This window comes from Pedobacter sp. MR2016-19 (genome assembly GCF_014947265.1).
Classification (GTDB): Bacteria; Bacteroidota; Bacteroidia; order Sphingobacteriales; family Sphingobacteriaceae; genus Pedobacter.
In genome coordinates this window covers 173014-230684 of sequence record NZ_JADCNK010000005.1, presented here as the reverse complement: position 1 = coordinate 230684, position 57671 = coordinate 173014, and the positions used below count along the sequence as shown (strand labels likewise).

Sequence of the window (57671 nt, the reverse complement as noted above, 5' to 3'; positions counted from 1 at the left end):
TTAGTCATAAATAAGGAGCAATGTATAGGAATAACCAATTACGCCCAATATAGTTGGAAATATTTATTTTAAAAACTAAAGTAGGTTAAGTTTTAAAAGGTTACAAAAACCAGTTATTAAATGGGGCTCAAAATAAGGTTTAACGGCCAGAAAAAACTGGATCAATATGGTTTTTAACGTTGGATTAAGCCATTTTTAAACCGTTTTTTACGCATTTGATTCAATTAATAACTTTAACATTTTTAGCCTGTGTAGAATTGGCACATTTACTTTAGCATCAGGATTGAGTTTTAACGGCGTAAAATGGCTCTCCAGAAAATGGGCATAATCGGTAATTACGGTAGCCTGATTCAGATAAATTGGAACCTGTTGCTTGCCGGCTTGGGTAAAAAAATCTTCTAGCTGCTGTATTTCTTGAATGGTCATCCTACAAAGTTATCATTCTATTTTAAGCAGATCGAATTAAATTTATTTGATAGTTGGTATCTGCCTAATGCTCAATCATAATGATTTAAATATTATTCTGATTAGCGCTATAGATTATTTTTGTACTAAAAATTTTAGTTTAAATTTGTGCTTCCCTAAGATAATTGTTTTGTAATTGTGTGGCCAGAGAATGGATAATAGTGAAATAAGAAAAGATCTACATCATGTTGAAATCGCTCCGGTTGTTTCTTCATTTAAAAAGGAGCATTACCGAAAAGAAACGGTGTGGCACCGGGATTGGAAGTTGGCTTTTCCACCTTCGTTTAGAGAGGTTGCCTTTTATGATGCTGCAAATTCCGATACTCACCGGGCAGATATTTTTACACCGTCGGGTTATACCATCGAGTTTCAAAACTCTCCCATAACACCTGCCGAGCTCCATAGTAGGGAAGCCTTTTATCCTAACTTGATATGGGTATTGAATGGTAAAAAATTTAAAGGATTCAAAATATTGAAACATCTGCCAGATGTGGATGATGCGAAACTAAAGGATTATGAGTTTTGTCATTCCGATCACCTTTCAATGGTTAGAAAAGCTGAGGTGATGCAGGGAATACCCAATCCAAAAATACTTAATTTTTACCATCAGGAATTACAAGGGGTTAAATTCACCTCAAACCTATATTCTTTTTGCTGGAAACAACCGCATAGTGTATGGTATTTAGCTACCGCTAAAATTATTGTTGACTTAGGCGGACATTTTTTATATGAACTAAAACAGCGTAAACAACTAAACGGAAATTACCCTTACCTGGAAATGTTAAAGAGAAAAACCTTTATCGATTGGCACACCCCGCCAGAAGTTTAAGATAATATAAGTTAAAAACGCATTTGAGATTAGGATATAGATAGATGAAAAGGGAATTTCACTAATAAAAAAAACGTATTAAAACGCTACACATGGCAGGCGTTTTTAATACGTTCAGCAGTCTTATTTCATACTGTCGTTTATTTTATTGATCATGACTAAATGGCTTTGAACAATTGGTGCAGTTTTAGTTGCAAAAGATTTAAGATCTGCGTCTTTTCCATCTCTTGATTCATCTTCCATTAATTTTAAGGTAGATTTATGTCCATCGACCATTGCGCTTACATAAGCTTTATCAAAATCTGCACCTGTTTTTTTGCTTAGGTCTTCCATTTTTTTCTTGTGCTCATCATCTACTGTACTTGGAAGTGTAATGTTTTTTTGTTTTGCTATGGCCATTAATTCAGTATTTGCCATACCATGGTCTTTAACCATCATGGTTGCAAATTCTTTAACCTGAGGATTACTGCTTTTTTCGAGGGCCATTTTTCCCAATTCTACTTCTGCCATACCACCAACAGCTGCCTGAGTAGTGAATTTGGCATCAGCTTCTTCAACTGCAATTCCGCCAGTTGCTGCAACGTTCGAGGTGGTGTCTTTTGTTCTGTTTAAACTATCGGCATTTTCTTTGGCATCTTTATTTCCACCATTACAAGCCTGAAAGGCCAGGGCAGAAATGGCCATTACATACATTAACTTTTTCATATCCATTGTTTTTGTTGTATATGGATAACATGTTTTAGCGCAAAAGGGTTTTAAGCTTTTAAATATTCGTTGATTCATACCAATAGCCAATTGCTCTGAAAACTAAATAAGTTAATCGGGAGAAATTAATATTATGCCAAAAGTTCCTGAAATGAACTGTCATCATTGAGTTCACTTTGCAGTACACTGCGAGGGATAGTCATTACCTCACAATGAAGATTTTTCTTGCGCAATCCATTTACTTAGACCCTTAAATGAATTCAGGGTGACGATCACGTTAAAACGCCCGGTAAGACTAACTATTTCTTCAACAGCGTATCAATCTCCGCATTAAATTCTTTCACAAATTCATCATAAAATTTACCGGTTGCCGGGCCATTAAAACCTGTATGGATCTGGGCTACATTTCCCTGTTTATCGATGATAATGGTTGTTGGGAAAGATAAAAATGAATCAAGCGCGGGTAACGATTCAGATACCACCTGTTTGTCCGCTGTACCTGCCAATACCTGGTCGTATTCGATACCAAAACGTTCTCTGAAACGGGTCATTACTTTCTTTGCATATTCAGGCTCGGTTGAACGCTCATAATGCAAAGCAATAATTTCTACACCGCGGTTTTTGTTCTTTTTGTACCATGGCGCCATAAAAGTAGCTTCGTCAACACAATTAGGGCACCAGCTACCAGTAATGGTTAAAATCACCACTTTGTTTTTATACTTTTCATCTTTTAGCGAAATCTTTTTTCCATTTAGATCAGGAAAGCTAAAATCAAGTGTTTTGTATCCTGATTTAAGATAAGTAAGCTTGTAAGGATCGGGGAGGGCTGCATCTTTATTTTTGGTTCCGGTAAAAGGCTGACTACCCCTTGCTCCTAAAACTTCACCCTTAATAGCACCATCTGCCTGGAAAGTTCCTTTGTAATAAGCAGGAGAGGAGCCGATAAAACTCGAAAGTTGAAATTCATTTCCTTCTACAACACCTTCCAGATAACGAGAATCGCCGGTTACGCGGAGAAAAGTACCCGTAAGTTTGTTCCCTGCTTGCTTAAATAAACCTACTGTTTTTTCTTCTTTACCATTTGGCGATGTAAAAATCACATCGTAACTACCAGAATAGTCTGCTGTAGCAGGTTTATCAGTTTTAAAACGGTAATTTTTGTGCTCGGCAATAATGACTAAAGGTTTACCAGCTTTATCCTGTTTTCTTAACGTACCCGTTAATTGATTGCCAACTATAGCAAATGCAAGCTCGTTATCAAACTGATCCAGTTTGACAAAAAGCGAGTCGGCAGTTTGTTTTACAGGACCACCTTCGAAACGCTCTTCAGCATTGCGGAAATATAATTTTTGCTGACCGTTTTTTTCGCTGATCTCGAAGTTGAAAGGGATTTCTAATCCTTCCTTTACTTTAGCTATTCCACGCCAGTTACCGGGAGCAACAAATGTTTTTTGGTTTTTCTCCTGAAGTTTTGCTGCCTGTTTTTTTACCAGGGCCGTTTGTTCCTGAGCATAGGTGAAGGTTATTGATATTGCCAGTACGGCTGTTAAAAGGGATTTAAGTTTCATTGGGACTGTGTTTGTCGACTAAATTACTAGACAAAGATATGGATGTATTGTCAAAGAAAAAATATTTCGATAAAAAAACTATAAAAACTATAGGATAAATGGAATTAATTATACCTTTGCCCAAGTTATTTTAAAATACTTATCAAGAAAGGCGGAGGGAATGGCCCTGTGAAACCTTAGCAACCATCTAATTTTTAGAAATGGTGCTAATTCCATCCCAGATGAATCTGGGGTAGTTAAGTCAGTTGTTTGCGCTATCCTAATATAAAATATATGGAGCACTTCTGGTTTAAGAGGTGCTTTTTTTTAGCCCTGAATGCCTTCTTGAAATTAAATTATGCATTAAATAAAATCATTCAAATGAGAAAAACAGACAAGCTAAAATCGCCTTATGTAAATCCTTATGTAAATCCTTGTGTAGACTCCCGAATGCGCTAGTCCTGTTAAAATTGCTCCGTTTTAACAGGCACTTTTGATCTAACCATCCCATTTTATTTTTTTATAAAACACGGTTATTAACCGTTAGGGATTCGTTTTGTCCAAAATTTATCTTTTAACCAATTTTTAAAACACACACATGATCAAATTTTTAAAATCAATGGCATTCATCTTACTGCTCTTTATTACGCAGCAGGTATTTGCTCAAAATGTCACCGTTACCGGAACGGTAAAGTCGGCAGATGGCGAGACACTGCCCGGCGTTTCTATATTTATCAAAGAAACCAGGCAAACTACCATTTCTGATGGGAAAGGTGTTTTTTCTATCAGTGCGCCTGATCAAGGTACTTTAGTATTTTCTTATATCGGTTTTAAAACCCAGGAAATACAAATCAATAAAAATGCCGGGCCGATTTCGGTCATTCTTCAATCAAGTGATAATGCGTTGGATGAAGTAGTGGTTACCGCCTTGGGAATTTCGAGGCAGAAAAAATCGCTCGGTTATGCAGTTCAGGAATTAAAAGGACAAGATCTGGCCGAAGCTAAAGAATCTAACCTGGTAAATGCACTGGCTGGAAAAATAGCCGGAGTTAGGGTAACGAACAGTCAGGGGAGCATGGGATCATCACGCGTAGTCATCAGAGGAGAAACATCTATAGCCGGAAATAACCAGCCATTATTTGTGGTTGATGGGATTCCGGTAGATAACTCTCAGTTGAATTCTGCAGGGGCAAGAGATTATGCGAATGCCATTTCAGATATCAATCCAGAGGATATAGAATCAATTAGTGTGCTAAAAGGACCAAATGCAGCGGCATTATATGGCTCCAGGGCTGCCGCAGGGGTGATCCTGATTAAAACCAAAACAGGTAAATCGAAAAAAGGATTGGGCATTGATATTAACTCCAATGCCGTTTTAGAAACATTGCTCACCCTGCCAGTTTATCAAAATGCTTTTGGTCAGGGATCAGAAGGGAAGTTCAGTTATGTGGATGGCGCAGGTAAAGGTATTAATGATGGGGTAGATGAGAGCTGGGGGCCAAAACTGGATGGAAGATTAATTCCGCAGTTTTTTTCAAAAGGAGTTGCGGTTCCATTTATAGCCCATCCGGATAACGTACGCGATTTCTTTCAAACCGGATATTCATTAAATAATGGGGTATCGGTCGCAGATGCAGGCGAAAGGTACGATTACCGCATCTCCTACAATAACCTGAAACAAGTAGGCATTGTGCCGAATTCCGGACAGGGTAAAAACTCATTTGTATTAAATACGTCACTAAAGATAACACCAAAACTAACCTTAACGGCTAATGCGAATTATAGCAAACTTAATTCAGATAATTTGCCTGGCACAGGAGGTTCACGTTCAACAAGTACCATGTTGCAGTTTACGTGGTTTGGCCGTCAGGTTGATATTAACCAGTTAAAAAACTATTTGGATGAAAATGGAAAAACGTTTAACTGGAATAACAGCTATTACAGCAATCCATATTGGATAGCTTACGAAAATACAGTTTCGCAGAACCGCAGTCGCATTATCGGTAGCTTAGCCCTTAATTATAAGATTATTGATGGCCTTGATTTCAATTTCAGATCGGGTACGGATTATTACAACGACAGGCGTAAAGTTAGAATCGCTTATGGTACGAACGGAACACCTTTTGGCTCTTACACAGAGAGTGCCTTTACGGTAAGCGAGAATAATACCGATGCAACCTTAAACTTTAACAAGCAGTTAAATGATGATTTTAGCTTAGAATTATTGGGTGGTGGTAACATCCGCAGGCAATATATTGAGCAGAATGATCAAAGTGCACCTAAACTAGCCATCGCAGGACTTTATACCCTTAAAAACTCTCGTGATCCCCTGATTTCATCTAATAATTTATCGCGTTTAAAATCATATAGTGTTTATGCATCAGGTCAGATCGGTTTCAGAAATTACCTTTTCGCCAACATCACGGCACGTAACGATTGGTCGTCTACCTTACCAGCACAGAACAGGTCTTATTTTTACCCGTCATTTAACGGAAGTTTTGTAGCAACCGAAGCCTTTGATATTAAAAGTGAAGCCCTTAATTATTTGAAAATACGTGGGGGCTGGTCTAAAGTAGGTAAAGATGCAGATCCTTATCGTTTGATCAATACTTATGCGTTTAGTGCGCCTTTTAACGCAAACCCTCAACTTACCACAAGTAATATCGACCTTAATCCTAACCTTAAACCAGAAACTACCACTTCAACAGAACTGGGTGTTGAGGCTGTTTTCTTTAACAAAAGGTTACGTTTAGATTTAAGTGCATACAATACCAATAGTTACAATCAGATTTTGGCAGCCGATGTAAGTCAAAGCACCGGATTTAGCTCAAAACTGCTTAATGCCGGAAAAATAAACAACAAGGGTATAGAAGCACAATTGGGCATCACCCCAATCAAAAAAACTTTTACATGGGATATTGATTTCAATTTTGCAGCAAACAGGAGTAGGGTAATTGAACTCGATGCAGAGAAATTATTAACGAATTACATTGTAGCTACCAACTCAGCGCAGGTGATTGCTACCGTTGGACAACCTTATGGATCACTTTTCGGAACAGCCTTTTTAAGAGATGGCAATGGAAATATTATTGTAAATGCCACAGGTGCACCAGCAACAAACCCAACCAAACAGGTATTGGGAAAATATACACCAGATTGGATTGGCGGGGTATACAATACCTTTACGTATAAAGGTATAAGTTTAGGCGTACTGGTTGATGCGAGTATTGGTGGTTCTATTTACAACGGTACTTATGCAACAGGTACTTATACTGGAGTTTTAGCCTCTACACTGCCAGGAAGAGCAGCTGAATATGGCGGAATCTCCTATTATTATCCTGGTAACGATAAAGCCAACGGAACAGTACGGGTAAATGGAACAGCTCCGACAGGTGTAACGGTTTATGATGACGGAATTGTTTTTGATGGCGTAACTGCCGATGGTAAACGCAATGAAAAAGTGTTACCTGCCCAACAATATTATAAATCGTTCAGGAATATCGATGAAGCAAATATATTCGATGCCTCTTACGTTAAGCTTCGTGAAGTTAAGCTTAGCTACAATTTGCCGGCCAAATGGCTCCGTCCGTTAAGTTTGCAAGGCGTTTCAGTATCACTTGTTGGCCGTAACCTTTGGATTATTCACCGCAATACCGTAGATATTGATCCGGAAGTAGCCTTTAATACTGGCAACGGACAGGGGTTGGAAAGTTTATCTAATCCAAGCACACGCAGCTATGGTATCAACCTGTATGTTAAATTTTAAATATTCCCATCATGAAAAATAAAAAACTATATATACTAGCCATTCTGGCAATTGCATTTTCATCTTGTAATAAAGAGCTCGATGATGTGAATATTAATCCGAATGCTCCAGAAATTCCACAACCCGATTATTTACTTACTGGCACTACTAAAACTACAGCCGATACGTACTGGGGGGTAACCAATAATATGAACTCGAGCTTGCTTTTTGTACAACATTGGGCTAAGGTTCAGTATACCGAAGAAGATCGTTTTATCTTTTCGAACAGTAGCTTTACCTCTTTATGGTCTACTGGATACGCACAAAGTATTGCTGGCTTTAATAAAATTATCGAATTGGGCGATGCACAAGGCAATCCAAACTATAAAGGAGTTGCACTTGTATTAAGGTCGTGGGTATTTTTATTACTTACCGACGCTTACGGGGATATACCATATTCACAAGCTGGAAAAATTAAACAGTTTGTTACGCCAGTTTACGATAAACAAAAGGATGTTTATTATGGTATTCTTAACGATTTAAAGACTGCTCAGGCAGCTTTGGATCCAGCTTCAGGAAAAGTTATAAGCGGAGATGTGATTTATAGCGGCAATATTGCTTTATGGAAAAAGTTTGCCAATTCTTTACGTCTTCGCATCGCTTTACGCATTGCGGATAAAGAGCCAGCTAAATCTAAGCAGGTAATTGATGAAATACTTGCAGAAGGTGGCACTTATATTAATAGCAAATCGGAGAATGCACAACTTTTCTACAGTGATTCGCCACAGCAAAATCCGTTAGCAGCATCATTCGAAACCAGGAATGATTACCGGATCAGTAAAACCATCGTAGATAAACTTTTTGCGCTAAATGATCCAAGACTACCAGTTTATGCAAGCAAAACTGATAATGCAACACCTCAAACGTACGTAGGTATTCCGAACGGCTCAACAAATTCAGAAGCCAGTGCAATAGGTTTGGCAAATTCCTCAAGACCAGGAACTTATTTTTTAGCACCAAAAGCACCTGCTGTGATTTTTAGCTATGCCGAATTGCTTTTTGATAGGGCTGAAGCTGCTGCGAGAGGCTTTACTACCGAAAATGCAGCTGATCTGTATAAACAGGCCATCAGGGCATCATTTGATCAATACAGTATAGGTGGAAGTGCTGTTGATGATTATATTAATCAGGCTTCAGTACAATATGATGCTGGTAATTATAAAAAATCAATTGGTGAGCAAAAATGGATTGCTTTGTTTGGTCAAGGATTGGAAGCCTGGGCCGAGCAGAGAAGATTAGATTATCCGCAATTAACTGCATCTGTTAATACCGTTTTGAGTGGTAAAATTCCGGTGCGTTTTATCTATCCTGGTACAGAACAATCTTTAAACGGACAGAATTATAAAAATGCGGTAAGCAGTCAGGGTGCTGATTTATTAACCACCAAACTTTGGTTTGATGCTTTTTAATGCCGTGATACAATGTTATTAAGTTAAGAATTTTTAACCACAGATGCGCACAGATAAACACGGATTATATCTGTGTGCATCCTTTTTATCTGTGGTTAAATTATAACTATAAACAAAAAACGTCCCGGTTTTAAATCGGAACGTTTTTTTATCAGAGAAATAGATATTTAGCCTCTTCAGGCTCTTTATTTCTACAAGCTATTCATCTGGATAAATCTTCTGCGGCATTACTTACCCTTGTTTTCAGGTCTTCCGTATAACCTTTTGCTTTATCTGCCCATTGTGGTGCACGATCCAATAATTCGTCAACGATAGATTGTCCGGTAATTGGATCTTTCTTCGTGATATATTTTACGCCTGCATATACTGCAGCGCCAATAATTGCTGTTTTTAAAATTCCCATGTTCTTTTCTTTTTTAGTTAAACATTTTGAGTTCGTTAAAAGTTTTAGACGATTCTAAATAACTGTTGTTACAAATCGGCTTAATTGACGATGCAGTAAACGTGTTATTTTTTAACAAAAGCACGTAAACAACAGAGAATTGCGATCATATTAATCTGTGTCTCCTGGTAAATTATGCATCAGCGTGGTTGATTAAAAACCAACTGATAAACATAAATCAATCTTGATAGCGGCCATAAACTTGGGTAACAGAGGTGAACCGATCAGATCAGGATCAAACATGTAAGCCGAATCCGCCAAAAGAACACCCGAAGTTAGTGAAGATGATGGGCCAGGTTGGTAGATTAATTATAAACCGTTATTTTAGGCAAGGTTACAGAATGGGAACCGGGTATTTAAACCTCAAACCATAAATTAATCAACTCTATACCGATAAACATTATTGAAGACACAAATGAACGGATCACATCAAACTAAAGTATACTTCAGGCTGGGCGCATTGGCAATGGCCATTTCTCTTTTTTCCATGGCTAATAGCAAAGCGCAGACCATGATACCTATCGAAACGGCCCATAATGCACTGGTTTTACAGGCCGATGCAAAAAAAGATGTGAATACCATTTTTTTTGGAAAAAAACTTAGCAATAAACAGGAATATGCCCAGGTTAATGATCAGTATAAGCAAACAGAAGATTATACCGGACAGTTAAATTCGGCTTATACACCATCTGGAACTAGAAATCTGGTAGAGCCTGCCATTAGTGTTACCCATGCCGATGGCAATAATTCGCTCGATCTGAAGTATGTAGATCATACCGTTACCGCAATTGATGATAATGTAAGTTTATTAAAGATCAGGTTAAAAGATCCGGTGTACAATTTCGAAGTAACACTGTTTTATAAATCTTTTTACAAGCAGGATGTAATAGAGCAATGGACAGAAATTAAACACAGCGAGAAAGGTAATGTGGTATTGCATAAATATGCTTCGGCCAACCTGCATTTAAAATCGCCGCATTTTTGGCTGAACCAGTACCACGGTGATTGGGCAAAGGAAATGCAGCCTGAACAAAGTGAAATAACCCATGGAATTAAAACCCTGGACAGCAAACTGGGTACAAGGGCAAATCTTTTTCAGCCCTCGGTTTTCATGATTTCGATGGATAAACCTGCAGAAGAGAACGCAGGCAATGTTTTATACGGCGCTTTGGAGTGGAGCGGTAATTTTAAGATTGATCTGGAAGTCGATTATCAGAATAACCTGCGCATTATTGCAGGGATGAATAATTATGCTTCTCCGTACAGCTTAAAACAGGGCGAAATTTTTGCAACCCCGGCGTTTTTGTATACTTTTTCTGATCAGGGGAAAGGCGATGCAAGCAGAAAATTGCAGAATTGGGCACGCAACTATAAGATATTAGATGGTAAAGGCAGCCGCTTAACACTTTTGAACAATTGGGAGGCCACTTATTTCGATTTTAACGAACAGAAACTGGCCGAGTTGTTAAAAGATACCAAAAAACTGGGCGTCGATTTCTTTTTGCTTGATGATGGCTGGTTCGGAAATAAATATCCACGTAATGATGACCATGCGGCTTTGGGCGATTGGCAAGAGAATAAAAAGAAACTGCCAAACGGTATCGCCTCATTGGTAAAAGAAGCCGATAATGTTGGAACACGATTCGGGATCTGGATTGAACCTGAAATGGTGAGTCCTAAAAGTGAACTGTACGAAAAACATCCGGATTGGGTGGTGAAACAACCAAACAGACCTGAATACTATTTCAGAAACCAATTAGAACTAGATCTGAGTAATCCGAAAGTACAGGACTTTGTTTTCGGTGTGGTGGATGATCTGTTTACTAAAAATCCGAAACTGGCCTATATTAAATGGGATTGTAATGCTGTAATTTACAATGCATACTCTGCACACCTAAAAAATCAATCTCATTTTTACATTAATTACGTAAAGGGATTGTATAGTGTACTGCAAAGAATCCGCGCAAAGTATCCAACTGTACCGATGATGTTATGCTCTGGTGGAGGTGGGAGGGTGGACTATGCTGCCTTACAATATTTTACAGAGTTTTGGCCAAGTGATAATACCGATCCGTTAGAACGCATATTTATGCAATGGGAATACTCTTATTTTTACCCTGCGATCAGCAGCTCCAACCATGTAACCGATTGGGGAAAACAGCCAATAAAGTTCCGTACCGATGTTGCCATGATGGGTAAATTGGGTTTTGATATTGTGGTAAGTAAACTGCCTGAAAAGGAACTTCAGTTTTGTCAGGAAGCCATTAAAAACTATAATGATGTGAAAGGCATTATCTGGCAGGGTGAACAATATCGTTTGGCCGATCCGCGCGGCGGCAGTATAGCTTCGATGTTGTATGTAAACGATCAGAAAACGGAAGGTGTAATTTTTAATTACCTGGTTAATTACCGTTATGGCGAAGGCAGTAAATATCCGGTTAAATTGAATGGGTTGGATGCAGCAAAGAAATACCAGATCAAGGAGATTAACTTGTTTCCTGGTACAAAATCGCCTATTGATGGCAACAAAACCTATACAGGAGATTTTTTAATGACGGTGGGTTTCAACCCGGTTTTAAATACCAATAGAACAAGTGTAGTGCTGAAGTTTGAGGAGGTTAAATAAATTAACTTATTTCTTTAAGTCGGTTACATTTAATATGGAATTAAAACTACACTGTAACTTTAACAATTTCATAATACTGGCTAATCATCTTACTAATAACAACGGTTCATATTTGTTTAACAAGGCGAACCAAATAATAAGAAGATTTAAGCACAATGATATGAGACTGATTTCTTGCGTAGCGCTATTAATGGTTATTCCGGCAATTGGGCTTTTAACCAAAGCGAATAAATTTACTGACAAAAAAAAATCCTGATGTGCCAGTACAAGAACAGGTTGTAAATGACTCAGCTTCATTTACATTGTTAAATCGTGATGGTGCGCCTTCTAACTTTGATCATAACCCTACTGTATATTCAACTGATTACCGATTGAGCTTTCATAGCTCAACTAAGGGCGGTTATTTACAATTAGTAAAATAAAGTAGCTCGGTTGCTTTAAGAGAATAAATAGAAGATGGTTCATGAAAGTGTTTTTGTTCACTAATAATCAGTTCACATGTTCGCTGGTCAGCTATCTTGCTTTGGGGAGATTGTATTTTAATGGCGATTTTACTTTAGACGCTGTCATTTTGAACTTGTTTAAACACCTCAGGGTATTTAGCAGGTCTTTCTACTACCTCCATTTATACATAATAGAAAGGCTGGTCAAGACGATACCCCGAGGCTACTTCAAACTCCCAATTACTTCCCTTCCCACCAGGTTAATGGAAACTTTATTTCATCAACAGAGCTTGCAATCATATCTGGTTTAAAAGCATAATGTCCTAAAGTATCCTTACTTGATATGCCCGAGAGTACTAAAATGGTTTTATAACCCATCTGTACACCTCCCTGTATATCAGTTTCCATAGTATCGCCAATAACGGTAGTATCACTGGTTTCTAATCCCAGGAATTTACGTGCCGAACGCATCATCACCGGACTTGGTTTTCCTGTAACAAATGCTTTTCTGCCCGTTGCTTCTTCAATCATGGCTGTAGTTGCAGCGATTCCCAAATTATTCCATCCTGGTTTTTTGGGTGATGGATCTCTGTTCGTGGTGATAAATTTAGCCCCCGCTAGAATCATATCAACTGCGCGTTGAACCATTTCCAGCGTGAAGTTTCTGCCTTCTCCCAATACCACAAACTCCGGATCGGTATTGACCAAAGTAATGCCATGATCGTGCAAACTGCTTAATAAACCACCTTCTCCCAATACATAAGCGGTACCGTTCGGACTTTGATCTGAAAGGAATTTTCCAGTAGCCATCGCACTGGTATACACATGGCTTTCTTCTACTTTAATACCAAGTCCTTTTAGTTTTCGAACTACCTCTAAAGCAGTTCGTTGGCTGTTGTTGGTCATAAATGCGAAAGGAATATCTTCATCAATTAAGTTTTTAATGAATTTATCAGCGCCAAATATTAATTCTTCCCCGCTATAAATCACCCCATCCATATCTATTAATAATCCTTGTTTCATATGTTTTGTAGATTTAATCTGTTTATGTGCAAACTTAATATTTTCTTGTTCAACCAATGTTAAAATAAAGTCTTTTGAATAGTCAGTTTTTTGGCCAAAATTATCAGGTGTATTTAAATCGTATTCTTTCTTGTGCATTTTATTTAATAAAAAATAATTCCCGGGCTGTAGCGTATCCTCAATTTGTACCGTATTCATGAAAAATCAAATTATGAGGAACGCCTTTAAAGTAACTTTCACCTTTTTAATTGCATTAAGCACTTTGAGCGCTTGCAAAAAGAAAAACGATAATCCAATGGATTTTACCATAGATGCACAAAATTTAACCTCTTGCACCGAAGGAAACTGTTTGTTTGAGTATGTTAATTATGCAGCAATGGCGGATCAGCAGACGGCACTTACAACTGGGCAATACCGGATTTTTCTGGCTACGAAGAGTAATAACTTCAGCACCACGAGGGTATATATTCAAGCACCTATGCAGGATGATAAATTTTTATTAACTGATGCTGATATCCTGGCCGGAAAAGTAAAACATCTGTTTTCTTGTGCTTCATGTGATTATATTAACTTAACTCCAATTGCAGGTACTGTTAAAGGAATTAAAGTAGCTAACATTAATACATCAGCAGAAAAATGGCTGTTGGATGCTCATATTGTTCTTGCTGCCGAAAAATCTAAAAAACCTGTAGATACCATCCACATTAAACAATATTTTAATTTAGCAGTGAAATAGATGCGGCGCTTATGTAATGTGATAATTTAAATGTACATAGGCGCCATTTTTCGCCAATAGTGGGGTCGGTGTGCATTACTCTCCCAGGTATGAAATTGGTTGGGTACACCTTTTTCCCACAACAAACTGCTAAGATGCTGGTTTCCGCTTAAAAAAGGATCAGTTTCACCTACCGCTAGAATTATTTCCATCTCTCTAACTGCAGATAGTAATTTATCATCGTTAAGGTTAGCGATATACTGCGCTGGCATATTAAAATAAACCTTATCGTTGTGAAACCCGTTCAGCAGGTCTCTGAAATCGCCGATATTGTCTGTAAGGTCATATCTTCCACTTATACCGACTGCTTTTTTAAATAACCAGGGGTATTTCATAGCCAGGTTTATAGCATGGTAAGCGCCCATGCTACAGCCAGCAGTTGCTACGTAATTGCCATTATTTTTCTGATAGATAAGCGGTAATACTTCTTCGAGAATATATTTTTCATATTGTAAATGCCTGTCTATCCGTACCGATGGAAATACTTCATCGTTATAAAAGCTTTCTCCATCTATACTGTCCACACAGAAAATCTGAAGTTCACCATTTTCTATCTGCGTATTTAAAGAAGCTATAATTCCCCAGTTTTCGTAATCGTAAAACCTGGCCATACGGGTGGGGAAAAAGATAACTGCCCTGCCGGCATGACCGAAAACAAGGAGCTCCATGTTCCGTTTAAGATTCTGGCTGAACCATTTATGATATTCCCTGTTCATCGCGTTAATTCTTTATAGGAAAATTAAGGCATCAATGTTATCAGAATATTAATTAAACGTAATGATTAACCTAATTTTTCTTTAACAGTATCGGCCCATAAACGATAACCTTCTTCACTAAGGTGCAGTCCGTCATGATCGTAAAGTACAGGGTTTGGCAGGCCATCTTTGTTGAGCATTTTCTTAAAAACATCAATAAATTTCCAATGGCTATTAAGTTTAATAATTTCGCTTTCGATGAGGTTATTGGTGTATCTAAACTGATCGGCCATTTGCCAACGGGTAAGGCTGGGTTTTAAGGAAATAAAATAACAGGGCAATATGCCAAACCGCTGGTTCACTTTAACCATTAACTGCTGGAAAAAGATAAATATCTCCTCAGGGTTTCTCCCATCACCAAGGTCATTATCGCCTGCATATACCACAAGTGCCTTCGGCCTGTAGTCTATCATAATCCGCTCAAAAAACCATACACATGCTGCTAATGTAGAGCCGCCAAAGCCTAAATTAGTTACTTTCATATAATCAAAATCATCTTCGAGGCTGTTCCATAACCGAATAGATGAGCTGCCATAAAAAACAACCCCTGGATGCTCCCGATCCAAGCGATGCGCCCTTTCCAATTGTTTAACTTCTTCTTCGTACCAGTACATATCGTTAAAGATAAAAAGATCTGCCTTTTGAAGAATGGATTGAATATTAAGTTTATGTTATCAGCTGTAGGTTCAATAGTTTATTGGTCTTGAATGCATATTACCCAAGGATAAGAACATTAAGTTAGGATGATCTACCTTAATGTCCTAAACTTCTTAATGGTTAGTTGATGTTAAGTATTTTACCATTAAGGGAATAATAACATCAAGTTAGGATGATCTACCTTAATGTCCTAAACTTCTTAATGATTAGTTGATGTTAAGTATTTTACCATTAAGGGAATAAGAACATTAAGTTAGGATGATCTACCTAATGTCCTAAACTTCTTAATGGTTAGTTGATGTAAAGTATTTTACCATTATGGGAATAAGAACATCAAGTTAGGATGATCTACCTTAATGTCCTAAACTTCTTAATGGTTAGTTGATGTTAAGTATTTTACCATTAAGGGAATAAGAAAATGAAGTTTGAATCATTGCTCTTAACTGAATAGTTAAGAAATTAAGAATATAAGCTAAATTGTTTCAGGTCTTCCCATTTTTTTTAAAATACGGTAATGGGAGCGGAGTGCCGAAAGGAAAGTGGTGTTTTCGTGGTAAGGCAATCCAAATTCTAGTGCAGTTTGTTTTACAATTATGGAGATCCGGCCATAGTGTACATGGCATATTTTAGGGAAAAGGTGGTGTTCTATCTGTCGATTCAATCCACCAAGAAAAAATGCTGAGATTGGCGATTGCGTTGCAAAATTGGCTGTAGTACGCATTTGGTGTTCGGCCCATGCCTCTTCCATATTGCCTTCTGCATTGGTTGTTGGAAAAGTTGTTCCTTCCACCACATGAGCCAGTTGAAAAACAAGTCCCATGGTTAATCCTTGTGCCATGTGCAACACGACGAAACCGATTGCAACCTGCCACCATGAGATCGACATCACCAATATCGGCAAACCAATAAAAATAAAATAGTAAAGAAATTTATAGAAAAAGAGGTTAAAGTATTCAATCTTAGGATGTTTGTTCTGGCAGGCACCTACACTTTTCTGGAAAAATTTTTTATAATCTTTACGAAAGACCCAGGAAAGCGAAGCCAGACTATAGAGCGGAAAGGCATACCACTGCTGGAATCGTTGATGGGGTTTTAATTCATCCTCCTCGCAGATCCGTATTAAACCCGGTGCCACTTCAATATCTTCATCATGACCGGGGATATTGGTATAAGTATGGTGCACTACATTGTGCGTAATGTTCCATACATACGGACTAGCCCCAACCATATTAAAAAGAAAGCTAAAAAATGAATTGGTGCGTTTAGCACTCGAAAACGAACCGTGGATGGCATCGTGGCAGATATTAAAACCAATAAATGCACAAGTTGCGCCAAGTAAAATGGTGAGCCCTAAAAGTATAGCGCTATGCAAGTTTAAAAGGAGTATTGAAAAGTAAAGTACCAGAAATATGGTAAGGAAAAGAAAGGCTTTAAACCACATCAATAAATTGGCATTGATGCTTCTGTTGTTTTCTTTAAAGTCGTTGTTTACTCTGCGGCGAACTTCCGAGTAAAATGTATTCCCTGCTAAACATGGGAATTTTGCTTTTGATTTCATGATCTTGTGCGATAATCTACCCCATGTACGAGGTTGATGCTCCAAGTTCATTAAGCTTAATGTATAACCTGGCCAATTAGCCAAGCTTAGTTATAAACGTAAACTATTGTGTTTTAGTTTTTGGCGAAGATAGTAAATTAACGGTGATGCATTCGTTAACTTTTAAATTAAAACATTTCTTGCATCCTGAAAACAAAAGGCATGCAAACTTAGCCTAACAATAGTTGTTTGGAAATTAAAATAAATAGAAACAAAGACTACTCGCTGTAGTTCCTCTTAGTAGCAGCATAAATATGGTACCAGATGTAAAGAATCCATATTAATACCACCGTGCTATAAACCAATTCGGCTTCAAATGAATCCCTGGTAATAAACAACGCAATGGAGGAGATCAGGGCAGTCAGGAAGAAATAATGAATATTTTTCATAACGTACTGATTTGGTGAATACTGTATGTAGTAAATATAATGAAATGCATGCTATAATTCAAGTTTTATTTGAAAATAATTGCCTGAATGTGATGATAGCGATCGTTTTTTACTTTTAAGATACTTTTGCTTGTAATGTTTAATGGTTTTTCACTGAATTATGTCGCAATTGTGGCTGTTTTACCGATATTTATTTGGTAGAATGTTTAATTCGACTTTTTCTGCGACAGTTTGTAGAGATTACGGTGTTGGTTACAAATGAATTAAAACGACACAAAATTGTGGCAATAAGGAATTTATATTTTTTGTAAGTTTACCTCACACAAACTAACCAGGAACAATAATACACCAATGATTAAATTTTCTTTAAGCTTAATTTCTTTTACGCTAGTTTTTTTTGGATTAAAAAACTTTTTTAGTGAATCAGAGATACAACGCGTATCGCCACCCGAACTAACAATCACCAATTTTGCCGGACCCGATGTTACACCTAGCCCAGCCTGTTTAGCTGTAGCACCAACCGGAGAAATATATGTTGGTGTTGATATGATCGGCTCTTTAGGTAAAGATCCTGGTAAAGGGCATATCCTTAAATTGATAGATAAGGATAACGATGGTAAAATGGATGAACATGTAGATTTTGCCGAAGTGGATAATCCCCGGGGTATTATTGTTCAAGGTAGCCAGGTTTATGTATTGCATACCACTTTTTCGAAAGAAACAAAACAGGCTACAGGCATGAATTTAGTTGTTTTTGAAGATAAAGATGGTGATGGAAAGGCCGATGGACCTGAAAAACCACTTATTGAGCATATCAGTAATGCCAAATATATTCGCGAACGTGGTACCGATCATGCAACAAATGGCATAAGAATGGGGATTGATGGATGGATTTATATTTCTGTAGGAGATTTTGGATTCCACGACGCGATAGACCGTTCAGGTAAAAAACTAACCATGTTAGGTGGCGGAATTATGCGTGTTCGTCCTGATGGAACTGAAATGGAAGTCTATACACACGGCACACGTAATGTTTATGATGTTGCGATTGATCCTTACATGAACGTTTTTACCAGGGAAAATACCAATGATGGTGGCGGATGGAATGTTCGTTTCTCGCACCACATACAATCTGGTGAATACGGTTACCCGGTTTTATTTCAGAATTTTACCGACGAAATTATACCTGCACTGGCTGATTTGGGTGGAGGATCGGGTACCGGAGCATTGTTTATGGATGAACCGAACTGGCCTGAACAATATAACCATGTGCCAATGATGGCCGATTGGGGCAGAAGCATGCTTTATATTCACAGAGTAACTGCTGATGGACCAACCTTTACACAGAAAGACGAAGAGTTTATAAAGCTACCTCAAATTACCGACCTTGATGTAGACGGTTCAGGAAGACTATATTTATCAGCCTGGGATGGTGCAGGTTATTCTGGTAGTCCGAATAAAGGCTACGTTGTTAGGGCAGTACCCAATAACTGGACATACAAAGCTTTTCCGGATGTTAAGAAACTTTCCATTAAAAAATTAACAGAATTATTAAAATCTAACAGTGCGGTAGCCCGTTTAACTGCTTCACAGGAATTGGTTTTGCGGAACAATAAACAAACTATTACAACTGCTCTAAAAGTTGCTTCCGATCAAAGTTTAGCGCTTGACGTGCGTATAGCCGGTATGTATACCTATGCACAGCTCACCAAAGAAAGTGGTATCGCAACTTTAGTTGAATTTACCAAAGATAACGCCTTAAAGGAGTTTGCCATAAAAGCACTTGCCGATCGTAAAACCTACATTGGCAAAGTGCCTGTTGAACCATTTTTAGAAGGATTAAAGGATGCTTCACCGCGTGTTCAGGCGGCTTCGATTATTGGTTTAAACCGTTTGGGCAGGGCAGAGGTTGCCAATGTACTTTTACAAACCAAGGTTCCTGCTTCATTTACAGCACCAGCAAAAGGTACTGAAGGTCCGCATGCTACGCCAAATGCAGCCATTATATTGCCACACCTTGCGGTACGTGCTTTGGTTGAGCTCAATGCCGTTGATGCGCTGCTCGCTGCGGTTAAAACGGAAAACTCAACACTTGCACTTTGGGCATTACGCTACATGCATACCGAAAAAGTGGTTAACGGACTAATTGAAAACTACAAACAATCGACAGATGAAAAATTAAAACAGCAGATTCTGGTTACCTTAGGTCGTTTGTATAAAAAAGAAATTGCCTATGATGCTTCCTGGTGGTGGGGTACACGTCCGGATTCACATGGGCCATACTTTAAAGCCGTTTCGTGGGAAGGTTCTCCAATTATCGAGAAATTCTTGAAAGAAGAGGCTACAAAAGCAGGAGCACAGGGAAAACAATTTTACGTTGATTTAAATGCCCGCCAAAGGATGGATATCCCTGAATTTGCCGAAGAAGAAAAAGTAGCTGCGGCAGAAGAACCAAAAATTGATTTGGATAAAATTAAAAACAAAAAAGGTCAGGTAGGTAAATCATCTATAGAAGATGTATTATTAGCTATCAATAAATTACAGGGCGACCCTTTAAAAGGAAAAAATATTTTCAACAGTCAAGGCTGTATTGCCTGCCATAGCTTGAGCAAAAGCGAGAAAATGAAAGGTCCTTTTATGGGACAGATCGGCTCGATCATGAACCGTGAGCAGATTGCAGAATCGATATTAAAACCTAATGCTTCAATTTCTCAGGGATTTGCTTCGGTAATGATTACCGCCAAAGGCGACCGTACGTATATGGGGTTTATTACTGAAGAAACCGCTGCTAAAGTGGTGCTTCGTAACATTGCAGGGGAAGTTTTCACCATTAAAGCAGGCGATATCCTGTCGAGAAAAGAAATGGAAACTTCGATGATGCCGGAAGGTTTGGCTAATTCATTATCATATGAAGAACTGGCTTCTTTAGTTACCTTTTTATCAGAACAGAAAAAATAATAAGTAATAGCATTTCCGGTAGTATATCGATCGGAAATGCTATTTTAATTTCAGGTTGCTGCTAATAACAATTCCTGCGGATAATAATAATTTCCCCATGAACCAACTGAAAGATATAACTGGAAATACTCACCGACTTAAAAATCGCAATGCGGTATACCAGGCCAGACTTTTTATCAAAAGTGATCTCCTCACCGATATAAATCTTATCTAATTCTTTTACAGTCGTTTCTACAGTTATCAACATGTATTGGTAACATTGCCAAATCGGTCTGGTTTTGAGAAACTGGTTTATTCTTATTCCTTAAAGGAGTATTTTTAACTCACTGGTCATTGGTTCAATGGTTCATTGTAGAAGGGTAGTCATCTTGATCCGATAGCTATTGGATATAGCGCAGCAGAATGGAAAGATCTATTCAGACAGATTTTGCTTCGCAGAATCTTCCGTTGTACCCCGCTCGAAATGAAGATAACTCTAGTGATTTTTAATCATAAATTAATTGCTGTCACTCATGTTTATCGTTCAAATAGATTAATTTATTCCAAATTATCTACTAACCCTTCTACTCCGCTCAGGGTGACAAACCGAAGAAGGTTCAATCTTCTTTCAACTCCAGGCTAATCGACTTCCGACTATGGACTTTTTTTGTTATTTCCCGGCAATTTTTATAATAAAACTCGACGAGTTGTTTTGGTTTAAAAAAACAAAACCTACATTAGCGATTAAATCTATGTATCTAGTCGATGAGCAGATCGGCCAGGTTTGACCACCAGCTATGGATAACCATTTTTTTGAACAAATATTTAAAAACCCACTTGAGCAGCACAATATACCACCGAATGAAGTAATATCGAAATGGGCCGAAAAACTGATCCAGGTACTTTTTCCAGAAAATGCGGCTAAAGCCTTTTCAACGGTTGAGGAAGTTAAAGAGCAGGTTTCTGCTTTAGAACTCGAACTTTATGATATTATTTCGGCAAGTTGTAAATTAAGGAACAGCGAGTGTAAAAATGCAGCGGGTCAGTTTTTTGCAGAACTGTCATCGCTTTACCGTGTATTGAATACCGATATCCTGGCCATTTATGAAGGCGATCCGGCGGCTCAGAGCAGGTTCGAAGTCATCAGGACTTATCCCGGTTTTTATGCCATATGTTTCTACAGAATTGCCCACATGCTTTATAATTTCGGCATACCACTTGTTCCGAGGATACTGACCGAATACGCCCATTCTAAAACAGGCATTGATATCCATCCGGCGGCCAGCATTGGCGAATACTTTCATATTGACCATGGAACGGGAATTGTTATCGGAGAAACCAGTACAATAGGCCGTTATGTCAAGCTTTATCAAGGGGTAACACTTGGTGCTTTGAGTGTTAAAAAAACATTGGCGGGCAGCAAACGCCATCCTACGGTAGAAGATAGGGTAGTTATCTATTCAGGTGCGACCATACTGGGCGGAGAAACCGTCATTGGGCATGATAGTATCATCGGGGGGAACGTATGGCTTACCGAAAGTATCCCTGCTTTTTCTACCGCTTATCATTCGCCAATAATTACCATTAGAAACCATAAAGAAACCAATTAATATATTAAAATATGCCAGGAATAATCGATCTGATCGGAAATACGCCAATGGCCGAACTTCAAAAGCTGAATATTAACCCGGCTGTACGGGTATTTGCCAAATTAGAAGGAAATAATCCAGGCGGTAGTGTTAAAGACAGGGCGTCGCTCAATATGATCAGAAGTGCAATAGAACGTGGTGATGTAGCCACCGGAACTAAACTGGTGGAGGCCACAAGTGGTAATACCGGAATTGCATTGGCCATGATTGCAAGTTTATATAATTTAGAAATTGAACTGGTGATGCCGGCAAATTCTACACGAGAACGTAAGGTAACTATGGAAGCCTTTGGTGCAAAAGTGACGTTATTAGAAAGTATAGAAGAATGCAGGGATTATGCGGAAGAAAAAGGCGTTTCAAAAGGGTATTTTTTATTAAATCAATTTGCAAATCCAGATAATTACCTGGCGCATTATAAAACAACCGGACCAGAAATATGGAGAGATACCGAAGGGCAGATCACGCATTTTGTAAGTTCTATGGGAACAACAGGGACCATTATGGGCTGTTCGAGATTTTTTAAGGAAAAAAATAATGATATTCAGATTGTAGGCTGTCAACCTACTGAAGGATCTTCTATTCCAGGGATTAGAAGATGGCCAACAGAATACCTTCCAAAAATATTTGAACCAGAACGTGTTGACCGTGTGATGGACATTGCGCAGGAAGAAGCTACAATGATGTCGAGGAGGATGGCCAAAGAAGAAGGTTTATTTGCCGGCATGAGTTCGGGCGGTGCCTGTGCAGCAGCTTTGAAACTTGCTGGCGAGCTAGATCAGGGAACCATCGTTTTTATTGCCTGCGATCGGGGAGACCGCTACCTGAGCAGCGATCTTTTTGGTTGAGCATAAATCATTAATGTTGCCGGGCTTCTCAAAGGGTTTTTCTATGTAATCTTAATGGTTTGGCATTCGCTTCAAATTTGTATTTTAGATCAAGCTAGAAATTTATGCACCAACTCATTATACAATACGCTTTTTTACTTGCAGTAATTCTTTTTGTGGTGATGCTGGCACAAAAAATCCGCATCGCTTACCCCATTTTATTGGTCATCGCAGGTTTAGCCCTAAGTTTTTTGCCGATCCTTCAAGATATTGAAATAGAACCAGAACTCATTTTTGTAATCTTTTTACCTCCTTTATTGTACGAAGCGGCCTGGAATACCTCATGGAAAGATTTTTGGAAGTGGCGTAGGGTAATCAGCAGTTTTGCTTTTCCCATTGTTATTTTTACCTCAACAGTTGTAGCCTTAATTTCACGTAGTTTAATTCCGGGCTTTACCCTGGCACTAGGCTTTTTGTTAGGTGGGATCATTTCTCCGCCAGATGCGGTATCTGCATCAGCCATACTCAAAAATGTTAAGGTACCTAAGAGGCTCACTACTATTTTGGAGGGCGAAAGTTTATTGAATGATGCATCCAGTTTGGTTGTATTTAGGTTTGCATTGGCTGCGGTAATGACGGGAAGTTTTGTCTTTAGCAAAGCTGCAGGCAGTTTTGTGGTGGTTATTGTAATGGGGATCCTGGTTGGGATTGCGGTAGCCCTGATTTTTTACGCTTTGCACAGATGGTTACCAACTACCACCAATATCGATATTATCCTTACTTTTTTAACGCCTTACGCAATGTACATGACTGCAGAGGAATTTCATTTTTCTGGCGTATTGGCTGTTGTAAGTGGAGGTTTATTTCTTTCAGCCCGTCGGGATCAAATCCTTACCCACCGGAGCCGCTTGCAAAGCATTAACGTTTGGGAAGCCGTAGCTTTTGTATTGAATGGTTTTGTTTTCTTACTCATTGGTTTAGAATTTCCCGTTATTATCAATGGTTTAGGAGAAAACGGCCTTTTGCCTGCTATCCGTTATAGCGCCATTATTTGTTTGGTACTAATTCTGGTGCGATTGGCCAGCACCTATGGCGCCTTGTATTTTACACGTTTCATTAGCCGGTACATTACAACGGCCGATCCTAATCCAAGCTGGAAGGCACCCTTACTTTTTGGTTGGGCAGGTATGCGCGGTGTAGTTTCTCTGGCTGCTGCACTTTCTATCCCTGTTGCCTTGAAATCTGGTGAAGCTTTCCCTCAGCGCAACCTGATTTTGTTCATTACCTTTAGTGTAATATTGGTGACCTTGGTTTTACAGGGTTTAACATTGCCAGCACTCATTAAATGGGTAGATATGCCCGATCCGGATTATACCATCCCTTTTGAACAGCAGAAGCAGATGGTGAGGAAAAAAATATCCATATTATCACTAAAAATTCTTGACGAAAAATACCATGATGCGTTAGAACATAACGATATGATCAGGTCGGTCAAAATCCGTATCGAGGCCGAGATGGAATTATTGAGGGATTGGGAAAAAGAAGAGAACATTTCAAGATCCGAGGACTTTTATCACGACTACCGAATCGCATTGGAAGATATTATGGCTGAACAGCGTATTTTGTTGAAAGGGTTAAATAAAAAAGAGCAGATTAATGATGAGTTGATCAGGGAACAATTAGAACTGCTCGATCTCGAAGAAGAAAAACTTCGCAGGCATTTTAGTCAGCGGGATATATAACCACCAAACTTCTTTTATACTTTAACTGTTTGCTGAAAACATTCAACAATACATCGGCCCCCTCCATCGCTATTTTAAAATCTTTCGATTTCACATTAATATCCTTGAAATAAATTCTTAGATATTATTTTCAAAGGGTTTATCAAACAGGAATAACCGCATGGATAAAGTTCTAATTGCATAATATATACAAGCCGGTTGCTGATTGTATAACAATCATTGCCTTGGTTACACGAAAATTAATCTCTCCCAATTTGGCCAATTGTTCAATAAAAAAACGGAATAACCCTGAGGCATATTCCGTTTTCGGTTTAAAAAGTCTGATAAATGTTTTTCTTCAGACATCCATATTATTTAATCTTCTAATAATTTTGTTGCAGCCGCGTCGGTAAACCAGGTTAACTTCCCATCAATAGGATCGATTAATTGCGAAGGATATAAATCAACATTTTTTTCCGTATCGCCAATAACATGTTTCAGTGCTTCGGCTTTATTCTCTCCAAATACCAGGAAAGCAACATTATCTGCTTTGTTAATTAATGGCGCGGTAAAGCTAATGCGATATGTATCTAGTTTTTCTACATATACAGCTGCTACGTTTACTTCCTCATCTTTAACTAAAGTAGTATGTGGAAAAATTGAAGCGGTGTGTGCATCATCGCCCATGCCTAAAAGGATTAAATCGAAAACAATGTCTTCACCATTAAAATGCTTGTCAATTGCTTTTTTATATTCGATAGCTGCTTTTTCTGGGGCCAAAGTGGTATCCACGTAAAAGATATGATCTTCTTTAATGCCTAGCGGATCTAAAATGGTTTTCTTGGCCATTAATCCGTTGTAGTTATCATCGTTGGCAGGAACATTACGCTCATCGCCAAAAAAGAAGTAAACTTTTTCCCAATCAATTCTGTGTTGCCCTTCAGTAGCAAGAAAATGGTAAAGTGCTTTAGGAGAACTACCGCCCGTAAGCACGAAATTGAAACAATCGTTTTCTTCGATAGACATTTCTGCAATTTTAATTACATAATCTGCCAGATCCTGGTTTAGTTCTTCTAATGTTTTGTATATGAGTAGATTCATTTTAATTTTAAGTAATGTCATGTTGAGCTTGTCGAAACACTCTTCTTTAAGTTCTTCGACAGGCTCAGAATGACAATTTATTTATGGACATGAAACTATTCGGCCATGAACCATCAACTTAATTATTCCTTATTTTTCAATGGTAAATTAAACCAGTGGAAACCATCTCTCGCAATAAGTGCTTCGGCTTCTTCCGGTCCCCAGCTATCGGCAGGGTAGTTAGGAAAGTTGATTGATTTTTTGCTTTCCCATGTATTTAAAATTGGCATCACCAGTTCCCATGCCGCTTCTACCTGATCGCCACGCATAAACAAGGTTTGATCGCCCATCATGGTATCCAATAATAGGGTCTCGTAAGCTTCTGGTGTATCCCCGTCGTAAGTTCCTTTATAATCAAATACCATATCAACCGGGTTTAGTACCATGTCTAATCCAGGTCTTTTGGCCTGTACCTGCATGCGGATACTCATTTCTGGCTGTATGCTAATCACCAACCTGTTTTGTTGCCAGTTTTCGGTTACCGCTGAAGAGAAAATCTGATGTGGCACATCTCTAAACTGAATGGTAATTAATGATGAAGTTTGGTTTAAGCGTTTTCCTGTTCTTAAATAGAAAGGAATACCTTGCCATCTCCAGTTATCAATATGGAATTTAACTGCCGCAAAAGTTTCGGTATTTGAATGCGGATCAACACCTTTTTCCTGGCGGTATCCTGGCACTTCCTTACCTTCAACCCAGCCTTTGCTGTACTGACCACGAACGGTGTGAAAACGGATATCTTCTGCAGAAAAAGGACGCATAGCTCTTAAAACCTCAACCTTACGATTTCTGATTTCATCGGCGTCAAAATTAATAGGCGCTTCCATTCCAACCAAACAAAGCAATTGCAGGAGGTGATTCTGGATCATATCTCTCAAAGCACCTGAGCCCTCATAATAACCTCCACGATCGCCCACGCCTAACTGTTCTGTTACTGAAATCTGAACGTGATCGATATAAGACCTGTTCCACAACGGTTCGAACAATGCATTGGCAAAACGGAATGCCATCATGTTTTGTACGGTTTCTTTACCGAGATAATGATCAATACGGTAGATCTGCTTTTCCGTAAAAATAGTGCTCAATAATGCATTAAGCTCTTTTGCAGATTCTAAATCATGGCCAAAAGGTTTTTCGATAACAATACGGCTATTGTCCTCATCTTGCGTTAGTTTATATTTCTGCAAACATTCAGCAATAATCGGAAAGAAATTAGGCGCAACTGCGAGGTAGAAAATCACCTGTGTACCTGCACCAAATTCTTTTTGATATTTTTCTACAGCTCCTTTTAGGTTTTCGAAAGTTTTTGGCTGGGCAAAATCGGTAGGACAGTAGTTCATCGTCTTTGCGAAATCTTCCCATTTATCTTTTTTTACTTTTCCGCTTCGCGAAAACTCGTTAACAGCCTCTTCTAAAGCAATTTTGTAACTATCATCAGTAAATTCGGTTCTTCCTGTACCAATAATAGCAAACTTATCAGGCATGTAACCCTCTATAAATAAATTATATAGGGCAGGTGCTAATTTTCTTTTATTTAAATCACCTGTTCCACCAAATATTACAAAAATGGTAGGGTTTAATGCGGTTTTGGTTTTCATTGTATGTTCTTGTGTCTAATGAGTTTATGATAATTTATTCCAGTCGGCATGAAAAACACCATCTTTATCAATACGCTCGAAAGTGTGTGCGCCAAAGAAATCTCTTTGTGCCTGGATTAAATTTGAAGGCATGCGGCCTGTAGTAATAGTATCGAAATAGGTTAGGGTAGATGCAAATGCAGGAATACCTAAACCCGAATTGATACATGCACTAATTGTTTTTCGCGTACCTGCTAAAGTGCCTTTAATGATGTTCTGAATACCCGCATCACCGAATAAATGTTCAAGAGAATTGTCTTTATCATAAGCCTGATAAATATCTTCTAAAAATTTAGCCCTGATGATACAGCCTCCGCGCCAGATTTTGGCAATTTCCTGTAACTGTAGGTCGTATTGATATTCTTTTGACGCCTGAACCAGTAAATGCATCCCTTGTGCATAAGCACTGATCATAGAGAAGTAAAATGCATCTTCCAGTTCTTCAACTGTTACCTCAATTTTAGTATCTTTTTTACCAAAAGCTTCTTCTAAAGAAACCCTTAGTTTTTTAAATTTAGATAAATCGCGGTTAGAAACAGCTTCGTTAATGGTAGGGATCGGCAATTGAAGTTCCATTGAAACCTCTGATGTCCATTTTCCAGTACCTTTTGAACGGGCTTCATCTTTAATCTGATCTAAAAGATCATTTTGTGTTTCGGTATCTTTAAATAAGAAAATTTCAGCAGTAATTTCCAATAAAAATGATTGCAACCTGCCTTCGTTCCATTTTTTGAATACTTTATAAATTTCTTCATTTGAGTAACCTAAGCCATTTTTAAGGATGCCATATACCTCGGCAATAAGTTCCATAATGGCATATTCTATACCATTATGTACCATTTTAACAAAGTGGCCAGAAGCACCCGGACCTATGTAGGTTACACAAGGATCGGTACCCACTTTTGCAGCTACCGCATCAAAAACATCTTTTACAACGTTATATGCTTGTTTATCACCACCAGGCATCATACTCGGACCAAACCGCGCACCTTCTTCACCGCCAGAAATACCCATTCCGAAAAAATGTAAGCCATCTTTCTCTAACTCGTCAACACGGCGGTTGGTATCGGTAAAATGTGAGTTTCCACTATCTATGATGATATCACCTTTGCTTAAAAGTGGTTTTAGTTCTGCAATAACGCTATCTACAATTGGTCCGGCTGGTACTAATAAAATTAATGTACGTGGTGTTTGTAAGCTGGAAATAAAGCTTTCAATATCATTAAATCCTTCTAAGTTATGTGCTTTGCCTTCTTCTTCAAGCTTCGAGATCATCTTTTGGTCTTTATCGTAACCTGTTACAGAGAAGCCCTTATCAGCCATGTTTAATAATAAGTTCCGGCCCATAGTACCTAAACCAATCATTCCCAATTTATATTTTTCAGAATCGTTATTTGCCATTTTTTATTTTTTAGAATACACCCAAAATTAGGGTTTACAAATTAATATTGCAGCTATTGTTGTTAAAAGATTGTAATAAAAGATCAATTATTTTTTAGGCTCAACAGTAAAAATATTGTACTTATCGGCCAGTTTCCAAAGCTTTGCCCCGCCTTTAATCCCGTCTCTGTTGGTTACGATTTTAATATTGTCTTCCAGCTTAAAATTGATCTGTTTCGAATTTCCGCCACCTATATATAAGGTATCGTAATTGAAAACTGTTTTATAAATTTCGATTACCTTTTTTAATCTTTTGTTCCAGCGTTCGCTACCGATTTTTTCGAATGCTTTGTTTCCGATATAATCGTCGTAATCTTCCTCTTTATTGATTGGGAAATGCGCCAGTTCCAGGTGAGGAAGCAGTTCCCCATCAAACAATAGCGCTGTTCCGAAGCCCGTACCCACTGTAAAAACAATTTCAAAGCCTTTACCTTCAACCACGCCTAAGCCTTGCTGGTCGGCATCATTAACCAAACGCACAGGCTTACCAAGCTCGTTGGCCACGCGTTGTGCAAGATCTACATCGGCCCATTTATTTTTAGCCAGGTTGGGAGCAGTTTTTACAATCCCATTTTTAACGTAACCCGGAAATCCGATTGATACACGGTTATAACTATCAGGAAAAGGCTTAATTAGTTCTACTATACCTGTTACAATATCTTTTGGCGTAGCTTCTGGCGGGGTTTTGCTTTTTAAATATTCGGTAATCATATTTCCGCTTTCATCTAAAAGGACGGTTTTTATACTGGTACCGCCAATATCAATAGATAATATATTGTTGTTTTCAGCTTTTTTCTCTGTAGCCATAATTATGTATTTATAATTCCGAAGTTCTACAAATAAATTAAAACAACAAACATTAAATGAATATGGAAGTAATTTAGGTGTAATAATATATTCTATAAAATCTATGTATTTAATAGAATATAATTAAGTTTGTTCCGTTAAACTTAAAAAAGATCTAAATCGTTATGACGGTAAACTACCTTGCATTTGCTATTCCGGCATTTTTTATTTTTGTATTTATTGAATTTAAAATCGCCCAGCATCAAAAGAAAGCGAAAATTTTTAAATACGAGAGTACAGTTGCAAATTTTAGTGTAGGTATTGCAGAGCGGTTATTGAATTTATTTATTGCTGCAAGTTTTTATCAGGTTTACGATTGGCTGTATGCCCACTATGCCATTTTCGATATTTCTACGAAGTGGTATGTGTGGATTTTGCTGTTGCTTGCTACTGATTTTGTTTGGTACTGGTACCACAGGCTTGGACATGAGATTAATTTTTTATGGGCAGCACACATTGTGCACCACCAAAGCGAAGAGTTTAATTTATCTGCAGCAGCGCGGATTACCACTATTCAGGCCATTTTTCGTAATGTTTTCTGGTGTGCCTTACCATTGCTAGGTTTTCACCCCAACATGATTATTAGCATTCTTTTGGCCCACGGTGCTTATTCTTTTTTTACGCATACGCAATTGATAGGCAAATTGGGATGGCTCGAAAATATATTGATTACGCCTTCGCTGCATGGAGTTCACCATGCTTCTGACGAAAAATATCTGGATAAAAACTACGGAGATGTTTTTGTTTTCTGGGACAAATTATTCGGCACTTTCCAGGCGGAAGAAGAGACACCTAAATATGGCTTAACACATCCCATTAAAAGTTATAGTTTCCTGTGGCAGCATTTTCATTATTATTTAGAAATAGGAGAGGCCTACAGGCGTGCAAATGGATTCAAGGCTAAATGGGATGCTGTTTTCGGAAGTCCGGCTTTAATGGACCAGAATATCAGGCCGATTTTAGAAGAACGTTATTATCAAAATAAATTACAACATGATTATCAAAATAAATTACAACATGAGGCGAAACCTAAACCCAGGTTTAAAATTTATCTGAATATCCAGCTAATTATGGTGGTAGCGATGCTTACAGGTACAACCATGTTTTATGAATCGTTAACTGTAGTCCATAAAGTTGCCATATTGATTTTTGTCCTCGTTACCCTGATCAATATAGGCGCCCTGTTAGAGCAGCGCAAGTGGATTTATTACCTCGAATGTTTCAGGTTGATACTGGTATTCGGTTATTTCTTCTATAGCTTTAATATCATCGAACTTTTAATATTCCCGGTTGTAGGATTGATTATTCTTGAGCGTAATTTTTCATTGAATAGCTTGTATAAAAAGCATCTTTTTAGCTATAAATCCAACACAATTAATACATAGGTAACTTAAAGGCAAAGTTTCCTTAACATTACCGTAATGTTGCTGAGCTACTTTTGCTGGCAAGATGAAGGATGCATATTTGAGCAAAAGTGATGAAGACTTAATGTCATTATTGGTAAACCAAGACAGCCTTGCACTGGAAACACTTTTTAACAGGTATTACCCTGCTTTATGCAAATTTACCTCTATTTATATTAAAGATTACAACAAAGCAGAAGAGCTTATTGCCGATCTTTTTATGAAGCTTTGGGACAAAAGAAACGAGCTTCAGATCAAATCGATCAAAAAATACCTGTTTACTGCAGCTAAAAATTTAGCCTTTAATGAAATTCAGCGTGTAAAATTCCATATTTTAAGTATCAACGATCGCGAAGATACACTCGATTACCCGGATACTTATTTAAATCCCCACGAACAGCTTACCAGCAGGGAATCCTATTCCGAAATTATAAGTCTTATTAACCTGTTACCCGATCGGCAACGGGAAGTGCTTTTAATGAGCCGCATTGATATGTTAGAGAAAAACATTATTGCCGATTTATTGGGAATTTCTGTAAGAACCGTAGAAACCTTACTCTATCAGGCCGTGAAAAACTTTAGATCGCTCACAACTGACCGATTGGAGATCTAATTCAATTTCCTTCTTTGCCCTGAAAGTATATTTAATTAACTCTCATTTTCCTTGAGAAGATCATTTATCGAAATATTACTTGCATTAGTTTTTGGAAAGGCAGGTTCAGTTTTTCATGGCAGTTTTCAGTCCCGCTTTTGGTACGAGTTCCGATGAAAAATCGGAAGCTCTTCCCGGCAATCGGGTTTATTTAACCCAGGCAGGTGCTCAGAAACCTAAATTCATTTGCACCGGGAAATCAGGATGATTTAATTTTATAACAGGCCATTGTACCTAAACCCGACAGGAGCGGATCCCGATTTTTTCAATCGGGATGGAGCAGATGGCGGGGCTAAAAGGATCTATGAAACACTGATCTTTCATTTCCAAATCAAAAACATCAATATTTTTCCTTGCTGAACAATCCTTCAGCATTATTAGTTTATTTAGGATGCTCTTTGTGCTTAACAATTTGTTAACAATAACTTGATCTTTTTCGCTACGTATCGGCACCCATTAATCTGTCTTACATCCAGAACCGCATGACTAAATGGACGAACGTTACTACAAATTAATAGAAGATTACAGCAAGAAAACCATTGGCAGTGAAGATTTAACTGATTTACTGATTTGGGTTGAAAGCAGCCAGCAGAATCAGCAGATTTTCAGGGAAAGCTTACAGGCCTTTGAAGCAGCAGATTATTCCCTGAAAAAACCTGTTAATCAGCAAAGAAGCTGGTTAGCCATTCAACAACATATTGAAAATAGTGCTGAACAATCGCCAATTATAAAAAGAATCAATTTTAGAAAGTATTTTACAATAGCTGCCGCAATCATGGTGATCGCTTTGTTGCCAGTGCTTTATTTTAATAATTTTCATCCAAAAAAGACCGAAGTTATTGCTTACAACGAAATTTACAATCCGCGTGGACAGAAAAGGCTAGTGACCATGCCCGATGGTTCTAATATCTATTTAAACGGCGATAGTAAAATCCGTTACGCACTCAATTTTAATACCACCAGCAAGCGGATCGTTTATTTAGATGGCGAAGCTTTTTTTGACGTGCAGCACCGCACCAAACAACCTTTTATAGTTCATACCGGGAAAGTAAGTACTACCGTTCTGGGTACTTCATTTAATATTAATGCCTATGCATCTTTAAAAGATATCACCATCACAGTGCAAACGGGTAAAGTTGGCGTGCTGTTTAAGAATAAAGGCAAAACAGCCCCTGTTCAGTTCCTCTTACCAAATGAACAGCTTACCATCAATAAATATAATGGACAGACAACAAAAAAGCAGGTAAATGCAATTAATTTTGATAGCTGGAGAGAATACAAAATCTTTTTTTATGATAAATCCCTGAGCGAGATCGCAGAGGTAATTGCCCGCGAGTATGATCTTGATATTGAAATTAAAACCGAAGCTTTAAAAGAGGTGAAGCTTACCGCAAAATTTGATAAATGTTCGGTAAAGCAGATTATGGATGTAATTGCTAAGCTATCGGACTCAAAATATACAATCTATGAAAATAAAGTAATCATTTATTAACGATAAACTATAAAGATAGATATGATATAAAATTACTAAACCGAAAAATGGCTCGAAATGCTGGACACATTTCAAGCCCTGAAAACTGTATACTCATTTGACAAAGTAAAACTTAGTAAAGATATGAAAATTAATACCCGATGGATTAAAAATTTCCATCAGTATCCCTCAAAAGTTATGGTGATTACTGCCATAATGATGTTGAATCTGCTCTCTTTCTCACTATATACCTATGCACAAAGCGATAAGAAAATTTTATTCGAAGCGGATGGTATAACCTTAAAAAAGGCTTTTGAAACTATAGAAAAGCTCAGCGGCAATCATATTGCCTATAACAACAACCAGCTCGATGATCAGAAAAGGGTTTATGTTTCCAAAGGAATGAGATCTGTATATGAAGTGCTTGATCTGCTTTTAAAAGGAACGCAGTTTACCTATAAAGCAGGCGGTGCCGGCAATATCCTGATTACAGCTAAAAACACAAATACAGGGAGGATTAGCGGTAGGGTTGCTGATGAGAACAACGAGCCTATTCCGGCTGCCACGATTAAAATTGTTGAGTTAAGTAAGGTTACACAAACTGATAATGAAGGTAATTTTACGATTCCCGTATTACCAGGCACCTACACGGTTGAGGCAAGTTTTATTAGCTATCAAACCGGTAAAGTACAGAATGTAATTGTCGTTAATAATAATTTGACTAAAATCGGAACACTGAAACTTAAATCATCTGATAATTCATTGGATGATGTTGTTGTTACAGCTTTGGGAATCAAGCGTTCGGAAAGGGCATTGGGATATGCCATTACAACTTTAGACAGTTCTGCATTTACGAATGCAGTAGCTACGAACTGGACAGATGCATTGTCTGGAAAGGTAGCAGGCTTAAATCTGGTCCGCAACAGTGGTTTGGCAGGATCTAATAAAATCATTCTCCGTGGTGAAAATAATTTAACAGGAGATAATGAAGCACTGATTGTTATTGATGGAGTTGTGGCCAGTAGTAGTGCAAAACGTACTGCCGGAACCGGAGGTGGCGTTTATGGAACATCCGGAGATATTTTGCCAACGGATTTTGGAAGCGCACTTAACGATCTGAATTCTGACGATATTGAAAATGTTACAGTATTAAAGGGACCTGCAGCTTCAGCGCTTTATGGTCAGAGGGGAGCAAATGGTGCCATTGTAATTACAACCAAATCTGCTGGTAGCAGTAAGAAAAAGTTTAATATTACCTTCACTTCTAATACTGCCTTCGAGCAAATTAACAGAGGACCAGATATTCAACAAGAATATGGTGCAGGTGTAAGTGGTGCGAGTTATTACAGTTTTGGAACAAATGCGGATGGTGCAGATACACATGCAACCAGTTCGACTTACGGACCTAGGTTTGACGGTACCAGCATGTTTTTTCAATATGATCCAACTACACAAAAAGGTGGAACAACGCGTACACCATGGGTAGCATATCCAAATGCATTAGATGCATTTTTTAAAACAGGCGTTGAAACAACAAACTCTGTGAGCTTAGATGGAAACGCAGGAAAAGTAGGTTTACGCTTTACGGCAAGCCATGGTAATAACGATTGGATAGTTCCTAATACAAATTTGGAACGTACTTCTCTTGCTTTTTCAGGAAATAGTAATGTAACCAAAAAACTGAACATTGTTTTTAAGGCCAGTTATAATAACAGGCACAGTGATAATTTACCGACAACAGGTTATGGCAACCAGTCTTTAATGTATTGGTTCATGTTTGCACATCCAAATATGAATTTGGATTGGTTTAAAAACTACTGGGTGGCCGGACAGGAGCAACAGAAGTTTTTAGACTTAACTTCGAGTTTTCCGGAAGGACCATATGCAATTTCTGAACAATATATAAATGGACAGCGAAGAAATGGTATTTTGGGAAATGTTCAGGCCACTTATAAGTTTACTGATGATTTAAGTTTACTGGTACGTTCGTCTATCGATTTTAATCATGATATCCGCGAAACCAAGCGTCCATGGGATGCTGCAGGTGCAAAATTTGCCCAGGGCTCTTATCGTGTCCAGGACATCAACTCTTATGAAGTGAACGCCGACTTTTTATTAAGGTATAACAAAGATTTAACAAGGGATTTAAAACTTTCTGCATCAGTAGGTGGTAGCCAATTGAGAAACAGATACTACAAATCAGAGCTTCGCGCTGATGGATTAGTTGTTCCTGGTGATTATAGCTTGGAAAACAATCAAAATCCATTGATTTCGGTACCGGATACTGCACGGTATAACATCAATAGTTTGTACGGTACAATGTCTTTATCGTTAAAAAACTATTTATTTTTAGATTTAACCGGAAGACAGGATTGGAACAGTACTTTGGCGTCTCCACTTCGAACGGACAATGTTGGTTTCTTCTATCCATCTGCAAGTTTATCTTTCATTGCGTCAGATTATTGGCAATTGCCTTCGCAAATCAGCTATTTCAAGCTTCGGGGTTCAATTGCCCAAGTGGGTAGTGGTGGAACGACGCCATATCGTACCGCGTACAACTATACGCTTGCTGCGAACGGAATTTATCCGGGCGGGGCAATGACAAACCCAAGTATACTTCCAAATAATAACTTAAAGCCACTATCTACTACAACAGTTGAGGTTGGTGCCGAATTAAAATTATTTAAAAGCAGATTAAATTTCGATTTTGCTGCATACACCGGAAGTACAAAAAATCAGATATTAAGCCGTTCGATTGATCGTGCTACAGGATATTCAATCGCTGTATTTAATGCCGGAAGGGTAGATAACAAAGGCTTGGAAATGTCGGTAAATGCAACGCCTTTGCAGAGCAGATCATTTACATGGACGGTTAACGGAACGTTTTCTGCGAACAGAAATACCATTAAAGAATTGGCCGATAGCGCTGTAATATTACGTACAGGCCCAATTGGGGGTACACAAATCATAGCTAATGTTGGTGGAAGCCTCGGAGATATGTATGGTTTCGGATTGAAGCGTTCGCCTGATGGACAGGTAATATTCGATAATACCGGTAAAGCCATTCCAGATCAAACCCAGTTAAAATATCTGGGAAATACAATGCCTAAATTTAGATTTAGTTTTGGTACAGGTATAACTTATAAGGGCTTTGCTGCTAACGTTTTATTTGACGCACAATTAGGTGCTGTTGCACACTCGTTAACGTTTGCAAGAATGGCTGGCCTGGGCAAATTAAAACTGACCTTACCAGGCAGGTATGGTGGTTTAATTGGAGATGGAGTAATGTTAAATCCTGATGGTGTTACTTATAGCCCCAATACCACAGTTGCAACTGATATCGGTGCATTTTATGAGGCTATGTATGGTTCTACTAATGCAGAAGGAAGTACTTTCAGAACCGATTATCTAAAATTCAGAGAAGCAAATATTAATTATACATTCTCAAAAAGACTGGTTTCAAGTTTGGGCCTGAGCCGGATAACCATAGGCGTGTATGGGCGTAACCTGTATACCTGGTCGCCGTGGCCTGCCTTCGATCCTGAGTTTGGTACATTATCGGGTAGCGATATCGTAACAGGTTTTGAAGTAGGGCAACTGCCATCAACCAGAACTTTTGGTGCACGTTTAGTAGTGGGTATAAACTAATAAGAAAATGAAAAAGATTAAATATAGTATAGGTTATGCTTTCTTACTGCTGATGGGAACTTCATTTTTCTCCTGCAAGAAAGATTTCGATAAAATTAATACAGATCCGATAGGTGTACCAGAGGTTACCGCAGATAAATTGCTGGCACCTACGTTAACAAACGTGTTGGGCGCAAACTTAATACGTAACCGATCCATTAACAATGAACTCATGCAGGTTACAGTTTCTACTTTGGATGAGGTACTGGAGGGTAGAATTTACAGATATGATATCAGAAGGCAACTGTCTGATGCGATGTGGAATTCCTGGTATTCTGAATTGACAAATATAAAGGATATCAATACCATCGCCAGCAAGCCAGGTGCAATTAACACTTCCTATCAGGCGATTTCCAGAATTGCCGAAGCATGGACAATGCAGCTGCTAACAGATACCTACGGAGATGTGCCTTACATGGAAGCAAATCAAGGCAGGGCTGGTGTATTAGAGCCAGCGTTCGATAAACAAAAAGATATTTACATGTCGTTGCTGAATAAACTGGAAGAAGCCAATACGCTTTTAGCAGCAGGTCAGAAGATTGAAGCCAGCAGCGACCCGGTTTATAATGGAGATATTAGTAAATGGCGAAGATTTGGAAATTCATTGTATTTAAGGCTATTGCTTCGGATTTCAGGCAAGGCAGAAGCAAGTGCACAGGCCATAGCGAAAATTAAAGAAATCGTTGATACTAATCCAGCCAAGTATCCGATCATGACTGATAATACCCATACGGCTAAAATTCTATGGAATGGTACAAACAGTAGTACTGCTGTATATTCATCGCCATTTATGGTTAATGTTAGACCGGCAGATTTTCGTGGATCTGCCATTGTAGACTTTTTTATCAATAACCTGACTACCTGGGGTGATCCAAGAATAGATCCAACATTAGGCAAGAATGGCGTAAACAGGTGGAGTATAGCCGCGGGACCAGCAGGATATGTTGGTATACCAAGTGCTTATCCAATAGGTAGTGGAGCTCCAGCTAAACAAGCTTATTTTTACTCTGATGCTCAATCGGGAAATCCGACAAGTTTGCAAACAGATGCTTCAACAGGTGTGATGATGAATGTGGCAGAAGTTGATTTTATTTTAGCAGAAGCAGCTGCAAGAGGCTGGATCAATGGTACAGGTGAAGATTATTATTATAAAGGAATAGCTGACGGAATTAACTATTGGATGCCAGCTTTGTACGCTAACGGTAATGATGCATCAGTGAGAGCTTATGCTTTAAGAGGTGACTTCAATTGGAATAATACATTGCCATTAGACAATAAAACAGTAGGCTCAGATAGCAAGTTGGAACAAATTCACTTGCAAAAATATTATGCCTTGTTTTTAGTAGACTTTCAGCAATGGTTCGAGTACAGAAGAGTCGGTCACCCATTGCTTCCAAAAGGATCAAGCTTATTAAACGGTGGGAAAATGCCAGTTCGTTTATACTATCCAATACTTGCCCAATCAACCAATCCAACTAATTATAAAAATGTATTAACAGCACAGGGACCTGATGATGTGAATACATTGATGTGGTGGCAAAAACCTTAAATACTATTGATAATGAAAAATAAATTAAAATATTTTCTTTTGCTGGCAGTTGTGGTTATTACTTACACAAGCTGCAAAAAGGAAAACGACTATCGCTATAAATTTTCAGAAAGTGGTTTTATTTCTAACTTTGATTTAAGAAGATACTATAAAGGATCGGATCTTTCGCTCAATCCTGACGTTATAGGAGGTGCTACAAGTATAAGAGGTGTAGTCGTTTCTGATTTTAGGTCCGGGAATTCGGTAACAGGATTAATTGCTTTACAAAATAGCCGTATTAACGGCACAGCAGATTCGTTAAGGGGAATTTCATTCAATATTGGAACATCAGCTTCTGATTACATTCCAGGAGATTCGTTGCATATCAAACTGGATGGAGGAATATTAAAAAGGGTTGATGGAATTTTACAGATTACTGGTATAACAAATTCTGCAATAACCAAAATAGCATCAGGAAGAAAAATTAAATTACAGGCGGCAAATACGAGCGCTATTCTAGCCAATCCAGATCGTTATGAAAGCACTTTAGTTGCGATTAACAATGCAGTTTACGACCCGGAGCCAGCGAGTGACGTAATCTATTCAGGAGATAAAATACTAAATGATGGTTTTGGTCTTGCAACATTACGTACCAGTGCCAATGCTACTTTTGCGAATACGGCTGTTCAACCTTCAGGTAATTTCACAGGGGTAGTATACGTAACCGGCACGGGAACTTCAAAAAAGATCGAATACCGGATGCGAACTGCTGAAGACTTTTTTTATGTTCCGATGCCTAAGCTTTCTCCTGCAATTATTTCGGGATTTCTTGTAGATCCGAATTCAACCGATGGAAATTATGAATATGTTCAGTTTTTAGCAACGAAAGATATTGATTTTGCGCTTACACCATTTTCAGTTTATACCAGTAACAATGCTGGGGCCACTACTTTTCCTACGCTTGGATGGAACACAGGCGCACTTAGAACTTACAAGTTTAACCTTACTTCAGGGTCAGTTAAAAAAGGTGAGTTTTTCTATGTAGGTGGTGCTGGTCAGTGCATCAATGGGTCTGCTTCAACAGTTATACCAGCTTCAAAATGGATTTCTAGCGTGAATTACACTACAGTACCAGGCGCAGATGGTGTAGGAAATGCAACAGGTAACCTGTTAGCAAATAGCGGAAACGTTGCTGGTATTGCAATATTTGAGGGTATTAATGTTACACCAAATTCTAGTCCGTTGGATGTAATTTTTTATGGCGGTGCAAACGGTAGTTTTTATACTGCAGGCCCACCTGAGTATGGATTAAGAATTACGATCACAGACAAATTTGCTACCTATGCAGGAAAAGTTCCACAGGAATATTATGGAAAAGGAACTAATGATGTCTCTAAACGTTTCGCAGGTTTTCCGGCAGCTACAAGTTTTGCCAGGTTAGGAGGCGTTTACAAGGGCATTAAAGGCGGGTGGGAATCGGTCAGAACAATGATAAGTGTTACCTTAACCAATACCTCAGTGCTCAGTGAAATTGAGACAGGAGGCGTAACAACCTTAATTGATAAGTAAGAAACAAAAAGAAGGCCAGTAAAATTGGCCTTCTTATATATTATCAAAACTTAAGCCTTATTATTCAAAATCATGAACAGAAGATCTTTTATACAAAAATCAACCTTATTAACTTCAACAATTTTCATCAGCTTAAAATCCTTTCCATCATCTTTATTTTCGGTTGATGGATTGGTAAGCGGAATGGTGACCAGTAAAGGCAAAGCCGTGGCCGGTGTAGTCATTTCTGATGGTTACAGTGTGATACAAACCGATAAAAATGGCAATTATGAAATTAAACTTCATGAGCTGGCCCGTTTTGTTTGGATCAGTACACCTTCGGGTTATGAGTTTAAAACTGAAAGCAGCATCGCACGTCATTATTACAAACCAGATACCGCTGGTAAATTAAACTTCGACCTTAAGCCGCTAAAACAGAACGATAATAAACACAACTTTATCATTTGGGCAGACCCTCAGGTGAAGAATAAAAAAGATGTGGCGCAGATGATGGAAACTTCCGTGCCAGATACAAGAGACGTGGTGAAGAGTATGGGAAAAACACCAGTTCATGGCATCGGCGTAGGTGATTTAGTTTGGGATAATTTCGATCTTTTCCGTGCATACGATGAAGCCATAGCTAAAATAGGAATCCCATTTTTTCAGGCTTTAGGAAATCATGATCAGGATTACAGACAGGGCGGCGATGATACTTCCGATCGCACCTTTCAGGCACATTATGGGCCAACTTACTATTCTTTCAATAGGGGAAAGGCACACTATGTGGTTTTAGATGATGTACGTTACCTGGGGGTAGAAAGAACTTATGATGGTTATATCACCCCAACGCAATTAGAATGGTTGGCTAAGGATCTTCAACTGGTGCCTAAAGATGCGTTATTGATCGTTTGCCTCCATATTCCGGTACATAATTCAGTTAAAAATAATGATGATTTTTATGCTGTACTAAAAGATTTTAAAAACGTGCATATCATGTCCGGTCACACGCATTTTAATAAAAATGTAATCAAGAACGGCATTTACGAGCATAACCATGGTACCGTTTGTGGTGGCTGGTGGACAGGCCCGATCTGCGAGGATGGCACACCACGTGGCTACGGTGTTTACGAAGTAGATGGAACCAATTTAAAATGGTACTACAAATCTACCGGAAGGGATAGGAAAGAGCAGCTTGATATTTATTTAGATACCTTAACCAATCAAAAAAGATTAATCGCCAATGTTTGGAATTATGATCCTGAATGGAAAGTAGAATATTTTCTGGATGGAAAAGCAATGGGTGCATTGGTGCAGCAGGATGGATATGATCCTTTAGCTGTTAAGCTATATAAAGGCGATAAGCTGCCAAATCCAAGGCCGTTTGTAGAGCCTTGCTCAACTGATCACTTGTTCATGGCACATTTTGAACCATCAGTTAAAAAGGTAAAGGTTGTTGCTACCGATCGCTTCGGAGAAAAATTTGAGGCGGAAATTAATGCGTAAATTAGGTGTTATAGGATGGTTGTTCGACAGATTCAGGATGACCATTCAATATTTCATACATCCACTTGGTAAAAAATTAATATAGATTTAATTAACAGCGTAAGATGATCACAACTGATAACGCTATAATTGCGCAATCGTTAAATCGATAAACTATTACACTAATTGATCACACCAGATGTTATCATCTAACATCATTGCAAAACCATTCTAAAACATGAAACTAAAAAAAACAGCAGTAATTATTCTTCTGGCATCATTAGCAGTAAAATCTCAAAGTCAGGAAGTTAAATTTCCGGCATTCAGCGCAGAGGCACATCGTGGAGGGAGAGGCCTGATGCCCGAGAATACCATTCCAGCTATGCTAAACGCCATGAAAATAGAAGGAATTACCACTTTGGAAATGGATACCCACATCTCTAAAGATGGTAAAGTAGTGGTAACACATGATGATTACCTGAGCCCGGCTTTTATGCTTACGCCAGATGGAAAAGATATTCCGGTAACAGATGCCAAGAAATATCCAATTTTTGGAATGAATTACGCTGACATTAAACAGTTTGACCTCGGCACTAAATATTACGACCAATTTCCCCAACAGAAGAAGGAAAAAACACATCTTCCTTTACTTTCCGATCTGATTGATGCTGTTCAGCACGATATTAAAACCAATAAACGCAAACAGTTTTTCTACAATATCGAAACTAAATGCACCGAGAGTGGTGATGGTGTCACCAACCCTAAACCTGAAGAATTTGTTAAACTTTTGATGGATGTAATTTTAAAGAAGAAAATCGCTGACTTTGTCGTAATCCAGTCTTTCGATAAAAGGACAATTCAGATCATCCATGAAAAGTACCCAAAAATGAAAACCTCTTTTTTGGTTGCTAATAAAAAAACATACGAAGAGAATATTGCCGATTTGGGTTTTAAACCATTTATTTTAAGTCCGGTTTGGCAAATGGTAAACGAAGAACTGATAAAAAAAGCACATGCGGATGGTGTAAAAATCATTCCATGGACAGCCAATACCTTAGCCGATATTCAAAAACTAAAAGCTCTAAATGTAGATGGAATTATTTCTGACTATCCGGATATTTTAGTTCAGGCAAAATAGTATTTTCGACTTTATAAAAACAGGACATGAAAGCACTTTTAAATAAGTTATTAATCACCACTGTTGTGTTTACCTTCAGTTTCACAGCAGCTTTTGCCCAGGTGGTTAAATGGGACAGTACCTACCGTCCGGGGAAATATGTTGAGCAGGTGGCTAAGTTTAAAGCCGATCTAAAATCAAAAAAGGATATTATTTTTTTAGGTAATAGCATTACTGCCGGAACAGATTGGGCTAAACTTTTAGATCTTCCACAAGCAAAAAACAGAGGGATTTCTGGTGATATTACTTTTGGTGTGTTAGAACGTTTGCAAGATGTGATTGATGGTAAACCCGAAAAAATTTTTATCCTGATAGGCATAAATGACATCTCCAGGAATATTCCGGATAGTGTGATCTTAAGGAATTATAAAACAATGATCGCCAGAATCAGAAAAGGATCGAAGAAAACAAAAATTTATTTCAATACACTTTTGCCTGTGAATGCTGCTTTCGAAAAGTTTAAAAACCACTATGGCAAGGACGAACATATTTTGTGGCTGAATGATGAGATCAGGAAATTTACAGCTAAAAATGTAACAGTTATTGATTTGTATCCAAATTTTACCGATCAGGACAAACATTTAAGGGCAGAACTTACCAAAGATGGTTTACATCTAATTCCTGCCGGATATCAGGTTTGGGCCGATTTTCTTAAAAAGTCTGGTTATTTAACTGAGAGATAATATGATTTGGAAAGAAGTCAAGTTTCAAAAACTTGACTTCTTGGAAATTAAATAAAAAGGTTTTGGCCAGCTGCTTTCACTTTTTCTTTATCAATATTACTAAAGCTGGGTATACTGCCTAGCTTTTTTATTTTGGCATATTGGAGAATGTATCTTTCGGTTTCCGTATTCTCCTCACCATTAAATATGATGCCTTTAACAGGAATTTTGTATTGTTTAAGCAGATTGACAGATAAAAGCGTATGGTTAATGCTGCCTAAATAATTTTGCGAAACCAATATCACTTCTACTTCCAGTTTTCTGATCAGGTCGATAATCAGTTCATCTTCATTTAAGGGTACCATTAAACCACCAGCGCCTTCAATAATTAAGTTATTATCAGTTAAAGGAGTATTGATTTTATCGAGATCGATGTCAATACCATCTAATCTCGCTGATAAATGCGGTGATAGTGGTTGTGTTAATCTGTAGCTTTCGGGATGGATGATGGTTTTTGCGTTACTAATTAAACGATCTATTGTTATGCTATCGCTCGTATCTAAATCACCCGATTGGATCGGTTTCCAATAATCGGCTTTCAGTTTTTCGGTTAAAATAGCGCTTACTAATGTCTTTCCTATGCCTGTTCCGATGCCTGTGACAAAATATTTATTCATTTAATTTAATTCTTTAAGATGATTAACCAATGAAATAATTTCTTCATCGGTATTAAAGGTATGCAAGCAGATTCTGAGCCTTTCTTTACCTAGCGCTACTGTTGGACTTAATATTGCCCGGACATCGAAACCTTTGCTCTGCAGCGTTGTAGCAGCTAGTTTAGTAGTTTCATTTGATGAAAATAAAATACCCTGAATAGTACTTTCGCTATCAAGGGCATTGATGTTTTGTTCTTTTAAGGTGTTTCTGAACAGTGCAATTTTTTGATGAATCAACTGAGGATCAGTTTTATTTAGGTATTGGTATGCCGATCTAACTGCAGCAATATTATGAATGGGAGCAGCTGTGGTGTAAATGAACGACCTGGCAAAATTAATTAAGTAATGACGTAAGTTTTTACTTCCTAAAACAATAGCTCCATGTACGCCTAAGGCTTTTCCAAAAGTTACAATGCGTGCAAATACTTTACTGGTTAAATTAAGGTGATTGATTAATCCCCGACCGTTTGCACCAAAAACGCCTGTAGCATGAGCTTCATCTACAATCAGGTTGGCCTGGTAGCGCTCGCAAAGATTCGATATCGCTATTAACGGTGCAATATCTCCATCCATTGAATAAACACTTTCTACTACTACAAATATGTTTCCTTTCGCCAGTTTTAGTTTATTTTCAAGATCGTTTATGTCGTTATGAATAAATTTATAACGTGTAGCGTGACTTAATCTACAGCCGTCTATAATACTCGCATGAATCAATTCGTCAGTAATAATGGTGTCGCCGCGTTGCGGGATACTTGATAATAATCCTATATTGGCATCATAACCAGAGTTAAAGATTAACCCATTTTCAGCCAGATGAAAATCGGCAATAAACTGTTCGGTTTCTTCAGTAAATTTAGTATTTCCACTTAACAGTCTCGAACCACCAGCACCATTCAGATAATCGGGCATTGAAGCCAGGGTAGTGTTGATTAAATGTTTTAATTCACCAGATCTGGCAAAACCTAAATAATCATTAGAACAAAAATCAACAGGAGGGATGTTGGTCGATAAGTTCCTGATCGAAAGATTATCTCTTCGTTCCTGAAGTTTACCGTTAAGAAACTGTTCAATTTTGCTCATTGGTCAAAAGTAAAAAAAGCGTCCCGAATAATCGAAACGCTTTCAAAAATATAATTAATTACTATTTGTACTATTTATCCTTGTGCAGGAGGATTGGAAACTACGGGTGCTTTGTCTTTTTTGCCTCTGCCACCCATTCCTTTTCTCATTTTCTCACCTTTTTCTCTGGCCTCAGCACGGAAAGCATCCATTTTAGTTTTCTGATCTGAAGTTAAAACCGCATCAACTTTAGCTTTTTGTTCATCTATTGCAGCTTTGCGTTCTTTCATTTTGCCTTTCATGTCGCTGTGATCGGCAGATCTCCAGGCTTCCATTTTCTTTGCGTTTTCTAACTCAATAGCGTAGATTTTAGTTTTTTGATCAGCGGTTAGGCTGAGCTGTTTCTCTAATCTGGAAGTTACCTTTTCTGCTCTTTGTTCGGCAGTCATCTTAGGCATTGCCCTTCTTGCTCGTCTCGTCGTGTCTTGAGCAAATGCAGCGGTTAATCCCATTACTGCAATTGCTATTGTTAAAATTGCCTTTTTCATGTTATGTTTATTTATGTGTTTGTTAAATTGATAGATACATAAAAACACAAACAGTTTAATCGGCATTTGTTAAAAAAATGTTAATTTTTATTTAACTGAGAGATTGATTTCTGCATTTGTGCCATCATTTGGGTAAGCGTTTCCATTGTAGGGTCTGGTGCAGGTTCAGGTAAGGAGGTAGAGATATATGCTTTAGCTTTCCAGATTTCCAGAATATCATCGGCAGCAATTGTATAAGCATCGTACACCTTATTATCTGATATCAATTTCAAATCTTTATTCTCTCTGAAACGGTTACCCGCTCTTTTATATACTACGCCTTCATTTTTGCTAATTACGATATAGGTTTCGCCAGTTTTTACTTCATTCCAGTTATCAAGATACTCACCAATAATTACACTTCCTGGTTGAACAGGCAACATACTATCGCCCATAATTTCAAAAGCCCTGAAGGTACCTTGTCTTAATGCAGCCAGTGGAAGTTGAAATTTAGGTAGGTCGCTGATATATTGAGGATCTGAAAAACCATTCAGATAACCAGCACTCGCTTTAACTGGAACCAGTTCAATATTTTCGCGATCGTTCTGATCGACAGAAATACTCAGCACCCTAAGGTTAGATCCCTGGCTTTTTGGCTTCGGTTTCCAGCTGTCAGATATTTTCTCATTGATGAATTCATCGATGGTAAGATCAAAGTATTCGGCTATTTTTTTTAGCAAATCATATTTAGGTTCCGCCCGGTCTTCCTCGTAAGCCCCGATGAGCGACCTCTTGATTTCCATAATATCAGCGAAATTCTGCTGTGTATGGCCTTTTTTCTTCCTGAGGTACTTTAAATTATTTGAAATATTTGACATAAAAATAAATTTTAAAATAAATTTGGAATTACTAAAATAGTTAGTAATTTTATGCTCATAAAGTTAGTAATATTATTTTGATTTGCAAGAGGGTATACTAAATAGTTTAGTTTTAAGTTTTAAACATAAGATCATGAAAAAGTTTGTTTATATCGTTACCGACAGAAATCGTACAAGTATGCACGTGGGCATGAGCTCTGATTTAATGAAGACACTGGATTTCTACAAACAGATGCCAAACTTGTTTTTTGATAATGGACAGCAATTAACCCGCCTGGTTTATTTTGAAGAGTTTAAAACAGAAGCACAGGCTTTGCTGCGTTTCAAATCAATTAGCCGGTTTACACGTATGCAAAAAGAACGTTTGGTAAGATCTTGCAATCCAGATTGGATTGATTTAACTATAGGCCTCGATTTCGAAAATATTCTCTTGCATCGGAATATAAGCAATCAGGTTAAACTATCATTTACGAGTTTATCTTAGCTGCCTGTTTAAAAATAGAATTATTTGCTATGTCAGTCTGAGCGTAGTAGAAGATCATTTCAACGCATTAATAAAAGCAAACCATGACAGAATCTATTATTACGGCCGTCATCCGATAGCTATCGGATTTCGCGCAGGCGGGAATCTTAAAGCGCTTGCATTACGATTATTCATAAGTTTCCCTTGTTTTAAAGGTATTCATGAGCACTCCTTGGTTCCCAATCAAGTTGGGAATGACGATTCCTCACAGCCTATAAAAAAGCGATTATTGATATTTTAATCGCTTTAACAAGTTAGGAAAAGTCTAATTTTTTATTTTTTCGAGGAAATCATTTTCCAAATCCCGAAGATTTTCAAAAAAAACACTTTTATCCATAAACACTTTCGGATTATAAGGATCTCCTGATTTACGTTTTTCATGGAGATCAAATTGACTTGCGTGAGAGGCAACCCAAAGATCAAAATCAAGCTTTTTCATTGCTTTAAAAGTTTCAGTATAATCTTTTTGAATATCTTTATAAGATGCTATTTCTGAAAATTTTCTATCAACAATTATGGATGGCATATTGGCAATCAAAATTTTGTAGCTAGAATTTTTATCTTTCGTATCAAATATAAAACTACACGATCCTTTAGTATGCCCGGGATGATGAAGCATTGTTAAAATAGTGCTGCCTAATTTAATTTTATCGTCATTCTTCAATAGGAAATCAGGTTTTACGGGTTTGAAACTTACACCATATTTCCCAAACTCATAATCCGATTTTCCTCCGGTTTCAAGAACATCCGCGTCTTTCTCATCTACATATAGTTTTGCGCCTGTTTCTTTTTTAATTTCAGCCATAGCGCCTAAATGATCAAAATGGGCCTGGGTTAAGAGCAAAATTTTGATTGATTTATAATCGAAGCCCAAAGCTTTTATATTTTCTTTTATTATCGAAAGCGAATTAGCTAAACCCGTATTTATTAATATATTTCCTTTTTCCGTTACAATTAAATAGGAAGCTAAATCATAAGTGCCAACATAATATAGATTACCTGCAATTCTAAATGGCTCTGTAGCCTGAGACCATTCTTTTGGATTATTAGCTGGCTCTGTTACTGTTTGAGCATAACACAGCATGCTGCAAGAAAATAAAAGCAGTAAAAATATTTTTTTCATATGCAATTTCGAAATTTAATTATTTTCTTTTTACCATCCCGGTGCAAAGGTTAAACCGAATACTCCGGTTTTAACATCCTTTCTTTGAAAAGGAATTGCATAGTAAGGTTCTAAAACAAAATAGCCAAAAACGTTTACCCTTAATGATATACCAACACTAATTGCTGGTACACGTTCTGTTGTAGACTGAAAGGTAACCGGTTTACCCTTTTCATCAAAAACGGGTTGTTTATTATCATCTAAAACAGGTTCAGTAGTATAAGTTGGTTCACTTTTAAATTTCACTTTGGTATCGTTCGTCCATGCCAATCCTGCATCGAAGAATAAATTCAGGTCAGAGAATAAAAACTTAGAAGGTATAGCAGCTAATTTTTTAGGCCCTGTAAATGGCAAGCGGACTTCGAAATTAAATACAGCAATTTTACTTCCAGTTAATTGGTTAATATCGAAAGATTCTGATGATTGTGCGGAAGTACTTTTGTAAATTGAGTTTGATTCATAACCCCTAATCAGGTATGGATAACCAAGATACATTGGATAAAGCCTGTCTGCATCTTTACCGATCCTTAAAGTATTATAACTTCTTACAGCAAATGTTACTGGCTTAGCTCTCCAATATTTACGAAGGTCTGCCGTTACGCCAGCAAAATTATAAGTACCCAAATATTTTTCGCCACTTACACGATATCTGAAACCGTCAAGTGGACCAGTAAGGCCAAAGATTGAGTTATCGCCTACAAAACCAGCGTTTAATTGATATAATGTAAAAGAATTAAAAGGAATACCATAATCCTGAGAAGCAACATCGTTGGAAATCCTGCTTTTATTTGAACCTATGTAGTTGCCAACCGAATTATAATAATTGCTATATCTATCAACTCTGTAACTATAATGCGAAAATGAACCGCCCAACTCAAAACGGTGTATTTTACTAAATGGATAAGCACCAAAAACCTGAAACTGATCTTCAAAGGTTCTGATAATGTCTGTTCTGTCTGCCAAGGCTTTAACAGTTGTATTATCTCCTGTAGGGAGATTTTCATAGCCGTAAGACCTGAAACCAGATACATAAGGAATATGCGAAACAGCTGCACCCCAGTTTATTCTGCTTTTCTGATTGATATAACCCACCAAACCACCAAAGTCATAAATTTCTCCATTTACGGATAGGTTTGCTATGATCTGGTTGGTGCCTAATATATCGCTAAACATTCCTACTATACCACCAGAAACACCGGTTCCGAAACGGCTGGTTGAAACACCAACACCGCTATTTGCTAAATAATCTAATCTGAATTTTGGTTTGTAAGGTACCGTTTTCATCGAATCGGCCACTATTTTCTCGAAACGGTCAAAATTATTTAAATTAGAGTTGATGATGTTTACACCAATGTTTTCCATTGGAGGAAGTATAGCGGCATCGAAATTTTCTTCCTGGTTACCAATTCTTTTCGCTTTAAAGCTGCTTAACTTAGCATTATATAAGGTATAACGCTGGTAACGGTAATAGCTATATACAATATCATCTGTTGTTGACACCGAAATGGCTGGCGAAAACTCGGTAATTCCACTAATCCCGGTAAAATAATCGGTTAACTGATCAACAGTATTATCAGAGAAATTGTATTTGTATAAATTCCTAAAACCATCTCTGTTAGACAGGAAATAGATGTTCTGACTGTTAGCCGAAAATTGTGCGTTCAGGTTATTCGCTCCAGGAAAAACACCCAAATTACTTACCGTTTTAGCCGCAATATCGTAAACGGCAAGGTTTATAGGCAACACTGCGTTAATTACATTGGCCTGAATTGCGGCTCGATCTGATGAAAACACCAGTTTTTTACCATCAGGCGAATAACTTGGTGCATAATCAGAATATACATCATCGGTAATCTGCGTAACTGCTTTGGTATCGAGGTTGTAAGAGAAAATATCACTTTGTCCTTCAACCATTCCTGAAAATGCGATATCTTTTCCATTTGGCGACCAGGTTAAATTACCAAATTGCTGCACCTGTGCCATTGGTGTTTGAGATACAGTAGTTCCGTTTGAAACATTAATAATCATCATCTGGTTTTTACCATGACTGAAGATACTAAAGGCAAATTGTTTACTATCCGGCGACCATGCACCGGCTGACTCTATAAAGTTAAAGTCATCAATATGGCCATTAGAAATCTGGCTACTCAACTTTCTGATAATTCTCCCGGTTTTGGCATCTGCGAGAAATAAATCTATACCAAAAAGGTCTTTTTCAGACATAAATGCTAAATACTTTCCATCAGGACTAAGGGCAGGGGCCACGTTCATGTTTCCTGCATTCTTATTATCTATGATTTTCGTACCTGTAATTTTAATCTGAGAGCTATCCGCTTTTAACATTGGCTTGTAGTGCGCATCGATAGAGTTTTTCCAAAGACCAGATAATGTTTTATCGTCGTAACCAAATGTATATCGGATGGCATTTTCGTAACCATATTTTGCAGTATTCTTAAATAAAGGAACAATGGTGGTATCACCATATTGCGAACCGATATAAGTCCAGAAGGCCTGACCATAACGGTAAGGAAAGTATTTGTTGGAGTTGGTTAAATCTTTTAACGAAGGAATATCACGATTTAACATAGCATCGCGCATCCACATTGAAGTAAATGCGTCTTTTTTCCCAATTGATAAATACTCGGCCATCCCTTCAACCATCCATAGTGGTGTCTGTCCAACATTTTCTAAACTAATGGAATCTTTTTCCAGTAGAAGGTGATACTGAAAAGCATGAACAAGCTCGTGACCTAAAACGTGCCTTGTTTGGCTATTGAGTTCCATAACAGGCATAATTACCCTGTTTTTTAGTGCCTCTGTAACCCCGCCGGTACCAATTCCAATTTCTCCGTTAAGCACTGTAGTTTGCTGAAAATCAGGATGGTTATTATATAGAATAATTGGATTTTTCTTTAAAAAGGTATCTCTAAAAACTTCCTGATGCATTTTGTACCAGGTTTCAGCATCTTGCGAAAAACGTTTTAAAAGTTTCTCATTTTTAATATAATAATAGATCTCAAAATGGGGCGTCTGCAAAACTTTAAAGTCGAGTTTTTTATACCTTACCTTGTTTTGTCCGAAATATTGGGCCTTAACAGAAAAAGAAAGAATAAGCAGGAGCAATAAAGAAGAATATCGCCTTAATAAAGTAGAGCCTATTTTCATATGTGTGGATTTAGTAATGATTGTTCAATAATTTACGAAAATGAAATGGTAAAAAATCTGGAAATAAAAGTAGCAATTGTTTAAAAGAGTATTAAAAATTTAACACTTTTTAAAATTCCACTGCCTATTTTACACAGGCAGTGAGCTACTTTGGTTTATTTCGGTCCAAAAAACTATTGCTGATTGTTATCTTCGTTTTTCTTTTTTTCCTTTTCTTCCTGACGTTGTTTTCTCCGAAGTTCACGTTCCTCTTTTCTGGTTAGTGGCACAGTAGGGGTAACGGGATTTTGAGCAGGCTCTGTCTTATTTTCTTCTTTTTTAACTTCGGGTTCATTGTTTACCGGTTCCGTAGTAACGGGTACTTCGGCAGGAACGGTAAAATCGGTAGAATCAACGGTTACGCTGTCAGTTGATGTTGTATCCCTGATAATTCTTGGACTAGGGCAATTGTAAGTGCGGGTAATATCAACTGTTGCTTTAGGGAAGGGCCCATAAGTATATCCTGATTTCGGATCGAGGTAAACTTTTTCCATAAACTTAGCAAAAATTGGCAGGGCAGTTCTCGATCCTTCACCTTGCTCGCCATTTTTAAAGTGGGCTGTTCTTTCATCACAACCTACCCAAACACCAGTCACCAGATCTTTGGTTAAGCCCATGTACCAGGCATCCACATAATCAGAAGAAGTACCGGTTTTACCACCAATCTGGTTATTTTTCTTAAACAGGTCAGGCCATTCCCATAAGGCCTGGGAAGTACCTTCAGGTTCTTCCATACCACCACGGAACATATAGGTCATTAACCAGGCAATTTCTTCAGTTAAAACACGTTTGGTTTTTGGTTTAAATTCATCTATTAAATTGTTATCCTGATCGGTAATTTTCTCTACTAAAATGGGATCGGTTTTAATCCCTTTATTCATGAAAGTTGCGTAAGCTTTTACCATCTCGTAAACGGTAACATCATTTGACCCTAAACTTACCGATGGTACAGATTCTAAATGGCTATCAATACCACATTCGTGTGCATATTTAACCACGTTATCCCAGCCCACCTTTTCGGTTACCTGGGCAGTAATGGTATTCACTGATTTTGCCATGGCCCAGCGTAAGCTCATTTCGCGGTAGGAAACACTATAATCGGCATTTTTTGGTTCCCAATATTTCGTTTCGCCTTTATCCTGGTAAGCAATTTTAACAGGCTTATCGGTAAATTTATCACAAGGACTCATGCCTTGTTCTAAAGCGGTTAAATAAGCAAATGGTTTAAAAGTAGAACCCGCCTGGCGTTTAGATTGATTTACGTGATCGTATTTGAAAAACTTATGGTCTATACCACCCACCCAAACTTTAATTTTTCCGCTTGCAGGCTCCATGGTCATCATTCCCGTATTCATGATTTTTCCGTAATAACGGATCGAATCTAAAGTAGAGAATAAAGTATCGCGATCGCCTTTATAAGTGAAAATCTGCATTCTTTTCTTTTTATTGAAATAGGCGATAACAGAATCTGGATTGTTGGGAAACTTCTTTTGCAAAAGTGAATAAATCGGAAGGTTTTTCATCGCACGGTCGGGGTAATCAACCTTTTGTTTTTCCGAATCGTACCAGGGATCTTCCTTGCCCCAAACACTATAAAACCTGCGTTGCAAAATCCTCATCTCATCGGCAACTGCTTCTTCGGCATAACCCTGCAATCGTGAATCGATGGTCGTGTAAATTTTCAATCCATCTTCATAAAGGTCGTAACCATTATCAGTACACCATTTCTCTAAATATTTTGCCACAGCTGCCCTTAAATAAGAGTCACCATCACTGCCATCCTGCATTTTACCTTCTTTCAGTTTAACAGGCTCTTTTGATAATTGTGTTAAACTATCCTTGCTGAGGTATTTGTACTTGTTCATTTGCGCAAGCACTACATTTCTTCTTTCCAAAGCCTTTGCAGGATTTTTAGTTGGATTGTATAAGGTTGTTCCTTTTAACATCCCCACAAGCATAGCTGCATCTGTAGTGGCTAAATCTTTTGCTTCTTTATCAAAGTAAATCCGGCTGGCCGTTTTTATGCCATAGGTATTATTACCGAAAGAAACGGTATTCAGATACATGGTAATGATATCATTTTTAGAATAGTTGGCTTCTAACTTTACAGCTGTCATCCATTCCTTTAGTTTTACTATTAAGGTTCTAACTAAAGGTATTTTAATCAATAATCCCTGCGATTTATTATAACGTGTGCGGTAGAGGTTTTTTGCCAGCTGTTGGGTAATGGTACTGGCTCCGCCATCCTTTCCCAAACCAATAACTGCGCGGCCAACTGCCTGCACATCGATACCCCAATGTTTATAAAAACGCACGTCTTCAGTAGCAACCAGAGCATGTATTACACTAGGTGAAATATCATTATAATTTACAGGCGTTCTGTTTTCTTTAAAATATCTGCCAATCAGTTTTCCATCTGCAGTGTAAAGTTCAGAGCCAACACGCAGGGTAGGTGCTTTAATATCCCGAACACTTGGTGAGTAGCCAAATAGCCACAAAAAATTTAATTGCAGGGCAGAAAAGAAAATTATTATAAAAAATAAAAATATTGTAGAATAACGTAAGTACTTGTTCTTTATCTCTTTAAACATATTGGATAAGATGATCTTTAGGTAAAAGCTGTGGCGTTAAATATAAAAAACTCTCTATGCAAATTAACGTATTTAATTTACTTATTTTTTAGTTCTATATTTAAATTATCGATGCATCGATTTATCTAAAATAATACATGATTATGAAGAACGAATTTAAAGGATTAATTGTACAAGGAGGTGAGAAATTTTCTTTAAAAAATCATAAAACTGATTTTACCGGTAGTTATAACAAAGAAAAAGCTAAAGATGCATTGGTGAATTCGAAAATAGAATTAAACCATTTACAGGAGAAATTATATGCCTCAGGCAAACATTCTGTTCTGATCATTTTTCAGGCGATGGATGCTGCTGGTAAAGACAGTGCCATTGAGCACGTTATGAGCGGACTAAATCCGCAGGGATGCCAGGTTTATAGTTTTAAAGTTCCTACACCAGAAGAATATGAACACGATTTTTTGTGGAGACATTATAAAGCTTTGCCAGAACGCGGTAGAATAGGTATTCATAACCGTTCGCATTACGAAAACGTTTTGGTTTGTAAGGTTCATCCCGAATATATTCTGAGCGAAAATATCCCAGGTTTTGATGATGTTAAAGAGATCGGCAAAAGTTTTTGGCAGCAGCGCTACAATAGCATCAAAAGTTTTGAAGAGCATTTAACCGCTAATGGAACGGTAATTTTAAAGTTCTTTTTAAATGTGAGCCAGGATGAGCAAAAACAACGCTTTTTAGAACGTATTGATGATCCTACCAAAAACTGGAAATTCTCATCAGGTGATATTAAAGAAAGGGCTTTGTGGGATAAATATATGGATGCGTATGAAGATGCAATCAATGCAACAAGTACAGAAGAATCACCCTGGCACATTATACCCGCTGATAAAAAATGGTTTACCCGGCTGGCTATTAGTGAGATTATTGTAGAAAAGTTAAAAAGTTTAGATCTTGAATTTCCGGTACTTGGAGAGGAAGAAACAGCTAAACTGAGTGAAACCAAGCGTATTTTGCTAAGTGAATAAAAAAAATGCAGGCCTATAAGCCGGGTTCTGTTTCCTGATTGCTCAGGCTTCTATCATTTATCCAGTATAAACGTTGCCGTTTATCTCTAACGACCTACCCACTAACATCGGACGGGCAGCCCTTTATCCCGGCATAAAGTAGGGATGTTAGCCTATTTGGTCTTTCAACTCCCGGGGTTTACAAACCACTGCAGTCGCCTGCAATGCTCGTGCGCTCTTACCGCACGTTTTCACCCTTACTCCGACATAAGCCAGAGCGGTATATTTTCTGCTGCACTAATCCGTAATTCAGGTTTTCATTCCTGAATCCCTTTCCGTTAGAAAGCGGGATGCCCTGCGTTGCCCGGACTTTCCTCTCTTCCGATTTTATTCGAAACAGCGATAGAACAGCCTGCATTTTGCGCAAATATGGGTTTTTTATTCATATTATCCGAATTTGCATCATACTATTCATTTGCCAATGCATATATTTCATCCAGCACTTTTTTAGAAAATCTAAAATTTGTCTGTTGTATTTTTTGGAAAATAGGTTTAACTGAATTAATCAGTCCGAAATTTTTTGCTTTTAGAATTATACCTAAAGTGCCTGTATAAAGAAGGTTGAACCGCTCAGCTGCTTTTCTACCTTTATTATCATCTAAAATAAGAAGTGAACTTTCTGATTCCATGGCTAATGCAATAGCACTTGCTTCACCAGGATCAATATCGAGAGAATTTTGAAAGGAAATGTTATTTGGAGTTCTGATCTCGATCCATTCAGGTAAAGGAGACCCAAATTCTGCAGCAATGGTAGTTGTTGTGATGATTTTTGAGAAAAGTAATTTTAAAAGGCCTAGTTCTCCAATTTTTTCCAGCAGAATGAAGCAACTAGTGTCAGCAATTACTACTTCATATTTTTTCTGCATCACTTAACATTTCTGAAACAGGGTAGTTAAGTATTGAAACGCCATAATCCGAAAGCAATTCTACAAAAGTACGTTTGGATAGGCCTACCATAGATGCTGCTTGACCTAGTGATAATTTTCCAGACTCATATAGCTTTGCAGCGATAAACCGCACGGTATCATGCTCATGTTCGCCTAAGCTATCTGGAACTTGTAAGGTTATCGTTGTCATAGTTTAAATATACGAAATAATATTTATTTACAATTCTGCAAATCTTTTGAAACCTTCGAATAAGGTACAAAGCCTTGCTTGTTGCCAAACGAATTGGTAATGAAAACCATTACCTGTGCCACATCAATATCAGCCAATTCAGGGAAAGCCGGCATTTTTTCTTTGTATTCCTGACCATGAATGATCAAAGATTCGTTTGCACCGTTTTTAATAAAACAGGCTAAACGAGCTTTATTTGCTTTTAGAAATACCGAATCGGTAAGTGGGGGAGCAAGTTTACCTAATCCTTCGCCGTTTACACCATGGCAGTTTTGGCATTTGGCTTTATAAATATCTTTTCCGTTCGACATGTAATTTTGCAGATCGATGGTTTCCTGGTTTTGACAGGAAATGATTACTGCGATAACAGAAAGCAAAAAGATAGAATTGATGATGTATTTGCGCATGGATTTTTTGTTAAAAATCGTCATTTCGAGCGGAATGAAATGGAGTCGAGAAATCTATAACGATAGATCTCTCCATTCCACTACGTTTCAGTCGAGATGACGACTTATATAATTACTTTTTATATTCGGCCAACAAAACGGGAATATCTTTTTTCAACTGCTCTACCTGATCTTCTTTGGTGCCATCGTAAGCACCGCGGATGCGTCTGTCTTTATCAATTAAAACCAGGTAACCCTGGTGGATATAACCATCTTTAGCAGTACTGTCTTCGCCAACTGCCACTAAGTAGTTTTTTTCGGCCAAAGTGTATACGCTATCTTTTGTACCATAAAGAAATTGCCATTTCGGGCCATCAACGCCTAATTTTTGAGCATACTTTTTCAAAACATGAGGTTTGTCGTATTTAAAATCAATTGTGTGTGATACAAACATTACATCTGGATTGCTTTTAAAGTCATTATAAACCGTCATTAAGTTACGGTGCATGGTAGGACAAATGGTGGTGCAGGAAGTAAAAAAGAAATCGGCCACATAAACTTTGCCATCCGTTGACTTATTGGTCGTTACAACACTATCCTGGTTTAAGAAAGACCAAGCAGGAATCGTTTGGTAAACCGTATCAATTTTTTCTACGCCTGCAGCATCTTTAACGGTTTCTGCATGGCGCTCGCCATAAAATGGAAGTTTTCTTTCTTGTTTGCAAGATGCGAATAATAAACCTACGCTTATAAGGATTGTGATATAGCTGATATTTTTCATTGTATTATAATTGATTAATATGTTTCAAATTTACTGTATTTTGTTTTTTACTTTTTTATAAAAATCATTAAGCCGAGCAAGCTAACGGTTAAAATTAACAGGGCTGCTAATAAGATAAAGAAATCACGAAAGTTTTTCCCTGCCCAATCCAGGTAATGGAATTTGTGCAGAAAAGCAAAAGAATACCCTTCGTAACGATCGGCATCTGCAATTTTTGCAGCTAAACGGGATGTTTTGGTGTCGATATATAAATTTGTGTGATTGGGAGTGTTATACGTCAGTTTTACAACAGGGAGGCGTTTAAAAACAAACCCATATTCTCTATCATCGAATTTATAGAGTACGCTGGTTTTTATTAGTTTCGCTTTGCAAATGTCATTTTCAGTAACGTTT

The 57671-nt window shown here is 37.9% G+C and carries 47 protein-coding genes, 1 other RNA gene and 1 riboswitch (2 of these 49 only partly in view); of the genes, 20 read left to right on the top strand and 28 right to left on the bottom strand.

Annotated elements, in window-relative coordinates:
- Both pta and IM793_RS09855 read right to left on the bottom strand, forming a co-directional pair.
- A protein-coding gene (pta, locus tag IM793_RS09860; RefSeq protein ID WP_193420870.1) for a phosphate acetyltransferase crosses the window boundary here: on the bottom strand, positions 1 to 8 show its beginning. Its footprint begins 2080 nt before the window's first position; 8 of the gene's 2088 nt are visible here — the first part of the coding sequence; it begins with the start codon at positions 6 to 8; its stop codon lies off the left edge, out of view.
- Positions 9 to 207: 199 nt separating this feature from the next.
- On the bottom strand, positions 208 to 426 hold the full coding sequence (locus IM793_RS09855) for a hypothetical protein (RefSeq protein ID WP_193420868.1): 219 nt from the start codon (positions 424 to 426) through the stop codon (positions 208 to 210).
- Positions 427 to 616: 190 nt separating this feature from the next.
- On the opposite strand from IM793_RS09855, the gene IM793_RS09850 reads away from it, so the two are divergent.
- A complete protein-coding gene (locus IM793_RS09850; protein ID WP_227256201.1) occupies positions 617 to 1294 on the top strand; it encodes a competence protein in 678 nt (225 codons plus the stop codon).
- 123 nt (positions 1295 to 1417) lie between these two features.
- Here IM793_RS09850 and IM793_RS09845 read toward each other — a convergent pair whose 3' ends face one another.
- Both IM793_RS09845 and IM793_RS09840 read right to left on the bottom strand, forming a co-directional pair.
- Positions 1418 to 1999 (bottom strand): DUF4142 domain-containing protein, encoded by a 582-nt coding sequence (locus IM793_RS09845; protein WP_193420867.1) that lies wholly within the window; start codon positions 1997 to 1999, stop codon positions 1418 to 1420.
- Positions 2000 to 2298: 299 nt separating this feature from the next.
- A complete protein-coding gene (locus IM793_RS09840) occupies positions 2299 to 3567 on the bottom strand; it encodes a peroxiredoxin (protein WP_193420865.1) in 1269 nt (422 codons plus the stop codon).
- A 136-nt stretch (positions 3568 to 3703) separates the two neighbouring features.
- Positions 3704 to 3810, top strand: a riboswitch (SAM riboswitch).
- 334 nt (positions 3811 to 4144) lie between these two features.
- Here IM793_RS09840 and IM793_RS09835 point away from each other — a divergent pair.
- Both IM793_RS09835 and IM793_RS09830 read left to right on the top strand, forming a co-directional pair.
- Positions 4145 to 7312, top strand: coding sequence for a SusC/RagA family TonB-linked outer membrane protein (locus tag IM793_RS09835; RefSeq protein WP_193420863.1), 3168 nt, complete (start codon positions 4145 to 4147; stop codon positions 7310 to 7312).
- Positions 7313 to 7323: 11 nt separating this feature from the next.
- Positions 7324 to 8760 carry a SusD/RagB family nutrient-binding outer membrane lipoprotein gene (locus tag IM793_RS09830; protein WP_193420861.1) on the top strand — a complete coding sequence of 479 codons (1437 nt, stop codon included), beginning with the start codon at positions 7324 to 7326 and terminating at the stop codon, positions 8758 to 8760.
- Positions 8761 to 8962: 202 nt separating this feature from the next.
- On the opposite strand, the gene IM793_RS09825 is transcribed toward IM793_RS09830, so the two are convergent.
- Complete coding sequence (locus IM793_RS09825; protein ID WP_121284928.1) at positions 8963 to 9163, bottom strand: YtxH domain-containing protein; 201 nt, start codon at positions 9161 to 9163, stop codon at positions 8963 to 8965.
- 454 nt (positions 9164 to 9617) lie between these two features.
- On the opposite strand from IM793_RS09825, the gene IM793_RS09820 reads away from it, so the two are divergent.
- Positions 9618 to 11828 carry an alpha-galactosidase gene (locus tag IM793_RS09820; protein WP_227256200.1) on the top strand — a complete coding sequence of 737 codons (2211 nt, stop codon included), beginning with the start codon at positions 9618 to 9620 and terminating at the stop codon, positions 11826 to 11828.
- 683 nt (positions 11829 to 12511) lie between these two features.
- Here the strand turns inward: IM793_RS09820 and IM793_RS09815 are convergent.
- Positions 12512 to 13492: an HAD-IIA family hydrolase gene (locus tag IM793_RS09815; protein WP_227256199.1), complete on the bottom strand. Its 981-nt coding sequence runs from the start codon at positions 13490 to 13492 to the stop codon at positions 12512 to 12514.
- Here IM793_RS09815 and IM793_RS09810 point away from each other — a divergent pair.
- The gene (locus IM793_RS09810; RefSeq protein WP_193420859.1) at positions 13491 to 14030 is read left to right on the top strand and encodes a hypothetical protein; all 540 of its coding nucleotides are present in this window, start codon (positions 13491 to 13493) and stop codon (positions 14028 to 14030) included. The two genes, IM793_RS09815 and IM793_RS09810, sit on opposite strands and share 2 nt — an antisense overlap.
- 26 nt (positions 14031 to 14056) lie before the next feature.
- Here the strand turns inward: IM793_RS09810 and IM793_RS09805 are convergent, their stop codons facing one another.
- From IM793_RS09805 to IM793_RS09790, 4 genes are all read right to left on the bottom strand, one after another.
- Entirely contained in the window at positions 14057 to 14737 is a 681-nt protein-coding gene (locus tag IM793_RS09805; protein WP_227256198.1) for an esterase family protein, read from the bottom strand.
- Positions 14738 to 14850: 113 nt separating this feature from the next.
- Positions 14851 to 15438, bottom strand: coding sequence for a GDSL-type esterase/lipase family protein (locus IM793_RS09800; RefSeq protein WP_193420855.1), 588 nt, complete (start codon positions 15436 to 15438; stop codon positions 14851 to 14853).
- Between the two features lie 515 nt (positions 15439 to 15953).
- Complete coding sequence (locus IM793_RS09795; RefSeq protein WP_193420853.1) at positions 15954 to 17039, bottom strand: acyl-CoA desaturase; 1086 nt, start codon at positions 17037 to 17039, stop codon at positions 15954 to 15956.
- A gap of 257 nt (positions 17040 to 17296) precedes the next feature.
- A complete protein-coding gene (locus IM793_RS09790; RefSeq protein WP_193420852.1) occupies positions 17297 to 17467 on the bottom strand; it encodes a hypothetical protein in 171 nt (56 codons plus the stop codon).
- Positions 17468 to 17818: 351 nt separating this feature from the next.
- On the opposite strand from IM793_RS09790, the gene IM793_RS09785 reads away from it, so the two are divergent.
- A complete protein-coding gene (locus IM793_RS09785) occupies positions 17819 to 20425 on the top strand; it encodes a PQQ-dependent sugar dehydrogenase (protein WP_193420850.1) in 2607 nt (868 codons plus the stop codon).
- A 61-nt stretch (positions 20426 to 20486) separates the two neighbouring features.
- Here the strand turns inward: IM793_RS09785 and IM793_RS09780 are convergent, their stop codons facing one another.
- A complete protein-coding gene (locus IM793_RS09780) occupies positions 20487 to 20672 on the bottom strand; it encodes a hypothetical protein (protein ID WP_121284921.1) in 186 nt (61 codons plus the stop codon).
- A gap of 529 nt (positions 20673 to 21201) precedes the next feature.
- Between IM793_RS09780 and epsC the strand changes: the two genes are divergently transcribed.
- The 3 genes from epsC (at position 21202) to IM793_RS09765 (ending at position 24619) form a co-directional block, all read left to right on the top strand.
- Positions 21202 to 22014, top strand: coding sequence for a serine O-acetyltransferase EpsC (epsC, locus tag IM793_RS09775; RefSeq protein ID WP_193420848.1), 813 nt, complete (start codon positions 21202 to 21204; stop codon positions 22012 to 22014).
- Between the two features lie 11 nt (positions 22015 to 22025).
- Positions 22026 to 22898, top strand: coding sequence for a cysteine synthase CysM (gene cysM, locus IM793_RS09770; protein ID WP_193420846.1), 873 nt, complete (start codon positions 22026 to 22028; stop codon positions 22896 to 22898).
- 104 nt (positions 22899 to 23002) lie between these two features.
- Positions 23003 to 24619 carry a Na+/H+ antiporter gene (locus IM793_RS09765; protein WP_193420844.1) on the top strand — a complete coding sequence of 539 codons (1617 nt, stop codon included), beginning with the start codon at positions 23003 to 23005 and terminating at the stop codon, positions 24617 to 24619.
- Positions 24620 to 24973: 354 nt separating this feature from the next.
- Here IM793_RS09765 and pgl read toward each other — a convergent pair whose 3' ends face one another.
- From pgl to IM793_RS09745, 4 genes are all read right to left on the bottom strand, one after another.
- Complete coding sequence (gene pgl / locus IM793_RS09760) at positions 24974 to 25699, bottom strand: 6-phosphogluconolactonase (protein WP_193420842.1); 726 nt, start codon at positions 25697 to 25699, stop codon at positions 24974 to 24976.
- Between the two features lie 122 nt (positions 25700 to 25821).
- A complete protein-coding gene (gene zwf, locus IM793_RS09755; RefSeq protein ID WP_193420840.1) occupies positions 25822 to 27336 on the bottom strand; it encodes a glucose-6-phosphate dehydrogenase in 1515 nt (504 codons plus the stop codon).
- 24 nt (positions 27337 to 27360) lie between these two features.
- Complete coding sequence (gene gndA, locus IM793_RS09750; RefSeq protein WP_193420838.1) at positions 27361 to 28776, bottom strand: NADP-dependent phosphogluconate dehydrogenase; 1416 nt, start codon at positions 28774 to 28776, stop codon at positions 27361 to 27363.
- Between the two features lie 87 nt (positions 28777 to 28863).
- Entirely contained in the window at positions 28864 to 29622 is a 759-nt protein-coding gene (locus IM793_RS09745) for an ROK family protein (RefSeq protein WP_121284914.1), read from the bottom strand.
- Between the two features lie 164 nt (positions 29623 to 29786).
- Between IM793_RS09745 and IM793_RS09740 the strand changes: the two genes are divergently transcribed.
- The 9 genes from IM793_RS09740 to IM793_RS09700 all read left to right on the top strand — a co-directional run bounded on the left by IM793_RS09740 (position 29787) and on the right by IM793_RS09700 (position 43292).
- On the top strand, positions 29787 to 31046 hold the full coding sequence (locus tag IM793_RS09740) for a sterol desaturase family protein (RefSeq protein ID WP_193420837.1): 1260 nt from the start codon (positions 29787 to 29789) through the stop codon (positions 31044 to 31046).
- A gap of 64 nt (positions 31047 to 31110) precedes the next feature.
- Positions 31111 to 31677, top strand: a complete 567-nt coding sequence (locus tag IM793_RS09735; RefSeq protein ID WP_121284912.1) for an RNA polymerase sigma factor — start codon at positions 31111 to 31113, stop codon at positions 31675 to 31677.
- Between the two features lie 529 nt (positions 31678 to 32206).
- A complete protein-coding gene (locus IM793_RS09730; protein WP_193420835.1) occupies positions 32207 to 33208 on the top strand; it encodes a FecR family protein in 1002 nt (333 codons plus the stop codon).
- A 123-nt stretch (positions 33209 to 33331) separates the two neighbouring features.
- On the top strand, positions 33332 to 36835 hold the full coding sequence (locus IM793_RS09725; RefSeq protein WP_227256197.1) for a SusC/RagA family TonB-linked outer membrane protein: 3504 nt from the start codon (positions 33332 to 33334) through the stop codon (positions 36833 to 36835).
- A 7-nt stretch (positions 36836 to 36842) separates the two neighbouring features.
- The gene (locus IM793_RS09720; RefSeq protein ID WP_193420833.1) at positions 36843 to 38423 is read left to right on the top strand and encodes a SusD/RagB family nutrient-binding outer membrane lipoprotein; all 1581 of its coding nucleotides are present in this window, start codon (positions 36843 to 36845) and stop codon (positions 38421 to 38423) included.
- A gap of 12 nt (positions 38424 to 38435) precedes the next feature.
- Positions 38436 to 39971 (top strand): DUF5689 domain-containing protein, encoded by a 1536-nt coding sequence (locus IM793_RS09715; RefSeq protein WP_193420831.1) that lies wholly within the window; start codon positions 38436 to 38438, stop codon positions 39969 to 39971.
- Between the two features lie 72 nt (positions 39972 to 40043).
- The gene (locus tag IM793_RS09710) at positions 40044 to 41453 is read left to right on the top strand and encodes a calcineurin-like phosphoesterase family protein (protein WP_193420829.1); all 1410 of its coding nucleotides are present in this window, start codon (positions 40044 to 40046) and stop codon (positions 41451 to 41453) included.
- A gap of 217 nt (positions 41454 to 41670) precedes the next feature.
- Positions 41671 to 42570 carry a glycerophosphodiester phosphodiesterase family protein gene (locus tag IM793_RS09705; RefSeq protein WP_193420827.1) on the top strand — a complete coding sequence of 300 codons (900 nt, stop codon included), beginning with the start codon at positions 41671 to 41673 and terminating at the stop codon, positions 42568 to 42570.
- A gap of 26 nt (positions 42571 to 42596) precedes the next feature.
- On the top strand, positions 42597 to 43292 hold the full coding sequence (locus IM793_RS09700; RefSeq protein ID WP_193420825.1) for a GDSL-type esterase/lipase family protein: 696 nt from the start codon (positions 42597 to 42599) through the stop codon (positions 43290 to 43292).
- Positions 43293 to 43339: 47 nt separating this feature from the next.
- On the opposite strand, the gene bioD is transcribed toward IM793_RS09700, so the two are convergent.
- The 4 genes from bioD to IM793_RS09680 all read right to left on the bottom strand — a co-directional run bounded on the left by bioD (position 43340) and on the right by IM793_RS09680 (position 46454).
- Entirely contained in the window at positions 43340 to 43948 is a 609-nt protein-coding gene (gene bioD, locus IM793_RS09695) for a dethiobiotin synthase (RefSeq protein ID WP_193420823.1), read from the bottom strand.
- Positions 43949 to 45070, bottom strand: a complete 1122-nt coding sequence (locus IM793_RS09690; RefSeq protein ID WP_193420821.1) for a pyridoxal phosphate-dependent aminotransferase family protein — start codon at positions 45068 to 45070, stop codon at positions 43949 to 43951. It abuts the gene before it with no gap.
- Positions 45071 to 45144: 74 nt separating this feature from the next.
- Positions 45145 to 45597, bottom strand: a complete 453-nt coding sequence (locus IM793_RS09685; RefSeq protein WP_193420819.1) for a hypothetical protein — start codon at positions 45595 to 45597, stop codon at positions 45145 to 45147.
- An 80-nt stretch (positions 45598 to 45677) separates the two neighbouring features.
- Positions 45678 to 46454, bottom strand: coding sequence for a LexA family transcriptional regulator (locus IM793_RS09680; protein WP_086546492.1), 777 nt, complete (start codon positions 46452 to 46454; stop codon positions 45678 to 45680).
- Positions 46455 to 46587: 133 nt separating this feature from the next.
- Between IM793_RS09680 and IM793_RS09675 the strand changes: the two genes are divergently transcribed.
- On the top strand, positions 46588 to 46938 hold the full coding sequence (locus IM793_RS09675; RefSeq protein ID WP_029275228.1) for a GIY-YIG nuclease family protein: 351 nt from the start codon (positions 46588 to 46590) through the stop codon (positions 46936 to 46938).
- A 304-nt stretch (positions 46939 to 47242) separates the two neighbouring features.
- Here IM793_RS09675 and blaB3PEDO read toward each other — a convergent pair whose 3' ends face one another.
- The 3 genes from blaB3PEDO to IM793_RS09660 form a co-directional block, all read right to left on the bottom strand.
- Positions 47243 to 48100: a PEDO-2 family subclass B3 metallo-beta-lactamase gene (gene blaB3PEDO / locus IM793_RS09670; protein WP_193420817.1), complete on the bottom strand. Its 858-nt coding sequence runs from the start codon at positions 48098 to 48100 to the stop codon at positions 47243 to 47245.
- A gap of 30 nt (positions 48101 to 48130) precedes the next feature.
- Positions 48131 to 51304 (bottom strand): basic secretory protein-like protein, encoded by a 3174-nt coding sequence (locus tag IM793_RS09665; RefSeq protein ID WP_193420815.1) that lies wholly within the window; start codon positions 51302 to 51304, stop codon positions 48131 to 48133.
- Between the two features lie 173 nt (positions 51305 to 51477).
- Positions 51478 to 53934 carry a transglycosylase domain-containing protein gene (locus tag IM793_RS09660; RefSeq protein ID WP_193420813.1) on the bottom strand — a complete coding sequence of 819 codons (2457 nt, stop codon included), beginning with the start codon at positions 53932 to 53934 and terminating at the stop codon, positions 51478 to 51480.
- Positions 53935 to 54077: 143 nt separating this feature from the next.
- Between IM793_RS09660 and IM793_RS09655 the strand changes: the two genes are divergently transcribed.
- A complete protein-coding gene (locus tag IM793_RS09655; protein WP_193420811.1) occupies positions 54078 to 54956 on the top strand; it encodes a polyphosphate kinase 2 family protein in 879 nt (292 codons plus the stop codon).
- On the opposite strand, the gene rnpB is transcribed toward IM793_RS09655, so the two are convergent.
- The 6 genes from rnpB to IM793_RS09625 all read right to left on the bottom strand — a co-directional run.
- Positions 54957 to 55354: RNase P RNA component class A (rnpB, locus tag IM793_RS09650), an RNA gene on the bottom strand.
- Positions 55355 to 55402: 48 nt separating this feature from the next.
- The gene (locus IM793_RS09645) at positions 55403 to 55861 is read right to left on the bottom strand and encodes a DUF3368 domain-containing protein (RefSeq protein ID WP_193420809.1); all 459 of its coding nucleotides are present in this window, start codon (positions 55859 to 55861) and stop codon (positions 55403 to 55405) included.
- Positions 55845 to 56072, bottom strand: coding sequence for a UPF0175 family protein (locus IM793_RS09640; RefSeq protein WP_193420807.1), 228 nt, complete (start codon positions 56070 to 56072; stop codon positions 55845 to 55847). Before IM793_RS09640 ends, IM793_RS09645 begins: the two co-directional genes overlap by 17 nt.
- Before the next feature lie 23 nt (positions 56073 to 56095).
- On the bottom strand, positions 56096 to 56518 hold the full coding sequence (locus IM793_RS09635; RefSeq protein WP_193420805.1) for a cytochrome c: 423 nt from the start codon (positions 56516 to 56518) through the stop codon (positions 56096 to 56098).
- Positions 56519 to 56630: 112 nt separating this feature from the next.
- Positions 56631 to 57278: an SCO family protein gene (locus IM793_RS09630; RefSeq protein ID WP_193420803.1), complete on the bottom strand. Its 648-nt coding sequence runs from the start codon at positions 57276 to 57278 to the stop codon at positions 56631 to 56633.
- Between the two features lie 47 nt (positions 57279 to 57325).
- Positions 57326 to 57671 carry the end of a PepSY domain-containing protein gene (locus IM793_RS09625; protein WP_193420800.1) on the bottom strand. The gene runs 1175 nt beyond the window's last position, so 346 of the gene's 1521 nt are visible here — the last part of the coding sequence; its start codon lies beyond the right edge, outside the window; its stop codon occupies positions 57326 to 57328.

Coding starts and splice junctions, on each gene's coding strand:
- IM793_RS09855 (WP_193420868.1), bottom strand. CDS start 426: ATGACCATTCAAGAAATACAGCAGCTAGAAGATTTTTTTACCCAAGCC.
- IM793_RS09850 (WP_227256201.1), top strand. CDS start 617: ATGGATAATAGTGAAATAAGAAAAGATCTACATCATGTTGAAATCGCT.
- IM793_RS09845 (WP_193420867.1), bottom strand. CDS start 1,999: ATGAAAAAGTTAATGTATGTAATGGCCATTTCTGCCCTGGCCTTTCAG.
- IM793_RS09840 (WP_193420865.1), bottom strand. CDS start 3,567: ATGAAACTTAAATCCCTTTTAACAGCCGTACTGGCAATATCAATAACC.
- IM793_RS09835 (WP_193420863.1), top strand. CDS start 4,145: ATGATCAAATTTTTAAAATCAATGGCATTCATCTTACTGCTCTTTATT.
- IM793_RS09830 (WP_193420861.1), top strand. CDS start 7,324: ATGAAAAATAAAAAACTATATATACTAGCCATTCTGGCAATTGCATTT.
- IM793_RS09825 (WP_121284928.1), bottom strand. CDS start 9,163: ATGGGAATTTTAAAAACAGCAATTATTGGCGCTGCAGTATATGCAGGC.
- IM793_RS09820 (WP_227256200.1), top strand. CDS start 9,618: ATGAACGGATCACATCAAACTAAAGTATACTTCAGGCTGGGCGCATTG.
- IM793_RS09810 (WP_193420859.1), top strand. CDS start 13,491: ATGAAAAATCAAATTATGAGGAACGCCTTTAAAGTAACTTTCACCTTT.
- IM793_RS09815 (WP_227256199.1), bottom strand. CDS start 13,492: ATGAATACGGTACAAATTGAGGATACGCTACAGCCCGGGAATTATTTT.
- IM793_RS09805 (WP_227256198.1), bottom strand. CDS start 14,737: ATGGAGCTCCTTGTTTTCGGTCATGCCGGCAGGGCAGTTATCTTTTTC.
- IM793_RS09800 (WP_193420855.1), bottom strand. CDS start 15,438: ATGTACTGGTACGAAGAAGAAGTTAAACAATTGGAAAGGGCGCATCGC.
- IM793_RS09795 (WP_193420853.1), bottom strand. CDS start 17,039: ATGAAATCAAAAGCAAAATTCCCATGTTTAGCAGGGAATACATTTTAC.
- IM793_RS09790 (WP_193420852.1), bottom strand. CDS start 17,467: ATGAAAAATATTCATTATTTCTTCCTGACTGCCCTGATCTCCTCCATT.
- IM793_RS09785 (WP_193420850.1), top strand. CDS start 17,819: ATGATTAAATTTTCTTTAAGCTTAATTTCTTTTACGCTAGTTTTTTTT.
- IM793_RS09780 (WP_121284921.1), bottom strand. CDS start 20,672: ATGTTGATAACTGTAGAAACGACTGTAAAAGAATTAGATAAGATTTAT.
- epsC (WP_193420848.1), top strand. CDS start 21,202: ATGGATAACCATTTTTTTGAACAAATATTTAAAAACCCACTTGAGCAG.
- cysM (WP_193420846.1), top strand. CDS start 22,026: ATGCCAGGAATAATCGATCTGATCGGAAATACGCCAATGGCCGAACTT.
- IM793_RS09765 (WP_193420844.1), top strand. CDS start 23,003: ATGCACCAACTCATTATACAATACGCTTTTTTACTTGCAGTAATTCTT.
- pgl (WP_193420842.1), bottom strand. CDS start 25,699: ATGAATCTACTCATATACAAAACATTAGAAGAACTAAACCAGGATCTG.
- zwf (WP_193420840.1), bottom strand. CDS start 27,336: ATGAAAACCAAAACCGCATTAAACCCTACCATTTTTGTAATATTTGGT.
- gndA (WP_193420838.1), bottom strand. CDS start 28,776: ATGGCAAATAACGATTCTGAAAAATATAAATTGGGAATGATTGGTTTA.
- IM793_RS09745 (WP_121284914.1), bottom strand. CDS start 29,622: ATGGCTACAGAGAAAAAAGCTGAAAACAACAATATATTATCTATTGAT.
- IM793_RS09740 (WP_193420837.1), top strand. CDS start 29,787: ATGACGGTAAACTACCTTGCATTTGCTATTCCGGCATTTTTTATTTTT.
- IM793_RS09735 (WP_121284912.1), top strand. CDS start 31,111: ATGAAGGATGCATATTTGAGCAAAAGTGATGAAGACTTAATGTCATTA.
- IM793_RS09730 (WP_193420835.1), top strand. CDS start 32,207: ATGGACGAACGTTACTACAAATTAATAGAAGATTACAGCAAGAAAACC.
- IM793_RS09725 (WP_227256197.1), top strand. CDS start 33,332: ATGAAAATTAATACCCGATGGATTAAAAATTTCCATCAGTATCCCTCA.
- IM793_RS09720 (WP_193420833.1), top strand. CDS start 36,843: ATGAAAAAGATTAAATATAGTATAGGTTATGCTTTCTTACTGCTGATG.
- IM793_RS09715 (WP_193420831.1), top strand. CDS start 38,436: ATGAAAAATAAATTAAAATATTTTCTTTTGCTGGCAGTTGTGGTTATT.
- IM793_RS09710 (WP_193420829.1), top strand. CDS start 40,044: ATGAACAGAAGATCTTTTATACAAAAATCAACCTTATTAACTTCAACA.
- IM793_RS09705 (WP_193420827.1), top strand. CDS start 41,671: ATGAAACTAAAAAAAACAGCAGTAATTATTCTTCTGGCATCATTAGCA.
- IM793_RS09700 (WP_193420825.1), top strand. CDS start 42,597: ATGAAAGCACTTTTAAATAAGTTATTAATCACCACTGTTGTGTTTACC.
- bioD (WP_193420823.1), bottom strand. CDS start 43,948: ATGAATAAATATTTTGTCACAGGCATCGGAACAGGCATAGGAAAGACA.
- IM793_RS09690 (WP_193420821.1), bottom strand. CDS start 45,070: ATGAGCAAAATTGAACAGTTTCTTAACGGTAAACTTCAGGAACGAAGA.
- IM793_RS09685 (WP_193420819.1), bottom strand. CDS start 45,597: ATGAAAAAGGCAATTTTAACAATAGCAATTGCAGTAATGGGATTAACC.
- IM793_RS09680 (WP_086546492.1), bottom strand. CDS start 46,454: ATGTCAAATATTTCAAATAATTTAAAGTACCTCAGGAAGAAAAAAGGC.
- IM793_RS09675 (WP_029275228.1), top strand. CDS start 46,588: ATGAAAAAGTTTGTTTATATCGTTACCGACAGAAATCGTACAAGTATG.
- blaB3PEDO (WP_193420817.1), bottom strand. CDS start 48,100: ATGAAAAAAATATTTTTACTGCTTTTATTTTCTTGCAGCATGCTGTGT.
- IM793_RS09665 (WP_193420815.1), bottom strand. CDS start 51,304: ATGAAAATAGGCTCTACTTTATTAAGGCGATATTCTTCTTTATTGCTC.
- IM793_RS09660 (WP_193420813.1), bottom strand. CDS start 53,934: ATGTTTAAAGAGATAAAGAACAAGTACTTACGTTATTCTACAATATTT.
- IM793_RS09655 (WP_193420811.1), top strand. CDS start 54,078: ATGAAGAACGAATTTAAAGGATTAATTGTACAAGGAGGTGAGAAATTT.
- IM793_RS09645 (WP_193420809.1), bottom strand. CDS start 55,861: ATGCAGAAAAAATATGAAGTAGTAATTGCTGACACTAGTTGCTTCATT.
- IM793_RS09640 (WP_193420807.1), bottom strand. CDS start 56,072: ATGACAACGATAACCTTACAAGTTCCAGATAGCTTAGGCGAACATGAG.
- IM793_RS09635 (WP_193420805.1), bottom strand. CDS start 56,518: ATGCGCAAATACATCATCAATTCTATCTTTTTGCTTTCTGTTATCGCA.
- IM793_RS09630 (WP_193420803.1), bottom strand. CDS start 57,278: ATGAAAAATATCAGCTATATCACAATCCTTATAAGCGTAGGTTTATTA.